The organism is Longimicrobium sp. (assembly GCA_036389795.1).
Classification (GTDB): domain Bacteria; phylum Gemmatimonadota; class Gemmatimonadetes; order Longimicrobiales; family Longimicrobiaceae; genus Longimicrobium.
On sequence record DASVWD010000242.1, the window covers coordinates 1 to 57,671 of the forward strand.

The window sequence follows — 57,671 nt, forward strand, 5'->3', positions numbered from 1 at the left end:
TCCGGCCGCCGCGCTTCGCGTCGGGGCCACGGCTCGGCCCGCCTCCGCTCGACTCGGCCCGGGGGACCGCGACCCGTCCCCCCGGGCGCGCCGCCCGCGGCCGCTTCCGCGTAGAATGGATGCGCCGCGCCCCCGCCCGAGGGGAGCCGTGTGATCCGGGCGGCGTCGGCCCGGCGAGGAAACACCGACCCGCGAGAGGCATCCATGCACGTCACACCGTCGTCCGCGCCGGCCTCGGCCCGGGAATCGACCCCAACGGCTGAACCTTTCAGCCAGAGGAGACCGCGATGCACGTCGACACCGCGACCCGCGCCGGGCAGGGCGCCACGGTGGACCCCAACGGAAGACCCTGATCCACGGGAGGCGCCCATGTACGTCCGCACGGTCGTCCGCGCCGGCGCCGGCTCGGAGATCGACCCCAACGGCTGACCTCGCGCCGCGGAGGCGCCTGATGCACGTCGGCACGGCGACCAGGGCGGGGCAGGGCTCCGCCATCGACCCCAACGGCAGTCCCTGACCAGAGGGAGACAGCGATGCACGTCGATACCGCGATCCGGGCCGGGCAGGGCTCCGGCATCGATCCCAACGGCACACCCTGACCTCGGAGGAGGCGATGCACGTCCACGCCACGATCCGCGCCGGGCAGGGCGTGACGCTCGACCCCAGCGGGAAACCCTGACCAGGAGCCGGCGATGCCTGTGCACACGACACTGCGGGCCGGGCAGGGCGGCCTGATCGATCCCAACGGCAAGCCCTGACCGGAGGAAGCCATGCACGTCCGCGCAACGGTCCGGGCAGGCGAGGGCGGCCTGATCGACCCCAACGGAAAGCCCTGAGCGGGAGGAAGCCATGCAGCTCCAGACGACGGTCCGCGCCGGTGAAGGCAGCGCGATCAACCCGAACGGCTGACCGCGGGAGGCGCGAGATGACGGTACGTTCCACGATCCGGGCGGGAGAGGGAGGCCTGATCGATCCCGACGGAAGGCACTGAGCCTACGGAGGAAGCCGATGCACGTCCAGACGACGGTCCGCGCCGGGCGGGGCGCGATGATCGATCCCAACGGCGCCCCCTGACCGACGGAGGCAGCCATGCGCGTCGACACGACGGTCCGCGCCGGGCGGGGTGGGATGATCGACCCCAACGGGACCCCCTGAGCCACGGAGGCGGCCATGCGCGTCCGCACGCCGGTCCGCGCCGGGCAGGGCGGGATGATCGACCCCGAGGGGAAACCCTGAGCCACGGAGGAGAGAGGTGAGCGTGAGAGCGGCGGTCCGCGCGGGGCACGGCGGGATGATCGATCCGAACGGGAAACCCTGACCGGGAGGGCGGGATGAAAGTGAGCGCCACGGTCCACGCCGGAGAGGGCGGGATGATCAACCCCAACGGGACGCCCTGAGTGAGCGAGGCGAACGATGAACGTGAGAGCGACGGTCCGCGCCGGAGAGGGCGGGGCCATCAACCCCAACGGCAAACCCTGAGCGGTGGAGCGAGAGATGAACGTGAAGGCCACGGTCCGCGCCGGGTACGGCTGCGGGATGGACCCCGACGGATGATCCCCCGGGCCACGGCGGCTCCCGATGCAGACCCGGACGACGGTCCGGGCCGGTGCGGGCGGCGGCGTAGACCCGAACGGCTGACCACACACGAAGGAGACGATTCGATGCGATGCAGCACGAACGTGCGCGCCGCCACCGGCGGTGCCATGGACCCCAACGGCGGCCCCTGAGCCAGGGTGTCCCGTACGCGAAACAGGCGCGGCGGCCGGTGAGTCCGGCCGCCGCGCTTCGCATACATGCCCCGTGCGCACAGCCCGGCCCATCCCCCGATCCGCTCGACACGGCCGCCGCGCCGCCCATCCCCATCGCGTTGGCCCGCAACGCCTTCCGCTTACATTTGATCGTGCCGCGCCAACCCTGGAGGAGCCATGCGCGTACGCCTGACGATCCGGGCCGGCGTCGGCTCGGCGATCGACCCCGACGGGAAACCCTGATTCGACGGGAGGCATCCATGCTCGTCCGCACGCTCGTCCGGGCCGGCGACGGCTCGCACCTCGACCCCTACGGCAAGCCCTGACCACGGAGACAGCGATGCACGCCAACACCGCGATCCGGGCCGGAGCAGGCTCGAGCATCGACCCCAACGGATGAGCAAAGGAGGCAGCGATGCACCTCGAGACTGCGATCCGCGCCGCCTACAGCGGCACGGTCGACCCCAACGGAAAGCTCTGAGCCGGGAGGAATCCATGCAGATCCAGACGACGGTCCGCGCCGGCCGCGGCGGCGCCATGGACCCCAACGGCCAACCCTGACCAGGAGACGGCCATGCACGTACATGCAGCGATCCGGGCCGGATACAGCGCCTGCATCGACCCCAACGGATAGCCCTGACCAGGAGGCGGCCATGCAGGTTCGCACGACGATCCGGGCCGGATACAGCGCCTGCGTCGATCCCAACGGAACGCCCTGACCTGGAGGCGGCCATGCAGGTCCAGACGACGATTCGGGCCGGGCAGGGCGGAGCGATCGACCCTGACGGCTGACCCTGGAGCCCGGAGCGGGAGATGAAGGTGAGAGCCACGGTCCGCGCCGGAAAAGGCGCGGGCATCGACCCGAACGGCAAGCCCTGAGCGAGGTGGAGATGAGCGCGACGACACGCATCCACGCCGGAAAAGGCACGGGCGTCGACCCCAACGGATGATCCCTGAGCCACTGAGGATCCCGATGCGAACACAGACGACGGTCCGGGCCGGGCGGGGCGCTGGCGTCGACCCGAACGGCTGACCGGACACGAAGGAGACGATCGGATGCGATGCAGCACGAGCGTGCGCGCCGCCGGCGGCGGCGCCATGGACCCCAACGGCGACGGCTGAGCCCGCCGGCGGTCCCACGACGAAACGGCGCGGCGGCCGGGTGTCCCGGCCGCCGCGCCGCGTCCGCCGCCGATCCGGCCCGCGCTCAGCGGCGCCGCGAGCGCAGGCCCAGCGCCACGCCCACCGCCGCCACGGCGCCCACCCCCAGCAGCAGCGGCAGCCGGCCGTCGTGCACCGGCGGCGGCACCGACACCACGCCGTTCGCGTCGGAGAGGGCGGGGGCGCGCACGTACCGCCCGTCGCGCGGCACGGCCAGCGTCTCGAAGTCGTCGGCGAGGGTGTGCAGCGCCGAGCGCAGGGGGCCGCCGCGCATCGGCATCCCGTGGCCCGTGGCGGCCACCACCGGCTCCAGGTTGGCCAGGAGCCGCACCGACGCCTTCGCCCGGTCCCAGTCGGTGGTGTAGTAGGCGGGCGGCCCGTGCACCTCGGGGCTCTGCCGCAGCACCGCCAGCATCGACTCCTGCTTCGTGGTCACGAAGGCGTCGCCCGCCAGCAGCACCCGGTCCTCGTCGCGGAAGAGCGACACGTGCCCGGGCGAGTGCCCCGGCGTGTGCACCCAGCGCCACCCCTCCATCCCCGGCACCGAGCCGTCCTCGGGGAGCGGCCAGGCGCGGTTCCCCAGGTCGATCGGCCCGCGCGGATAGAGCTTCGACAGCCGCGCCATCATCCCCCCGCCCACGCTCGGGTCCGGCGGCGGATACGCCGAGCGCCCGGTGACGTACGGCAGCTCCAGGCGGTGCGCGTACACCGGCGCGTCCCACTCCTCGGCCAGCTCGGGGAGCGCGCCCACATGGTCGAAGTGCCCGTGGGTGAGGATGATGGCCGACGGCCGCGAGCCCACGCCGAAGCGCTCCTCGGCCGCGCGGCGGATGGTGCGGGTGAAGCCCGGCATCCCCGCGTCGACCAGCGTCCAGCGGCGGTCGCCCGCGCCGGGCTCGCCGCACAGGAAGCAGTTGACGATCCCCGTCCGCAGGCACTCCACGTCGCGCCGGATGTGCGTCTCCGGGTTGCCCCGCACCAGCTCCAGCAGCTCGGTCGCCATCGCCATGCTCCTTCTCTCGCAGGACTTCTCGCGCCTCCCGGTCATCCGCAAAACGCGCAGGGGCAAACGGCTGCTTCAAGCCGCGTGCCCCTGGAACTGCAAGTGCGTGAGTGCGTTAGTGCGTTAGTGAGGTGAGGCTCTCGCGAGTCTCATCAGGAATTCGTAGGGGCGAGGACTGCCTCGACCGGCGGATGCCGGCTCACGCGCGGCAGGCGGCATTTTGCGCCGATGCCGCCTGTGCTCGGCCTCGCATGCTCGCCCCTACGGAACATCACGCGTCGACAGCCTTCACCACGCACTCACGCACTCACGCACTTCCGTTCAGTACTGCTCCGCGAACATCACGAAGAATCGCTCCGCCAGCTTCTGCACGAACGCGCGCTGGCGCCACTCCAGCAGGCGGATCTCCCTCGCCTGCTCCAGGTCGGCGAAGAAGGTGTCGACCAGCTGCGTGCCGAACTCCTGGTCCAGGATGCCGATCACGCTCTCCTGGTTCAGCTCCTTGGAGCGGATGTCCATGTTGGCCGAGCCCACGATCGACCACTTCCCGTCGACCACCACCATCTTCGCGTGGATCATGGTGGTCTGGTACTCGTAGATCCGCACCCCCGCCGCCAGCAGCTCTTCGAAGTAGTGGTGCCCGGCCAGGCGCACCACCTTGGCGTCGGTGTAGTGGTTCGGCAGCAGCAGCCGCACGTCGACGCCGTTCCTCGCGCGCTCCATCAGGATCTGCCGGGTGTCGCGGTCGGGGGCGAAGTAGGCCGAGGTGAGGTAGATGCTCTCCTTCGCGCAGGCGAACGAGGTGTAGAAGAACACGCGCAAGGGGTGCGACGCCTGGGCGGGGGAGCTGACGACGTTGACGTGGCGGGCGAGCGCCTCGCCGGGGAGGTGCTCCGCCTCCTCGGGCTCGTCGGGGAAGAAGGCGTCGCCGATCAGGATCTCGCCGGTGGTGTTGGTCCACAGCTGCACGAACGCCGACTGCATGTTGCCGGCGAGGCAGCCGCGCACCTCCACCATGATGTCGCGCCAGTGCTTCTCGTCCTGGGCGTCGCCCATCCACTTGTCGGCCACGCTGGCGCCGCCGGTGAAGCCGACCCTCCCGTCCACCACGATGGCGCGGCGGTGGTTGCGCTTGTAGAAGGTGGCGATCTTCCCCAGGCGGAAGGCGGCGAACCAGCGCACCCGCCCGCCCGCCGCCTCCAGCTCGCGGAAGCGCTTGAGCGGCGCCCGCCATGCGCCCATCCCGTCCAGCATCACCCGCACCTGCACGCCGGCCTGCGCCCGCTCGCACAGCACGTCGAGGATGGCGTCGGAGACCTTCCCCGGCTCCCAGATGTAGGTCATGAAGTTGATGCTCCGCCGGGCGCCGCGCAGCGCCTCCAGGAGCGCGGGGAAGATCTCGACCCCGTTGTTGAGCACGCGCGCCGTGCCGCCCCTCTGCAGCGACGCGTTCACCACCCCCGAGACGCCCAGCAGGAACGCCTCGGAGCCCACGTCGGGGTGCTCGTAGAGCGTGAAGCGCCGGGGGCGGCGCCCCAGCGCGAAGAAGAGGCTGACGACGACCGATACGGTGCCGAGGACGCCGGCCACGAAGAAGAGCGTGACCCACCACGGCCAGGAAGGCAGAGGCCAGCTCACGGACCCGTTCTGCGGATCCCCCCGGCGCCGAGCGGCGCGCCGTACGAGGGCGCGGGGCGCGGCGCCGGCTGCGGCACGGAAGCGTCCTTGCGCTCGCGGATCACCACCGTCTCCGTGATCTTGTCGTGGATCGCCTGGCGGTTGCGGTCCCAGAACACCTGCACGAACCCCAGCAGCCCCGTGAGCAGCCCCGCCGCGTAGCCGCCGAAGCGCTCGAAGCTCATCCACAGCGTCATCGGCTGCCCGTTCAGCCGCACCACGCGGAGCCCCAGGAGCCGCTTCCCCGGCGTCTGCCCCTTCCAGAGCGCGGTGAACGCGGTGAAGTACAGCGCGTTCCACCCGAAGCCGAGCCCCAGGTCGTCCAGCCACTTGAGCAGCGAGTGCAGGAAGCCGCGGTCGCGCTCCTTCTCCAGCTCCCCACGCAGCTCGTCCCGGCTCTGCCGCAGCTCGTGCACGCTGCCGCGCAGCTCGTCGAGCGAATCGCGCGCCAGCGCCGAGCCCAGGCGCGAGCCCAGCGAGTCCGCCGCCGCCGAGTCGCGCGCGCCCACCGCGGCGGCGTAGAGCACGGCCAGCGAGTCGGGGGTGAGCGGGCGGACGGAGTCGCCGGGGAGCACGCCCTCCACCGCCCGGAGCCTCCACCCGCCGTCCTCGCCCTCCTCGCCCGCGGAGGCCGCCTGGACGACGGCGTCGCGGATGTCGGCGTCGGAGATCCCCATCTTCCGCATCTCGCGCACCATGCGCCGGGCCGCGGCGCGCGCCTCGGTGGTGTCGTCGGCGCCCTCCAGCTCGGCCATCCCGCCGATCATCCCGATCGTGGCGCCGAGCGACGGCTTCGGCACGTCGCCGCTCTGGCCCCCGCCGCCCGCCAGCCCGGCCTGCTGTGCGGCCGGGCGCTCGCCGTCCTCGTCGCCGCCGTCTCCGCCGAAGGCGCCGGCGACGCGGTGGATGAGGCTCAGGGTGACGCCGAAGAGGATGACGGCGCCCACGGAGCGGAAGGCGAAGCGCGCGCTCCTGCCGAAGAAGCCGCCGCCCTTGCCCAGCTTGCGCGAGGCGAAGACGAAGAACGCGATGGAGGCCAGCAGCCCGAAGAGCACGGCGCCGCCCACGTTGGCCAGGACGGCCACCAGGAGCAGGTCGAGGAGGATCGCCGCGAGGCGCCGCGACGGACGCGCGAGCGGCAGCCCCAGCAGGTGCGGCGCCACGGAGAACGCCTCCTGCGTGATGACGCGCCGGGGGTCGAAGCTCGGCGGCGGGGTCGCGTGGACGTAGCCGGACATGCGCGCGCTGGGATTCGGGGACGATTCCGCGCGGGGAATCTACATCCTGCGCGGCCCGGCGTACAATCGTCGTGCCAGATGGCGTCAGGGGGAGAACGCCTCGAGCACCATCAGCCGCCACAGGCCGCCCGCGGAGCCGCCGCCCCGGCGCGCCACGCGGAAGCCGGCTTCCTCCAGCAGCGCGGCGGCCTCGGCGCGCGAGTACATGCGCCGGTAGCGCACGCGGGCCAGGCGCATCGCCGCGTGCAGCAGCTTCATCGCGGGCGGGTCGCGCGACCAGTCGAGGAGCACCAGGCGCCCTCCGGGGCGCAGCACGCGCCGCACCTCCGCGAGCACCCTCCGCGGCGCCTCCCAGTAGTGGAGCGAGCTGGCGCTGACCACGGTGTCGAACGAGGCGTCGCGGAGCGGCAGCGCCTCCGCCGCCCCGGCCGCGAGCGCGGCGGCACCCAGCGCCCCCGGCAGCCTCTCGCGCCCGGCGGCGAGCATCTCCGGCGCGAAGTCGACGCCGACGTAGCGCGAGAGCCGGACGTCCCACGCGCGGAGCCGCGGCAGCAGCCCCGCCGTCCCGCACCCCAGGTCCAGCACCTCGCCGGGCGCCGCGCCCGCCAGGAACGGCCGCAGCAGCGCCAGGCTCCGCTCGACGTACTTCGCCCAGCGCCGGTCGTACTCCGCGGCGTGCGCGGCGTACTCGCGGCGGATGCGCTGGGCGGGCGGGGGACGAGTCATGCTGATATCACGGAAGGACCTCACACGGAGTCAGCGGAGTAACATCCTGTCGTTCTCCGGTCATTCCGTTTCCCCCGTGCAGTAATCCCACCCCGCGAGGCTCGCCGGCGTGCGCCGGCTCGAGTAATGCCATGGCAGCGGTTTACGCTGCCGTGGCATTCTCGCTCCCAGACCGGGGTGGTTGGAGGGCCGCTGTGTCCGGGATCAACTCCTCCTGGCGGAGCCATGCGGCGACCACGTAGAGGATCACGCGCATCTTCCCGGCCGCGACCGCGCCCCGCCGGTTGCGTCCCTGCGCCCCGCCTGTCGGCGGGGCGCACGGTCGTCCCCGCCGGAAACCAGCCTGGCACGTCCGCCGGGAGCATGGTCTCGATCCCCCCGCACCCTGCCGTCTCCGTCGAACGGCGCCGCTGGAGGCGCCCGCGGTTCAGTCCAGCCGGCCGCCCTCCGACTCCCAGGCCAGCACGTTGTCCTCCGCAGGGATCCACCCGCCCGACCGGTCGAGCCGGCCGCGCTGCTCGGGTGAGAGCAGGCTGCGGATGTCGGTCTCCAGCATGGCGCGCAGCTCCGCGAGCTCCGCCGGCGTCGGCTCGTGCGCCACGCCAGGGGTGTCGGGCTCGGAGTACCATCCGCCGAGCCGGGCCGGGGTGTCCGACGCGTGCAGGAGCGCGTAGAGCCGCTGCTGGTACTTGCTGTCGATCGCCCGCAGCTGGGCGAGCTGACCGGCATCGAGCTCCAGCCCTCCGAGCATCTGCGCGGCGACGGTGAAAGCGTCCATTCCAACCCCCGGTTCCGAGTATCAACGGCCCACCTGCAGCGGCCGCACCTCCACCTCGCGCCGCGCGCCGTCGTCCACCAGCGGGATCTCGGCCGAATCCAGCACGCGCCCGTCCACGCTCACCTCGGCGCCCAGGCGGCGCACGCCCGCCGGGTCGTGCACGGTGATGGCGTACACGCTCCGGCCGAAGCGGTATGCGATCGAGAACTCTCCCCACCCGCCGGGGACGCAGGGGCGGATGGCCAGGCGGTCGCCGCGGCGGTCGAAGCCGAGGATCGCCTCCAGGCCCACGCGGTACATCCAGCTCGCCGAGCCGGTGTACCACGTCCACCCGCCGCGCCCCACCTGTCCGGCGGCGGTGTAGACGTCGGCCGCGACCACGTACGGCTCCACCTGGTACGTGTCGACCTGGGCCGGCGTGCGCGCGTGGGTGAGCGGGTTGATCATCTGGTAGAGCTCGAAGGCGCGGTCCCCGTCCCCCGAGAGCGCCGTGGCCAGCACGGCCCAGAGCGCCGCGTGCGTGTACTGCGCGCCGTTCTCGCGCACGCCGGGAAGGTAGCCCTTGATGTAGCCGGGATCGCGCGGCGTGGCGTCGAACGGCGGCGCCAGCAGCAGCAGGAGGCGCTCGTCCTCGCGCACCAGGTGCTCTTCCAGGGAGCGCATGGCCGTCGCCCGCCGCTCTGGATCGCCCGCGGCCGAGATCACGCTCCAGCTCTGGGCGATGGAGTCGATCCGGCACTCGTCGCTCGTGGCGGAGCCCAGTGGCGCGCCGTCGTCGAAGTAGGCGCGGCGGTACCAGGCCCCGTCCCACCCGTGCGCCTCCACCGCCGCGGCATAGCGAGCGGCCGTCGCCCGCAGCTCCGCCGCGACGCCATCGTCCCCCCGCGCGCCGGCGCGGACGGCGAAGCGGCGCAGCGTGTCGGCCAGGAACCACGCCAGCCACACGCTCTCGCCCCGTCCCTCCACCCCCACCCGGTTCATCCCGTCGTTCCAGTCGCCCGCGCCGATCAGCGGCAGGCCGTGCGCGCCGGAGGTGCACGCCTTCCGCAGCGCGCGCAGGCAGTGCTCGTACACGCTGGCGACCTCGTCCGAGACGGAGGGGAGGTCGTACACCTCGTGCTCGTGCGGCTCCAGCGCTCGCATGGCGAGGAAGGGGACCCGCTCGTCGAGCAAGGACGCGTCGCCCGTGACCCGCACGTAGTGGTCGGCGACGTACGGCAGCCAGGCGAGGTCGTCGGAGAAGCGGGTGCGCACCCCGCGCCCGCTCTGCGGGTGCCACCAGTGCTGCACGTCGCCCTCCACGAACTGCCGCGCCGCCGCGCGCACCACGTGCTCGCGGGCGAGCGCGGGCTCGGCGTGGACGAACGCCATCACGTCCTGCAGCTGGTCGCGGAAGCCGTAGGCGCCGCTGCTCTGGTACAGCGCCGAGCGCGCCCACATGCGGCAGGCGAGCGCCTGGTAGAGGGTCCAGCGGTTCAGCATCGCGTCGAACGAGGGCTCCGGCGTGCGGACGGCGATCACCGACAGCCGCTCCGCCCATCCGTCCACGCTCCGCGCCGCCGCCGAGCGCGCGAGGGCGGGGTCGCGGTACGCGTCCACCAGCCGCCGCGCCTCGTCCTCCCCCTCCGCCGCGCCGAGGAGCACCACCACGTCGCGCGCCTCGCCGGGGGCCAGCTCCAGCACGCACCGCAGCGCGGCGCAGGGGTCCATTCCCGCGCCGTGCCGGCCGGAGAGCGCCTCGCCACGCAGGCCGGCCGGGGCCGCGAGCGTGCCGTTGCGGCCCAGGAACTCGCGCCGGTCGCCGGTGTGGCCGGCCAGCGGCTCGCTCAGCGCGCAGAAGGCCACCTGCCCGGCGAACTGCGGGTCGAAGAAGTTGCGCGCGAACACCGCGCCGCGACCCGCGTCCACCCCGGTCTGCACCTGGTGCTGCGTGTGCTCGCGCAGCACGCCCAGCGTCCACTCGGCGTACGCGACGAGCGCGATGCGGCGCGGCGTGGCACCCGGGTTGGCGACGCAGAGCCGCGACACCTTCACCGGGTCGTCGCCCGCCATCGCCATCACGAGCCGCGTGGCGATGCCGGCGTGCTCGTGCGCGAACGAGGTCCAGCCGGCGCCGTGGCGCACGGTGTACGGCGCGTTGCGGCGGACGGGCGCGGGGGTGGCGCTCCACGTCTCGCCGCTCTCCTCGTCGCGCAGGTACAGCGCCTCGCCCGCGGGGTCGCCCACGGGGTCGTTGTGCCACGGGGTGAGCCGGTAGAAGAAGCTGTTCTTCGCCCAGGTGAAGCCGCCGCCGCGCTCGGTGACCAGAAAGCCGCCGCGCGCGTTCGCCACCACGTTGGCCCACGGCGCGGGGGGAACGCGGTCGCCGCGCACCCGCACCTCGTAGTCGTCCTCCACGGTCAATCCCCCGAAGCCGTTGTCGAAGCGGAGCGCCGCGGCGCCGGCCTCCTCATCCGCGCCGTCGTCCGCGCCCGCCGGCAGGTCCGACGCCCGGCGCGCGGACGGGGAGGGCGGGTCCGCTGCAGAGGCGAAAGATGCGGAACGATGCGCGCCGCTGCGCCGGAGCGCGGGCGCGGGGACGATGCGCCGCTCGGGGGCGCGGACGACGAGGACGTCGGGCTCGCCGTCTTCGCCCACGTCGTCGGGCGCCAGCCGCGCGGCCAGGATGCGGCCCAGCGAGCGGCCGTCGCACTCCACGTGCACGCGGGCGGTGGCGCGCAGCATGAGGAGCTGCTCCGCGGGGAGCAGGTCGTGCTGCCGCACGAACACGCCCCCTGGCTGGTCCAGCACGCCCGCGTCGCTCGAGGCGGCGAGCGCCTCGGCGATCCGCTCCGGGAGCTGCTGCAGGTAGCTGGCGGGCTGCCGGTCGACCACCACCAGGTCAACCTTCATCCCGCGGCGCCGCCAGTAGTGGTGCGCGGCGAAGAGCTGGCGCAGCGTGGGCAGCCCCTCGGCCGAGTCGAGGGTGGCCAGCACCACCGGCAGGTCGCCCGAGACGCCGTTCGCCCACAGCAGGGGCTGCGAGCCGCGGCTCCGGAGCAGCTCCTCCGGGCCGGCGCGCAGCTCGGGGGCGGGATAGAAGAGGTAGCCGGCCAGCTCCTGGAAGACGGCGGCCTCGGCGGGGGTCACGCCCAGCTCGCGCAGCTCCACCTGGGTGCTGGTCCACGCCAGGTCGAGCGCGCGCTGGGCGGCGTGCGGGTCGTGGTAGCGCCCCGCCAGCTCGAAGGCGCGCTCGCGCGAGTCGGCCACCAGCGTGGTGAAGGCGGCGGACGCCGACTGCCCCGGCTCCAGGCGGAGGCGCGCGCGCAGCGCGAAGACGGGGTCCAGCACGGCGCCGGTGGTCCCGGAGAGCGCGCCGTCCGCCTCCAGCGCCAGCGGCGCGCGGGTGGAGCGCCCGCGGCCCACGAAGCGCGCGCGGTCGGTCTCGCAGCTCACCTCGCCCGCGCGGTGGGGGCCGGCGTCCACCACGTGCACGCACCAGAGCGGCTTCTCGCCGGCCGAGCGCGGCCGGCGCGTGGCGGTCACCGCCGTGCACCAGGGGTGGTACTCGGTCTCCACGAACAGGTTGGCGAACGCCGGGTGCGCGCGGTCGGCGTCGGGGAGGCCCAGCACGATCTCGCCGTAGCTGGTGAGCTCCACCTCGCGGGGGCGGTCGCCCCGGTTGGTCACGGTGACGCGCCGCACCTCGGCGTGGTCGCCGGGGACCACGGTGATCTCGGTGCGGGTCTCCACCTCGCCGTCGGCGCGGTGGAAGGTGACGCGGTCGGTGGCGAGGAGCGCGTGGTACACGTCGGCCGGGGCGCACACGGGCTGGTGCGCGGCCGACCAGGCGCGCCCCGTCGCCAGGTCCTTGACGTAGCAGAACTGCCCCGTGCTGTCGCTGGTGCCGTCGGCGCGCCAGCGGGTGACGGCCAGCTCGCCGTGGCGGCTGTAGCCGGAGCCGCAGTGGCTCACCATCAGCGTGTAGGGGAGGCGTCCCAGCAGCGCCACGTGCGGCTGCGGCGTGTCGGCCGCGTGGATCTCGCGCACGGCCGGCCGCTCCAGCTCGGGGTCGGGGAGCGCCTCGTCGGGGCGCGCGGCCTGCGGCTCCTGCAGCGCCAGCCGGCGCGGGATGCGCTCGTGCAGCAGCAGCTCGGCCGAGCGCACCAGGGGGTCGGCGTGGAAGCGCCGCTGCCACCGGTCGCCGTCCAGCACGTTGGCCAGCGCCACCAGCGTCATCCCCACGTGGTGCGCCATGTAGTTCTTCACCACGGCGTAGCGCGCCCCCGGCTCGGGGCGGGTGTAGTCGAGCGCGTCGCGGAAGCCGTACGGCCCCAGCGCGCCCATCTTCTCCAGCGCGCCCAGGTTGGCCAGCGCCCGCCGCGGCTCCACCAGCGCCGCGAGCGCCGAGGCGTACGGGGCCACCACCAGATCGCGCCCCAGCCCGCGCTTCAGCGCCAGGTCGGGGACGCCGAAGGCGCGGTACTGGTAGGTAAGGTGGCGGTCGCGCAGGTTGTAGGCGCTCTCGCTGACCCCCCAGGGGACGCCGCGCGCGGCCCCGTAGGCCAGCTGGCGCCCCACCGCCCCCGCCGCGCTCTGGTCCAGCAGGGTGGAGGGGAGCGAGCGCATCACCAGCGCGGGCATCAGGTACTCGAACATGCTCCCGCTCCACGACACCAGCGCGGTGTGGCCGGCGGCGTGGGTGAGGGTGCGCCCCAGGTGGAACCAGTGCCCGGCCGGGACGTCGCCCCGGGCGATGGCGACGAAGCTGGCCAGCCGCGCCTCCGAGGCCAGCAGGTCGTAGGTGGACGGGTCCAGCGCGTGGGCCGCCTCCTGGTAGCCGATGGAGAACAGCTTCCGCTCGCCGTCGAAGAGGAAGCGGAAGTCCATCTCCATGGCGTACCGGTACGCGCGGCTCCCCACCGCCTCCAGCCGCGCCACCAGCTCCGAGGCGGCGGTGCTGCGCTCCGCGAGCCGGCGGAGGGTGAGGGGCGGCGACTCTCCGTCCGCGCCGGCGTACGTCTGCCCCCCGTCTCCCATCGGGTTCGCCGCGTGCTCGTCGATGCGGCGCGCGCTCCACGCGATCCACTCCGCCGCCGGCGCGGAGCCGTCGGGCGCCAGGCCGGCCGAGTGCAGCCCTGCGAGCGCCCGGCGGAGGACGTCCCCCGCGGCGGCGAGCGGCGCGGGAGCGGGATCGGCGGAATCGGCCCCGTCCAGCAGCGCCCGCGCGGCGCGCACCTGCTCCGCGGCCCGCGCCACGGCCGCCCTCGCCGCGGCGTCGCCCAGCACCGCGGGCGAGGTGGCCAGCTCGTCCAGGCGGCCGAGCGCCAGCGAGAGCGCGGCGGCCAGCGCGCGCGCCACGCGCCCGTCCGCCACCGGGGCGTCGGCGATCTCCAGGCACGCCTGCCGCAGCGCGATCAGGTGGCCGGCCAGGTTGCCGCTGTCGACGGTGGAGACGTACGCCGGCTCCAGCACACGCAGGTCGTGCAGGTCGTACCAGTTGTAGAAGTGGCCCCGGAAGCGGCGCATCCGCTCCAGCGCGCGGAAGGCCAGCTCCAGCCGCGCGGTCATCTCCGACGCGGTGACGAACCCCAGGTCGCACGCGCTGGCGGTGGCCAGGAGCTGCAGCCCCAGGTTGGTGGGCGAGGTGCGCATCGCCACCACCGGAAGCGGGTCTTCCTGGAAGTTGTCGGGCACGAGCCCGTGCGTCTCGGCCGTGACGAAGCGGTCGAAGTAGCGCCAGTGCAGGAGCGCGTACCGCATCGCCTGGCCGGTGGCGGCGGCGGGCAGCCGGTGGGCGCGGCGCGCGGAAGGCTTCCCCAGCGCGTGGGCGATCGCCGGGGAGAGGGTCCACAGCAGGCTCAGGGGGAGGACCGCGGCCAGGAGCGGCGGCAGCGGGGCGTCGCCCGTCCGCGCCGCCAGCGCCAGCGCTCCGATCCCGACGGAGACCGCCACCGCCGGCCCCATCGTCCGCCACGCGGCGCGCGGCGAGTCCGACACGGTCCGCTCCGCCACCGACGCGGTCTGCCACTCCAGCAGGTGGCGCCGGGTGACGAAGAGGCGCCAGAGCGTGCGGGCGATGGCGTCGGCCGAGATCCAGGCCTGGTGCGGGAGGAAGGCCAGCGCCAGCCCCACCTGCCGCGCGCTGGTGGCGGCGTCGCGCCCCACGGCCGCGTAGTAGGCGCGCCACGAGCGGTCCCGCGGCGGGCGGACGGCGGCCAGGAGGAGGGAGACGATCCACGGCGCGGCGACGGCGAGCGCCCCCAGCACCGTCCAGCAGAGCGGCGGGCCGGGGAGGAACAGCCACCCCGCCGCCAGGAAGGCGAGCTGGGCGATCTCCACCGTGCTGCGGCGGAGGTTGTCCAGGATCTTCCACCGCGACAGCAGCGACAGCCGGTTGGGCTCGGGCCCGCTGGGGCCGGGAACGCGGCGTCCCAGCCAGCGCAGGAGCTGCCAGTCGCCGCGGATCCAGCGGTGCCGGCGGCGGGCGTGGGTCAGGTAGCGCGCGGGGTAGTCGTCGTACAGCTCCAAGTCGGTGGCCAGCCCGGCCCGGACGTAGCTCCCCTCGATCAGGTCGTGCGAGAGGAGCGCGTTCTCCGGGAAGCGGCCGTGGGTCGCCCGCTCGAACGCGTCCAGGTCGTAGATCCCCTTCCCCGTGAAGCTCCCCTCGCCGTACAGGTCCTGGTAGACGTCGGAGACGGCCGTGGTGTACGGGTCCACGCCGGGGTGCCCCGAGTGGATGGCCGCGAAGCGCGAGGCGTGGGCGCTGGGGAGCGAGACGCCCACCCGCGGCTGCAGGATGCCGTAGCCGCGCGTCACCCGGCCGGCGCGGGGGTCGTACCCGGCGCGGTTCAGCGGATGCGCCAGCGCGCCCACCAGCCGCGCGGCGGTGCCCGGCGGCAGCACCGTGTCGGCGTCCAGCGTGATCACGTAGCGCACCCCGCCGAGCGCCGCCACGTCGCCGACGACCGTCGAGAAGGCGCCCTCCGCGCCGCCGCGCACGAAGCGGTTGAAGTCGGCCAGCTTGCCGCGCTTGCGCTCCCACCCCATCCACACGCCCTCGCGCGGGTTCCAGCGGCGCGGCCGGTGGAAGAGGTAGAAGGCGTCCTCCGCCCCCGCGGCGTACTGCGCGTTGAGGGCCCGCACCCCGTCCGCCGCCGCGGCCACGATCTCTGCGTCGCCCGGCAGCGCTTCGGCGGGCGCGTCGGTGAAGTCGCCCAGCACGGCGAAGTGCAGGTTGGGCTCGCGGTTGGCCAGGTACTGCACCTCCAGGTGCTCCAGCGCCTCGCGCACCCCCTGCACGCCGTCGAACAGCGTGGGGACGACGACGGCGGTGCGCAGCTCCGGCGGGATGCCGCCGTTCTCGCGCAGGTCCAGCCGGGGGAGGAGGCGCGGGGGGAGGAAGGCGGCCACCAGCTGGTTCACCACCCCCACGGCGATGTCGTTGGCCAGCACGGCGGCGATCAGGAGGACGACCGCCACGGCGGCGGCGGAGGCCCGCGCCTGTGGGCCCGCCAGCCAGAAGAGCGCCGCGAGCGCGGCCGCCGTCCCGGCGAGCATCCCGCCCACGAACACGGCGTCGGGGTGGCGCAGCACCCGGCGGTGCACCCGCTCGCCGGGCGTCGGACGGTACCCCTGGGCGCGCTCCAGCTCCGTGCGCCCCGCGTCGATCAGCCACCAGCCGACGTGGCCGCGCGGTGGATCGCCGGCCGCGCCGTCCGCGGCCGCGCCCGCGGCCAGGGCGACCGCCGCCCGCGCCACTTCGCTCTCGCCCCGCCCGCCGCCGCGGGCGATCCGCTCCACGGCGTGGCGGTAGCGGTCGCGGGTGGCGAAGGTCATGGCGGCGTAGACCCCGGCGGGGTCGCCGCGGAGCACCGCCTCCACCGCGCTGTGCCGCTCCACGAAGGCGCGCCAGTCCACCAGGGCGATGCCGCGCAGCGAGGTGATGCTGTTCGCCATCATCACCTGCGTGAGCGCCGTCCGCTGCGTGGCCTGCGCCGCGGCCTCCTCGGCGGTCACGCCCCGGCCGGCGATCCACCCCTCCAGCGCCGGCAGCGCGCCGCGCCCCAGCCGCAGCTGGTGCAGCAGGCGCGACACGAAGACCTCCGTGAGCGGGGGGTGCGCGGCCACGAACGCCCTGAGCGCCGCCGCCCGGGCCGGCTCGCCCTCGCCGCCCGCGTCGATGCGCGCGGCCCACGCGTCCGCCGCCTCCACCTCGTCCAGGCGCTGCACCGTGCGCAGCGCCATCCGCCGCACGCTCTCCAGCAGCCCCAGCCGCAGCATGGCGGGAACCGCCCACAGCTCGCCCAGGGTGAGCGGCGCCTCTTCCTGGAACGCCGCCACGAAAGGGCCGGCGTTCCCGGGGTGCACGCGCCCTTCGCTGTGCGAGATCAGGGTGATGGCCAGCTCGTAGACGCGCGGATACCCCGCCAGCGGCCCGCCCGCCAGCTCGGGGAGCTCGCGGTAGTAGCCGGCGGGGAGGCTCTCGCGCACCTCGCGGACGTGCTCGCGCACCACGTGGAAGTTGTCCAGCAGCCACTCGCCCGCGGGCCCCACGTCGGCGCCGGCGTCGGCCGCGGCGGCCAGCCGCGCGTGGGCGTCGTGCAGGATGCGGCGGGTGCCCGCGAGCCGCGCCAGCAGGGGCGTGCCGCGCGCCCGGCGCCCGGGCGCGCCCACGCGCTGGGCGCGCGCGGCGGCGCGGGCCCGCGCCGCCAGATCGTCGGCGCCCAGCAGCTCGCCGCGCAGGGGGCCCGCCAGTTCGGGCGGCTCGGCCGCGGGGAGGTGGAGGAGGCGCGAGAAGGCGCGGTACGACTTTCGTGCGGCGGTGCGGAGCGGCATGGGCGGCGGCAGCCTTCGTCGGGTGTGCGTTCAAATCAGCGACACCCAGGGTCCATCCAGGCCCCGATTGCGCTCCCGCCGGGTGCGACCCGGCGCGGCGTGGTGCTGCGGGCCGCCCTCGCGGGGGGCGGCGGCGGGAAAGATCGGGCGCGGGCGCTACTCCAGAGCGTCCAGGTGGCGGAGCGCGCTCTCCCACACCTCCGCGCGCGTCTCGCCGGGGTACACCCGCAGCAGGCGGACGGGCGGGGCGCCCTCCAGCGAGAGATACCACCAGGCTGCGTCGGTGGAGTGCCCGGCCGCCGGACTCCGCACGCCCCTCGTGCACAGCACCACGCGGCCGTCGTCCTTGAACGTGAAGTCGTGCAACATCGAACCCGTCCGTTCCGCGGCTCCGCCGCTGCGATGGGAATTGCCGCCGGCGGTCGATCCGACCGACGTGTCACGCTCTCTCGAGCACGGAGATCCCGAGGCTCGATCGCCGCCCGGAAGGCGGCGGCTCCACGGTCTCGATACACTCCAGACGGGCGAAGGTCCGGTCCGCGGACGATCGTCGGCATCCACGTCTCTTCCGGCGCCGACCGCGTCCGCGCGGGTGCCGGAGATGCGGGACCCTGGACGCGCCGTCCGCCTTTCCCGCCGCGAACGAGCGGGCTACGGCCTGCCGGCCCGCGCTTCACCGCCCGCGGGCTCCGCCGGCTGCGCGAGCCCCGCTTCGACGTCGTGGCGCTTCCAGCGCTTGCGCGGGGCCCTGCCCAGCCAGTGGAGCGTCCTGTCGGTGGCCACGAGCGGCACGATCAGGAGCGCGGCGCCCAGCAGCAGGACCCACGAGTCGTGCGTGCGCCTCGCCAGCTCGAGCACCACGAGCTCGAGCACGGCTGCGCCGAGCCAGAGTGCCGCGAGGTACCGCCGCGTCCGCGTCCCGAATCTGCCCATGTGAACCCTGGCGCCGTGAGTGAGGGGAAGGATGCCGGGTGGAAGGAGCGGGGCACGGGCCCCGCCGCCCGGCTCAGGCGAGCCGCCCGGCGACCCCGCGCCGCGCCGCGAGAACGCGGCGGACCTCCGCGGCCACCTTCCCGGGCTCGACGGGCTTGGACAGGAACGAGACGCACCCCGCCGCCTCCGCGGCCGCCCGGTCCTCCAGCATCGCATGCGCCGTCAGGGCGACGATCGGGATCGTGGAGGTCGCGGGATCCGCCTTCAGCATCCGCGTCGCCTCGAGACCGTCGACGACGGGCATCGTCAGGTCCATCAGGATCAGGTCGGGACCGTGGTCCCGGGCCATCCTCACCCCGTGCTCGCCGTCCCAGGCCTGCAGGACGGAGTATCCCTGATGGGTGAGGATGATGCGGTAGATCTCCTGGTTGTCCGCGTTGTCCTCGACGAGAAGGATGGTCGTCTCCATGGCGTTTCAGCCCCGCCCGCGTGAGAGGGTGACGGTGAAGGTGGAGCCCTGTCCCAGCTCGCTCTCGACCGACAGGCCGCCGCCCATGCCGATGGCCAGCTCCCGGCTGATGGCCAGCCCCAGCCCGGTCCCCTCGGCGTCCCGGGCAAGGCTGTCGTCCAGCTGCACGAAGGGCTCGAAGATCCTTTCCCGGTGCTCGGGCGCGATGCCGTTCCCGTCGTCCGAGACCCGGATCTCCACGCGGGGCCCCCGGGCGTGGAAGGTGACGTCGATCCTTCCCCCCGCGGGAGTGAACTTGACGGCGTTGGCGAGGAGGTTGACCAGGACCTGGAGGAGCTTGTCGGGGTCCGCGTACACCGACACCCCGCTCTCCGCGGCCAGGCGCAGGCCGCGGCAGGCGATCCCCTTCTTTTCGGCGAGGGGGGCGATGATCACCTCCGCTTCCAGGAGGACGCCCGCGAGCTGCACGTCCTGGAGGCCGATCTCGACCCTTCCCACGCTGACCCGCGCATAGCCGAGCACCGACTCCACCAGCCCCAGCAGGTGGCGGCCGTTGACCTGGATGCGCCGCACGTCGGCGAGCTGCGCTTCGGTGAGTGCGCCGCGGACCCCCGTCTCGAGCAGCTCCGCGTAGCCGCCGATGGCGTTCAGCGGCGTCCGCAGCTCGTGGCTCATGGTGGAGAGGAAGCGCATCTTGGCCAGGTTCGCCTCCTCGGCCCGCTTCTGGGCCGCTTCCGCCTCCGCCCGGGCCTGCTGCGCGCGCGCGAAGAGCCGCGCGTTGTCGATGGCGATGGCGCAGCGCGTGGCCAGATCCTCCGCCAGCGCCCGGTCCTCCGCGGAGAACGAGTCGCCGTGGTTGGGGCTCACGTAGGTGATCGCCCCCAGGACCTCTTCGCGGGCGAGGAGCGGGACGGTCATCAGCGAGCCGATCTCCAGGGCGCGCAGGATCCGGAGGTTCTCCGGCGACCGGGCGGCGGCGACCAGCATCTCGTCGGTGACCGGGAACACCACCTCGCTGCGCCGGGTGCGCACCACCGAGGGGATGCCGAGGGGATCGTCGCGCTGCGGCGGCCATCCCGAGAGCAGCCCCTGGGCCAGCCGCTGCCGCCCGGCGTCCGGGTGGATGACGGCGAGCCGGCGCATGTGGTCGCCCTCGCAGAGGTCCACGAAGCACCAGGAGCCCAGGTGGGGAAGGGAGAGCCGCGCCACGCTCGCCAGCGTCGTCTCGACGTCCAGCGAATCGGCCAGCGTCCGGGTGGCCGCCAGGAGAAAGGACAGGGCCGTCTGCGCCGCGACCCCCTTGCCGGCGCGCGGCGAATCCGTGGGCGGGGCTCCCGCCGCGGCCGACGTTGCAGGGGGCGATTCGCCCGGTGGCCGGGACGCCCGGATCGTGTCCATGTCACGCCTTCGCGAGAGAGCGGTGTGGTTCGCCGCGTCCGTCCAGGGTCCTGACGGGGCGGTGGATTCCTTCTGGGGGAGGCGTCGCTGCCGCCGCCCCGCCTCCGACGATCCCGCGCACGGCGGCGAGGTACCCGCCGGTGTCGAAGCACACCGGGTCGAGCATGGCCCGCACCGCGCAGCCGTGGATCCAGCCCACGGGGGTGCCGGCCGGCTCGCGAGGAGTCACCCGGCGGGGATGCGGAAGTAGAAGGTGCTTCCCCGGCCCACCGTGCTTTCGGCCCAGATCGCGCCCCCGTGCGCCTCCACGATGCCTTTGCAGATCGCCAGCCCCAGCCCCGCGCTCCCCACGCCCTGCCGGCGTGCCTGCCAGAAGCGGTCGAACAGGCGCGGCATCTCGTCTCCGGGAATGCCGGCCCCGGTGTCGGCGACCGAGAAGAGCACCGAACCGTCGAGCCGGGCCGCGGCCAGCGTGATCACGCCGCCCGGCGGGGTGAACTTCGCCGCGTTCTCCAGCAGGTTCTCGAACACCTGCCGCAGCCGCCCGGGGTCGGCCCACAGAACCGGCAGCGTGTCGGGCACGGCCGCCTCCAGCCGCAGCGACTGTGCGGCGAGCCCCGGCGCGTAGGTGTAGAGGACGTCCTCCATCAGCGCGCCCGGCTGCACCGGCCGCGGGTGGATGCTGACGCCCCCGGCCCCGATCTGCGCCACCTCCAGGAGGTCGCCGATCAGGCGCTGCATGTGCACGGTGGCCGCCAGGATCCTCTCTACCGACGTGATTCGCTCTCCGAGGGAGAATTCCTCGCGGGGCACCCGGGATTCCGCGAGCATCATCTGCGTGGCCACCAGCATGATCGCTCCCAGCGGGTTCTTCAGGTCGTGCGACACGTACCCGAGCACCTGGTCCCGCAGGAGCACGCTCTTCTTCAGGTCCTCCACCACCCGCATGTGGGCGATGGCCAGCGCGCACCGGCCGGCCAGGTCCTCGGCCAGCGCGAGATCCCCGTCCGTGTGCCCGCGGCCCGGCCGGCCGCTCACGAAGGTGATGGCGCCCAGGACCTGCTCCCGCGCCAGCAGGGGCACGGTGATGACGGAGGCGATCCCGAGCTGCCGGAGCGCCTCCAGGTGCTCCGGGTCGCGGGCCGCGCGGGCCAGGAAGTCGTCGGTGACGGGGCCGGTGGCCTGCGGCGCGCGCGTGCGCACCACCACCGGCACCCCCAGCGGGTCGTCGCGCTCCGGGGGCCAGTCCACCTCCAGCCGGCGCGCCAGGGCCTGCTTCCCGGGGTCGGGATGCACCACGGCCAGGCGGCGCACCGAGCCGTCGGCCTCGGCCAGGTCCACGATCGACCAGTCGCCCGGCCGCGGCAGCGCCAGCCCCGCGACGGTCTTCAGCGTCTGCTCGTAGTCCGCCGCTTCGGCCAGGCGGCGGCTGGCCTCGGCCAGGAACGAGCAGCGCTCGAAGTCGGCTCCGGCAGCAGGGTTCACGGACATCCCGCGGCCTCCTTGAAGAGCGGCCGGGTTCGCGCGCAGCGGCCGCGGCATCACGCCAGCTGGCCGATCACGCCGCGCACCGCGGCCAGGTACTCGTCGGTGTCGAATTGCGCGGGGTCGATCATCGCCTGCACCGCGCACCCGTGGATCCAGCTCACGGCCACGGCCGCCATCCCGTCGGCCGTCACCCCGGCGGAGGTCGCCGGCTCGGCCAGGAGAAGCTCTTCCATGATCGTCCGGAACGCCGCGCGGTAGCGCTCCAGCTCCGCGCCGATCCGCGCCCGGACCCACTCCTGCCGCGCGCCGAGCGCCCAGAACTCGAAGAACAGCCGGGTGTGCCGCGGCTGGTGGGAGAGCCGGGCCATCTCCTGCTGGAGGAGCGCGTGCAGCCGGTCGAGCGCCCGCGGGAAGCGGGCGACGTCGTCCGAGACGCGGAGGACGGAGGTGGTCGCGATCAGCCAGTCGAGGAGCGCGTGCACCAGCCGCTCCTTGCGCTGGAAGTGGAAGAGGACCAGCGCATGGCTGAGCTCCGCTTCCGCGGCCACGGCGCGGATGGTCAGGCTGCCGATCCCGCCCCGTGACGCCACCTCGAACGCGGCGCGCAGGATCTGCTCGCGCCGCACCTCCTCCGCAGCCCGCTTCCCCGGCATCCTTTCCTCTCCCGTTCCCGAGTCCGATCCGCCGGCGCCGCCGCCGTGGTTATTGACCAATCGTACAATATAAGATAGCTTCTATTTACCGACTGGTCAATATCTTGCGTCCCCTCAGCCGTGGGAACCAGGTCGAAGGTGTTCCCCGCTCTCTCCCGAGTAGGAGGTCCCATGCCCGGCCACCGCAGCCTCGCGCTCGCCCTCACCGCACTTTCGCTCGTGGCCTGCCGCGAGCCGGACGTGGAGGTGAGCGATCGGGACGCCAACCTGAACACCCGCTGGCACGCGAGCCTCGCCAGCCCCGGGGGCCTCGCGGGCGTGGTCCAGATGAAGGGCGTGGCCACGATGGTGCCGGCCGAGGACGGCGGCACCGGCGTCTCCCTCGTGCTCGAGAACGCGACGGCCGGCGGGGTCCACCCCTGGCAGGTGCACCGGGGGGCGTGCGGCGCCGACGAAGGGGTGCTCGGCCCCGCGGACTCCTACGCGCCGATCGAGGTGGGAGACGACGGCCGGGCCTCCGCGTCCGCCACGCTCCCGCTCCCGACCCCCACCACGGGCCGGTACTTCGTGAGCGTGCAGGCGTCGCGCGCCAACCCGGCCCTGGTGGTGGCGTGCGGCAACCTGGCCGCGCCGACCCGCTAGGCGCGGCGATGTCCGTACACCCCCGGCACCCCGGCGCGCGCGCGCGTCTCCGTGAAGCCACCCTGCAGCGGGCGGCACCCGCTCCCGCTCCGCTTCCGGAAGCGGGCCCGCCGGGGCGCGCTCCGCTCGCGGTGGTGGGGATCGGGGCGTCGGCGGGAGGGCTGAAGGCGCTGCAGCTCTTCTTCGAGGCCGTGCCCCCCGGCAGCGGCATGGCCTGGGTGGTGATCATCCACCTGGACCCGGGGCGGGAGAGCCGGATCGCCGCGCTCCTGCAGGACCGCACCGCGCTTCCCGTGACGCAGGTCACCCGCCCGGTCGAGCTGCAGGCCGACCACGTCTACATCATCCCGCCGGGGCACGACCTGGCGATGCACGACCGCGGCATCCGCGTGCACGAGCGCGGCGCGGGGCTCCACGTGCCCGTGGACCTGTTCTTCCGCACCCTGGCCGACGCGTACGGCCCTGACGCCGTGGGGGTGGTGCTCTCGGGCACCGGCTCGGACGGCACCTCGGGCGTCCGCTCCATCAAGGAGCGCGGCGGGATCACCGTGGCGCAGGAGCCCGCCGAGGCCGAATACGACGGGATGCCCGCCAGCGCCATCGCCACCGGGCACGTGGACCTGGTGCTCCCCGCGGGCCGCATCCCCGCCGAGCTCCTCCGCCTCCGGAAGGCACCCTCCGCGCTCTCCGCCGGCGCGCCGCCGGCCGACACCGAGGCGCTGCTGGCCCGGGTCTTCGCCGCGCTGCGCGCCCGGACGGGGCACGACTTCAGCCTCTACAAGCGCTCCACGGTGCTGCGCCGCCTGGACCGCCGGCTGCGCTTCAACGGCGTGAGCACGCTGGAGGAATACCTTCCCCTGCTGCGCGCGGGCGAGGCGGAGCCGGCGGCGCTCGTGCGCGACCTGCTGATCTCGGTCAGCGGCTTCTTCCGCGACGCCGACGCGTTCACGGCGCTGGCGGATGCGGTGCCGGCCCTCTTCGCGGGCAAGGGGCCCGACGACGCCGTCCGCGTCTGGGTGGTGGGGTGCGCCACGGGCGAGGAGGCCTACTCGATCGGCATCCTGCTGCGCGAGCATGCGGCCACGCTGGAGAGCCCGCCGCAGATCCAGATGTTCGCCACCGACATCGACGAAAAGGGGTACGCGTGGGGGCGCGAGGCGCTCTACCCGCCCGCGGCGGTGGCGGAGATCTCGCCCGAGCGGCTCCGCCGCTTCTTCGTGCAGGAGCCGGGGGGCTTCCGGGTGGGAAAGCCGCTGCGCGAGGCGGTGCTCTTCGCCGTCCACAACGTCCTGCACGACCCCCCGTTCTCGCGGCTGGACCTGATCAGCTGCCGCAACCTTCTCATCTACCTGCAGCCCGAGGCGCAGGAGCAGGTGGTGGAGACCTTCCACTACGCGCTGCAGGCGGGCGGGCTGCTCTTCCTGGGCGCCTCGGAGTCGGCCGGCGAGAGCGGGCTGTTCGTGCCCGCCGCCGGCCCGCAGCGGCTGTACCGGAGGAACGCCGCGCCGCACCGGGTGCCGCCCCGGCTCTCGGCCGCCGACCCGCCGGCACGGGCGGGCCCGCGCGCCGCCGATGCGGAAGGCCCGGGCCGGACCGCGTTCGCCTACGGCCCGCTGCACCTGCGCATGCTGGAGGAATACGCACCGCCCAGCCTGGTGGTGAACGAGCGGCTGGAGGTGGTCCACCTCTCCGGCGGGGCGGGGCGCTACCTGCACCTGGGCGAGGGCGAGCCCAGCCACGACCTGATCGCCCTGTCGCGCGGCGACCTCCGCCTGGAACTGCGCGCGGCGCTCTACCAGGCCTTCGAGAAGGGGCTCCCGACCACCCGGCGCGTCCGGGCCGACGGCGACGGCGGCCCCCCGGTGAGCCTGCGCGTGCACCCGCCCGTGGAGGGCGGGGAGGCGGGGCGGTACGCCCTGGTCGTCTTCGAGGAGCAGGCGCGGACGGAGGCGGAGGAGCCGGAGGCCCCCCCGCAGGCGCCGGACGGCTCGGGCCACCGGCGGGCCGTGACCCGCCTGGAGGAGGAGCTGCGGCGCACCCGGGAGCAGCTCGAGCACGCCAGCGCCGCGCGCGACCGGACCGTGGCGGAGCTGCAGGCGGCCAACGAGGAGCTGCGCTCGATCAACGAGGAGCAGAGGGCCGCGGCCGAGGAGCTGGAGACCAGCCGCGAGGAGATCCAGTCCGTCAACGAAGAGCTCACCACCATCAACCAGGAGCACCAGACCACCATCGAGGAGCTGAAGCGGACCAACGCCGATCTCCGCAACCTGATCGAGTCCACCGAGATCGGCACCATCTTCCTCGACCGCGAGATGCGGATCCGGCGCTTCACCCCCGCGGTCGAAGCGCTCTTCAACTTCGTCGGCACGGACGGGGGCCGCCCCCTTGCCCACATCACCCACCGGCTCCACTACCCGGCGCTGGTGGAGGACGTGCAGGGCGTGCTCACCTCGCTGCGGCGGATCGAGCGCGAGGTGCGCAGCGAGGCCGGCGCGTGGTACGTCGTCCGCATCAACCCCTACCGCGCCTTCGACGACAGGGTCGACGGCGTCGTCCTCACCTGCTACGACATCACCGCGCAGAAGCGCGTGGAAGAGGAGCTGCGCGAGGCGAAGCTCGCGGCCGAAGCGGCGAACCTGGCCAAGGGGGCCTTCCTGGCCACGCTCTCGCACGAGTTCCGCACCCCGCTCAACGCGATCCTGGGCTTCGCCGACATCCTCCACCTCGACGGGCCCCTCACCGAAGCGCAGGAGCGGAAGATCGAGCGGATCAGGGCGGGCAGCTGGCACCTCGCCTCCATGATCGACGAGATCCTGAGCTTCGCCAAGCTGGACGAGGGGCGGGAGCAGGTCCGGTCCGAGCGGTTCGACGCGAGGAGCGTCGCGCGCGAGGCCGAGATGCTGGTGGAGCCCCTCGCCGCGGCGAAGGGCCTCGCCTTCGTCCTCGACCTGCCCGGCGAGGCCGCCTGGCTGGAGACGGACGCGGGGAAGGCCCGCCAGATCCTGGCCAACCTGTGCGGGAACGCCGTGAAGTACACCGAGCGCGGGGAGATCCGGCTCTCCGTGCGGGCGGAGGGAGAGCAGGTCGTCTTCGAGGTGGCCGACAGCGGCATCGGCATCGCCCCCGAGCACCAGGCCCGCATCTTCGACCGCTTCTGGCAGGTGGACAGCGCCTCCACCCGCTCCTTCGGGGGGATGGGGATCGGGCTGGCGGCGGCCCGGGAGTTCAGCCGGCTGCTGGGGGGCGACGTGGAGGTCGAGAGCGAGCCGGGGCGCGGGAGCACCTTCCGCGTCCGGCTTCCCCGCACGCAAGGAGACGGATGACGCCCAGAAGGAAACCGCGGGGCGAAGCGATCGAGACCTACGCCCAGGACATCGTGAACACGGTGCGCGAGCCGCTGCTGATGCTCGACACCGCGCTGCGCGTGAGGTCCGCCAACCGCGCCTTCTACCAGACCTTCCAGGTCTCCGCGGGCGAGACCGAGGGCCGCCTGATCTACGAGCTGGGGAACGGGCAGTGGGACATCCCCGACCTGCGCACCCTGCTCGACGAGGTGATGGCCACCAGCTCGGTGTTCAACGACTACGAGCTGGAGCACACCTTTCCCACCATCGGCCGGCGGGTGATGCTGCTGAACGCGCGCAAGCTCCTGGCGGGCCACCACGGCGAGCTGCTGGTGCTGGCCATGGAGGACGTGACGGAGCGGCGCGCCGCCGAAGAGGAAGCGGCCCGGGCGCGCGAGGCATCCGAGACCGCCAACCGCACCAAGAGCCTGTTCCTGGCCAACATGAGCCACGAGCTGCGCACGCCGCTGAACGCCATCCTCGGCTACTCCGAGATGCTGCAGGAAGAGGCCCAGGAGCGCGGCCTGGACGCGTTCGTCGTCGACCTGCAGCGCATCCACACCGCGGGGCAGCACCTGCTGGCGCTGATCAACGACATCCTCGACCTGTCCAAGATCGAGGCCGGGAAGATGGACCTGTTCCTGGAGCGCTTCGACGTGGCCGAGCTCGTCGGCGACGTGGCCTCCACCATCCGCCCGGTGGTGGAGAAGAGCGCCAACACGCTGCGGGTGGAGCTGTCGCCGGAGCTGGGGGAGATGCGCGCCGATCTCAGCAAGGTCCGCCAGTCCCTGCTGAACCTGCTCTCCAACGCCGTCAAGTTCACCCATGGCGGCACCGTCACGCTGAGCGCCGGGCGGGAAAGCATGGACGGCGGCGAGTGGATGGTGTTCCGGGTATCCGACACGGGCATCGGGATGAGCGCCGAGCAGATCGTGAAGCTCTTCCAGGACTTCACCCAGGCCGATCCGTCGACCACGCGCAAGTTCGGCGGCACGGGGCTGGGGCTGGCCCTCACCCGCCGCTTCTGCCAGATGATGGGCGGCGACGTGACCCTGAACAGCGCCGCGGGCGAGGGGAGCGTCTTCACCATCAAGCTCCCCGCCTCCGTCGCGGAGGCGCCCGGGGCCTCCGCCGGCGCCCCCGGGGCGCCGCCGTCGTCCGACGGGGGCGACGGGGGCGAGCCGGCGCCAGCCGACGCGAACTGCGTGCTGGTGATCGACGACGACGCGGCGCAGCGCGACCTGATGCGGCGCTTCCTGCGCAGCGAGGGATTCTGCGTGCGCACCGCCCGCGGGGGCGAGGAGGGGCTGCGCCTGGCGCGCGAGATGCGCCCCGCGGCGATCACCCTCGACGTGATGATGCCCGGGATGGACGGCTGGACCGTGCTCGCGGCGCTGAAGGCCGACGCGGCGCTGCGCGAGATCCCGGTGATCATGCTGACCATGGTGGACGACCCCGAGCGCGGCTTCACCCTGGGCGCCGCCGACTACGCCACCAAGCCGGTGAACCGCCAGCGCCTGTCCCGGATCCTGCGCAGGCACACCTGCGCCGACCCGCCCTGCCCCGTGCTGGTGGTGGAGGACGACCCCGCCACCCGTACCCTCACGAGGCACATCCTGGAGAAGGAGGGGTGGAAGGTCCGCGAGGCCGGGAACGGGCGCGTCGCCCTGGAGATGATGCAGCGGGAGCGCCCGCGCCTGATCCTGCTGGACCTGATGATGCCGGAGATGGACGGCTTCGAGTTCGCCGACCGGGTGCGCCGCCACCCCGAATGGGGCTCCATCCCCATCGTGGTGGTGACCGCCCACGACCTGACCGACGAGGAGCGCCGGCGGCTGAGCGGCTACGTCGAGACGATCCTGCAGAAGGCCGGCGACTCGCACGAGACGCTGCTGCGCCAGGTGAGCGACCGGCTGAGCGACCTGGCCGCGCCGCGCGCCGTCCCTTTGCCCCGAGGAGAGGAAGCACTCGCGCCGCGGGCGTGAGCGCCTTCCGAACGTGCCATGCCGAGAATCCTGCTGGTGGAAGACAACGAGATGAACCGCGACATGCTCTCGCGCCGGCTGCAGCGCAAGGGGTTCCAGGTGGTGCTGGCGGTGGACGGGAGGGAAGGGGTGGAGATGGCCGCGCTGCACGCGCCGGACCTGGTGCTGATGGACATGAGCCTTCCCGTCCTCGACGGCTGGGAGGCGACGCGCCTCCTGAAGGCCGCGCCCGCCACGCGGCACGTCCCGGTCATCGCGCTCACCGCGCACGCCATGTCCGGCGACCGCGAGCGGGCCCTGGAGGCCGGCTGCGACGACTACGACACCAAGCCGATCGAGCTGCCGCGCCTGCTCGGCAAGATCGAGGCGCTCCTGGGCGGGGCGCCGGGCGCGGCGGCTTCCGCGGGGGAATCGTCCTCATGAACGAACCGCGACCTCCCCTCGACGCCGCGGCCCGGCACGCGGTGCCCGCGGAGCTGATCCACGACCTGCGCACGCCGCTCGGCCAGATCATCGGCTACTCCGAGATGCTGGTGGAGCAGGCGCGGGAGGCGGGGCAGGACGGCTTCGTGCCGGACCTGCAGAAAGTCGGCGCCGCGGCCTGGCGGCTGCTGGAGCTGATCAACGACCACTTCCATTCCGTCCCCACGCCGCCGGGCGGGCCCGCGGCATCCGCCAACGGCCGTGGACGCGAGCACGCGCCGCAGCGGGCCGGCGGGGTGCCGGCGCCGGGCGGAGGGGCGATGCGGCTGTCCGACTTCATCGTGGCGAACCGCGAGCCGATCCTGGCGGAGTGGGAGGCGTTCGCGCGGACGTGCACGCCCGCCAGCGGCGCGATGGACATCACGGCGCTGCGCGACCATGCCAGCGAGATGCTCACGGTCATCGCCGCGGATCTCGACACCCCGCAGGACGCGTTCGAGCAGTCCGAGAAATCGAAGGGGAATGCGCCGGACGATGCTGCCGGCGCGGACACCGCCGCCGAAGAGCACGGGGCGGGCCGGGCGGAAAGCGGATTCACCGTCGAACAGATGGTCTCCGAATACCGCGCCCTGCGGGCCAGCGTGATCCGGCTCTGGACGAAGGAGCGGGGAGCGCTCGCGCCCGCCGACGTCGACGACCTGACGCGGTTCAACGAGGCCGTCGACCAGTCGCTCGCCGAATCGATCACGCGGTACACGGCGGACCTGGAGTATTCGAAGGAGATGTTCCTCGCCGTCCTGGGGCACGACCTGCGGACGCCGCTCGGGGCGGTCATCACCTCGGCGAAGTTCATGCTCGAGACGCAGGAGCTGAAGGAGCCGAGCCTGACGCTCACCTCGCGGATCGCCGGCAGCGCCACCCGCATGGCCCACCTGGTCGGCGATCTCCTGGACTTCACCCGGAGCCGTCTCGGCGGAGGGATCCCGGTCGTGCGCGCGGACGCGAGCATGGGGAAGATCGTGCACGACGTCGTCGACGAGATCGCGGCGGCGTACCCGCAGCGAACCCTCCAGGTCGATGCGCGCGGCGAGCAGCGCGGGGAATGGGACTGCGCGCGCATCACCCAGGCGCTGACCAACCTGATCGGCAACGCACTGGAGCACGGCGCCGAGGGGACGACCGTCAGGGTCGAGGTCGGTGGAGACGACGCGGAGGTCACGATCGCGATCCACAACCGCGGCGCCGCGATCCCGGCCGACCGGCTGGACGGGCTCTTCAACCCGATGAAGGCGCGGGAGGCGACGGGAGGCACCGCGGCCGGCGGACCGTCCGGAAGCCTCGGCCTGGGCCTCTACATCGCCGAGCGGATCGTGACCGCGCACAACGGGCGGATCGGGGTGGAGTCGTCGGGAGAGCGCGGCACCACCTTCACGGTTCACCTGCCGCGCCGCGGATAGACGCGGCAGACCTGATCGCGGAGGCCGCGGCGGGGAAGGGCCGCACCTGCACCCTCGTTCTCCCCTCCGCGCGGGCTCGAGCGGCGGAGCCGTGGCCCTCCCCACGAGCGCGGCGTCGGCCGGGGAGCACCCGCCGGCCGCCACGCCCACGGACCCTTTCCGGATCCCGGTGTATGGGACGCAGGCCGCTTTCGCGGCCGCGCAGGACCTCACGGCAAGCGAGGCTCCCTTGACACCTTCCGACGCTCCCGCCGGCATGCTCCCGCCGCCCGGCACCGACGCCTTTCCCCCCGCCGCTCCGCATTCGGTGCCCGCCTACTCCCGCCCGCGCTGGCCGGCGGCGATGTCCCGCTGGTGGCGGGCCGCGTTCGCGCACAACACCTACGCCCGACGCACCGACGCGGCAGGCTCCGGGCCTGGCGGCCACCGCTTCTTCGAGCACCTGATCGGGCCCGCCGCCGACGATCCCGTGGCGGCCGCCGTCGCGCCCGGCGGGCCGGTCCGGGAGGCGTAGCCGCGGCGGTATCGTCGAGCGGGACGGTCGCAGGTTCGGACAATCGATCCCGGAGAGCAGGTTTCGGCCATGACCCGCCCGATCAGGCGCTCGACCGGAGGGACATGGAGGTGGGCCTGCGCGAGGGGGAACAGCGATCCCTGATGGTCTCGTCTCGGTCGGGCTGGGCTTTCGCATGAGCTGAACCGCGCATGAAACCGGCTCTCAGAACGTCCCATTGCGTGTGCCGTCTTCGTGATCGCTGTGAAAATCTGGCATAATGGGCATGATAGGAAGGTCGTAGAACGCCGCCGGCGTGTGGACATCACGCTCCGGCGGCGTTGCCAGGGTGGGATAGGATTTGGGACAGGCTGGGCGGCAGAGCCGGGCATTTTCGCCCGTGGAGTCCGGTAGGCTCTTCCGGAACACCCAAGATTCACAACAATTTACCGCACTCGCACGAATCTGATCGCGGACTCCGTGTGATACCACCTTCCGAAACCGACCGTGCATCCATGCCCCACACGAAGTCATCCTGAGGGAGCGTCCGCGCGTAATTCGCTCCCGCGCCAATGGTTGGACGCGACCGAAGGATCTACTCCGCGTGTCTGGCGGCCAGATGCGGTGCGCAGAAGCCGGCCTCGCTCCGGGGGTGAGTAGATCCTTCGGTCGCCGCCAAGCATCGTTGCCGAGGCAGGTTCGGCGCAGCGGCTCCCTCAGGATGACATCTTCTTTGCACAGTCGATCGCAGAATCTGGTAAGGGACATCGAAAATATCTCACGCAGAGTCAGCAGAGTAATGCAGAGAACACCTTTCCTCTGCTGACTCTGCGCGATCAAAAGCAGTCGCGGTTTGCGGCTACATCCGCTTGTACGCGGGGCCGCTGCCGCCCTCGCGCGGGGTCCAGCGGGGGCCCACCACGTCGGTGGCCTTGCAGTCGATGCAGTTGGGCGGGTTCACCACCAGCCGCTCTCCCTGGCGCTCGTAGACGCCCGCCGGGCAGACGTGCGCGTAGAAGTCGGCCAGCTCGCCCGTGACGTCCTCCCCCACGACCAGGTGGCTGGGGATGTCGTCGCGCGTCTGGTTCCCCGACTTGAACACCGCGTCCACCTTGCTGAAGGTGAGCTTGCCGTCGGGCGTGAACGGCTCCTCGGGCGCCACCACCCGCTCCGCCTGGGCGTCGGCGTGCATGTCGATCTTCCCCCCGGGGAACCGGCCGCGGGTGAGCGTCATCAGCCCCGCCTTGAAGCCGCCCGCGTAGAAGCCGCTCTTGAACGCCAGCCGCATGTTGCGCGTGCGGTGCAGGTCCTCGCGGATGTAGCTGCCGTCCACGGCCCGGTCGTACGCCGCCAGCGCCGCGGCCGACGTGTCGCCCGCCTTCAGCGCGTCGAAGACGGCCCGCGCGGCGAAGATCCCCGACTGCACGGCGTAGTGGACGCCCTTGAGCGAGGGCACGTCCACGAAGCCCACCGTGTCGCCCACCATCACCAGCCCGTCGCCCGTCTTCCGCTCGGGCAGCGCGTAGAAGCCGCCCTCGGGGATCGTCTTGGCCCCCCACTCCACCATCTCGCCGCCGTCCAGGTACTTCCGGAAGAACGGGTGCGTCTTCATCCGCTGCAGGAGCACGTGCGTGTCCAGCGTGCTGCGCCGGTAGTCGAGGCCCACGACGAGGCCCAGGGCGACCAGGTTCGGCTCCAGCGCGTACATGAAGCTCCCGCCGAAGGCGTCGCGCGGCAGGGGCCACCCCAGCGTGTGCACGATCCCCTCGAACGGCACCTTCGTCTCCCACAGCTCCTTCACCCCCAGCGCGAAGATCTGCGGGTTCTCGGAGCCGATGCCCCGCCACTTCCGGTACGCCTGCCCCAGCGCCCCGCGCGTCCCCTCGGCCAGCACCACCACCTTCGCGGTGAGGTCCGTCGGCGGCTCCGCGCCCGGGCCCGGCGTCCCGTCGCGCTTGAGCCCCGAGGGCGTCGTCCGCGCGCCGACCACCTTCTCCCCGTCCACCAGCAGCGAGTCGACGGGGAAGCCGGGGAGGACGTTGACCTCCAGCTCCTCGGCCTTGCCGCCCAGCCACCGCACGATCTCGCAGAGCGAGGCGACGTGGTTGCCGTGGTTCCGCATCGGCGGCGGCGTGGGGATGCGGAAATGCCCGCCGGCGGTGAGCAGGTAGACGGCCTCCTTCGTGACCGGGCCGCGGAAGGGGAAGTCGGCGTCGGTGAGCTCGGGGAAGAGCTCGCGGAAGGGGCGCGGGTTCACCACCGCGCCCGAGAGCTGGTGCTCGCCGAGCGCCGCGGCCTTCTCCAGCACGGCGACCTGCAGCCCGCCCAGCGCGCCGCCGGCCTCGCCGTCCTTGCGGGCCAGGCGCGCCAGCTCGATGGCGCAGGCGAGCCCCGCCGGCCCCGCGCCGACGATCACCACGTCCATCTCCAGCGCCTCGGCGTCGGGCGCCTCGGCCAGGATCAGCCGCTCCTGCGGCAGCTCGGGCTGGTGGGCGATCGGGAGCAGGCGTGCGTTGTCAGCCATGTGTAGGAAGTCGGTTGTCCCCGCTCCTGCACGGACGCGCCGGAAGCGGATAAAGGATGTCCGAAACGCAGCCGAGTGGAGCGCGCGGCAAGATACAGGGGGCGCGTGGACACCGCAAACTAATGCGTAAAGCCCGGAGTGAAGGATGAGCGATCATCTCACGAAACGAAAATTTCCTTGACTCTCCCAATGGACGATGCTACGAATACGCCAGGAAGAGCGACTTGGACACGACAATAAGGAGATTAACAATGGCCGTAATCATCCTAGAACCTGGCGAGATTTTCGAACACACTCATTCCCAGAACAGCACGACTGATCTGCAAGCAGGCCTCGTTCGATGCTCCTACGATGATGTTTCAATTGAACTTCGCCCCGGAAACACCGTGCTGATCCCTGCTGGCGTACCGCACGTTCTGGAAAATATCGGCGAAGTGCCTGCACACGTTGGGTGCCGGCATATAGATGTGGATGTTGATGATTCGCCACCGAAGCGACCGCCGCCGCCGCCATCGCCTAAGCCTTTCTAGCACAATGCCTCTCTTTAGAAAGAAGCAGCGAGCCGCAGAGGTGCCTGGAACACGTTCCTCTGGTCCACAGCGACTCGTCCAAGGTAGCCCGCTCGGCACGCTTCTGTTGTATACGTTGATTGGCACTATGACTTTGTGCTTTGTTTATGCATTCCTTCAGGAGAACTTCGTTGCACCTTCTTGGTACCCGGACAGACTACGCGGTGTGAAGATTCTCGACACAAACAATTCATTAACCCTCCTTGTGGCACTTTTAAGCCTTATTGCTGTGCGGCAACAGTTCATCGCGACTCTAACACCCTACCTGACATATTCATCGGAAGAGGCGATCAAACAGGTAGACGGTAAATCTGAGACGTGGTGGCAGGTTCACGTGCGCAATGTAGGGTCAGGAATTGCAAGTATTCAGTCTGTGCTCTACCACGTTGCGGTTTCCAGCGACACAGTAAACTTTAGTACTCCACCTATGAATTTACACGCCCAAGTTGTTGAGAAAATAAAGAATAAAGGCTTGGAGGAGGGCAAGGACTATAGCTTGTTGCGTTTCTCGCATGGGGCAATCATTGGCCCGAATGAGTCAATTATGGTGTTCGAAGCACCGCTAGAAAAGGCGAGGCTTCTAACAATGCTTGACATGCGAATCCGATTCGAAAGCCGTTCCGGGGAAGTTTATGAGAAGGACGTTTACTGCATTCGGGCAGATTGGCTTCCACAGCAGGAATCAGTGCCCCCAGCAGCACCTTCCCCACCGCCGGGAAACCAAGGGAATACAGAGAACGCCTCGACGGCGACTCAAAATCGGCAGCCCTTGGAAGGCGTTCCCCAAGAACCCCGGAAACAATAAGTAAAGCATCACCTCCGCTTCACAATGCTTGTTGCGGAGGCCGCATTGGGCTCACGGCTGGGCCGAATCGCTCACCGTGTTCGGCGGCGGCAGCCCCGGGCGCGCGGGCGCGGTGTCGTTGGCGATGGTGCCCTGGCCGCGCTCCGGGCTCCCGCCCGCGCGCTGCTCGTCGGGGTTGCCGCCCTGGTGCCGGCTGCCCGCCTCGCACGCCGCCGCCAGCGCCGCCACCAGCGCCAGCGCCGGGATCGTCCGCAGCTTCCGCATCGTCCCCCGTCCTCTTTCGTCTCTCGATGGTCGATCCCTGGCCCGCATGCCGGCGCCGCCTACCGCACACACCGCGCCGGGACCGCAGATCAGTTGAGCTGTTGGTTTGGGCGTGTCCCTCCGCTGCGCTCCGGGCCGGGCTGCGCGCGCCGTAGGGCACGATACGACTGTGCCCAACGGCGCCGGGCCACCGCCGCGACGATACCCCGTGTCGCGGCGGCGTCCCGGCCCTCCGGGCGCGCATCCCTCACGCGGGGCATCGCTCGAGCCGCTGGCGCCGCGAGTGCCTGAAGACACTCGCTGGAACCACGGAAAGCCTCGCAAACCCCGCGAGGCTTCAACTGCAACCCGCTTCTCCTCCGCGATCGATTTCGTCGCGCGGAGCGCCGAGGTGTTTCCCCTCTCCCGCAGTCTGGGAGAGGGGAGCGCGGCCCCTGGTCGTGAGGAACGAACGACCGGAGCCGCGCGGGGGAGAGGGCCCCCGGCGGCCGCGCCGCCGGCGGTCGAGGCATGCCGCGACCCTGCGGAACGGTTCGGAATGCCGTCGCAGGCTGTCCCCTGTTCCCTGTACCCCGCCGTCACCGCCACTCGTGCATCAGCTTCGCCATGATCGCCTTCTGCGCGTGCAGGCGGTTCTCGGCCTCGTCGAAGACGCGCGAGCGGGGGCCCTCGATCACCTCGTCGGCCACCTCCTCGCCGCGGTGCGCGGGGAGGCAGTGCAGGAAGATGGCGCGCTCCGAGGCGCGGCCCATCAGCGCCTCGTCGACGCGGAAGCCCTGGAAGTCGCGCTCGCGCTTGGCCTGCTCCTCCTCCTGGCCCATCGACGCCCACACGTCGGTGTTCACCACGTCGGCGCCCTCCACCGCCTCGCGCGGGTCGTGGGTCAGGACGACGCGGGCGGCCGAGCGCGCCCGCTCCAGGATCTCCGTGTCCGGCTCGTACCCCGGCGGGACCGCCAGGCGCAGCTCGAAGCCCAGCCGGTACGCCGCGTTCAGCCACGAGTTGGCCATGTTGTTGCCGTCGCCCACCCAGGCCACCTTCACGCGCTCCAGGTCGGGGCCCAGGCTCTCCCGGACCGTCTGCAGGTCGGCCATGATCTGGCACGGATGCAGCAGGTCGGTGAGGCCGTTGATCACGGGGACCGAGCCCCAGCGCGCCAGCTCGTCCACGTCGGCCTGGGCGAAGGTGCGGATCATCACGCCGTCCACGTAGCGCGAGAGCACGCGGGCGGTGTCCCGGATCGGCTCGCCGCGGCCCAGCTGGATGTCGCGCGACGACAGGAAGAGCGCGTGGCCGCCCAGCTGGTAGGCGCCCACCTCGAAGGAGACGCGCGTGCGGGTGGATCTCTTGGTGAAGATCATGGCCAGCGTCTTGCCGGCCAGCGGCTGCTCGCGGTACTCGCCGCGCTTCATCCGCGCGGCCAGCTCCAGCGTGGCGAGCAGCTCCTCCCGGCTGAAGTCCGGGATGGCGGTGAAGTGGCGCACGGAGGCGTTCGGCATGGCGTGGACGGGTGCGGGGTGCGGCCTCGCGGAGGCCCCGGCGGGGGCGCGGCAAGATAGCACGCCGCCCCGGCGCGGGGAACCTCGCCGCGCCAGCAGCGTACAAGCCCTTCCGCCGCAACGGGATACGCACCCCGGAGCGCGCGGCGCGGACCCCCGGCGGGGGACGCGGGGCGCCCTTCCTTTTTCGGACGAGCGTTCATACTATTTCTGCTCCGCGACGGCGATCGCGCGCGAGGACGTCCGGTTCCGGCGCCCCCGCGCGTTCCCATGGGATGCCCGCGCCGCGTCCGGCCGAGCCGCCCGGTCCCTCATCCTCCGAGTCCCGATGAAGCGCATCCTCCCGGTCTTCCTGCTCGCGGTGGCCTTCGCCGCGTGCAAAGACGGCTCCGGCTCCGGCCCCCGGCTCCGCTCGCTCACCCTGTCGCCGGAAGACGCCTTCACCTCGGTGGGCGACACCGCCGTGCTCACCGTCACCGCCACGGGCGAGAGCGGCGGCGCGGTGAACCCCGACGTCGACTTCCGCAGCCTGAACCCCGCGGTGGCGCGGGTGGACGGCGAGGGCGTGATCACCGGCGTGGCGGTCGGCAGCACGCAGGTGATCGGCGAGGGCGGCGGCGCGGCCGACACCGTCGACGTGACGGTGTTCGCGCAGGGCACGCTGCTCCGGCTGAACACCAACGCCGACGTCGACTGCACCGCCCCCGACATCCGCAAGGGGCGGGTGGTGGCCAACTCGCAGTTCCTGCAGATCGTGGAGGACGTGCAGAACCCGGCGGGCGGCTTCACCCAGGCCGAGTACCAGGCGATCGGCGCGCGCTTCGACAACCTGAACTACCCCGTCAACGTGGCCAACTTCGGGGCGCCCACCGACATCGACAACAACGGCAGGATCATCGTCTTCTACACCCGCGCGGTGAACGAGATGACCCCGCGGGGCGCCGGCTTCTTCGTCGGCGGCTTCTTCTTCGGCCGCGACCTCTTCCCGAAGACGGAGACCCCGCGCGCGGGGGCGTGCCCCGCCAGCAACGTGGCCGAGATCTTCTACGTGCTGGCGCCGGACCCCAACGGCGAGGTCAACGGCAACCGCCGCACGACGGCGTTCGTGCGCGAGCAGACCATGTCCACGCTCTCGCACGAGTTCGAGCACCTGATCAACGCCTCGCGGCGCCTGTACGTGAACACCAACACGCGCGTGTTCGAGGGCGTCTGGCTGGACGAGGGGCTGGCGCACATCGCCGAGGAGCTGGCGTTCTACGCGTTCGGCGGGCTGGCGCCGCGGCAGAACCTGCAGCAGTCCACGCTGTTCGACACCCAGCCGCACGTGGACGCCTACAACGAGTACGCGCGCGCCAACTTCGGCCGCCTGCGCACCTACCTGCAGAGCACCGAGAACCAGTCGCCGCTGGGCGAGACGCTGCGCGACGACGACCTGGAGACGCGCGGCGCCGCCTGGAGCTTCCTGCGCTACTCGGCGGACCGGCGGGCCGGCAACGACGCGCAGTACTGGTTCGCGCTGGTGAACAACCCCGACAGCGGGGTGATCAACCTGCGCAGCGTGCTGGGGACCGACCCCTCGCCCTGGTTCCGCGACTGGACGGTGGCCAACTACGCCGACGACGGGGTGGCGGGGGTGGAGGCGCGCTTCACCCACCCGAGCTACAACTTCCGCAACCTGTACGCGCACCCGCAGGTGGCGGGCGCCTACCCGCTGCTGGTGAAAAACCTGGTCGACGGGCAGACGGTCACCACCTCCATCCAGGCGCTCAGTGCGGGGTACTACCGCTTCGGCGTGGCGGCCGGCGGCACGGCCACCCTGCGCGTGACCGCGTCGGGGACCGGCGACGCCAGCGCGTGCGCCAACGTGGCGCTGGCGGTGGGGCAGGTGTACCAGGGCGGCCCCGAAGTGCCGGCGCTCTGCTTCTCCGGCGGCGCCGCGGGGGCGGAGTTCGTGCTGGTCCCGTTCAACGCCTCGCAGACCACGGGCTCCAACCTGGGGATCTCGATCGTGGCCACGGGGATCGTGCCGGTGGTGGGCCCGCCGAGCCCGTCCCTGGCCCCCTCGTCGCTGGTGGCGGGGCTGGAGCGGGCCGACGCGTCGCTCTTCAACGACGGCGGCTTCCACATGCGCCTGCGCTACCGCGAGCGCGAGCTGGCCGAGGAGCTGCTGGGCGGCGGCGGGGGCACCCGGCTGCGCCCGATGAGCCAGGTGGCGGCCGCCCCGGCCCCGGCGGACATCCGCATCCAGGTGCTGCGGACCAAGTAGGCCGCCGGCCGGACGCCTGAAAGAGACGGCACCCCTCGCGCGCGAAGGGTGCCGTCGTTTTGCGGACCGCGGGGACCCTCTCCCCCGCGCGGCCCCGGTCGCTCGTTCCCCGCGACCAGGGGCTGCGCTCCCCTCTCGCAGACTGCGGGAGAGGGGAAACCCCCGGCGCTGCGCGCGACGAAACCACCTGGAGGTGCGGTTGAAGCCTCGCGGGGTTTGCGAGGCTTTCCGTGGTTCCAGCGAGCGTCTTCAGGCGCTTGCGACCCCGGCGCTCGCGCTTCGGCACCTCGCGCCCGCTGCTCGCGCCCCGGCCTCGCGCCCGCCCCGCCATCGCCCTGCGCATTTTGTCGTTCCCCAGCTCAGGGTAGCGCAGGGGAGCGGGTGTCTGGTTACATTGGTGGGACGCTCCGCTCCACGTCACGAAGAGGGCCGGCCGGACGTTCCCAAGGGATCGCCTCCAGCCTCCCATCCGCCAACTTCCGCATTCCGGTCCTCATGAAGCGCCTCCTCGCCCTCGCCGCCCCGGCGGCCCTGCTGCTGGCCGCCGCCTGCGACCGCGACCCCACCGAGCCCCCGGCCCCGATCGCCAGCGTGGCGCTGGCCCCCGACGAGCGCACCCTGGCCGTGGGCGAGACGATGCAGCTGGTGGCCACCGTGCGCGACACGCGCGGCGGCGAGCCCGCCGAGCCCGACCTGCGCTGGAGCAGCGACGCGCCCGGCGTGGCCGCGGTCGACGGAGGCGGCGTGGTGCGGGGGCTTGCGCCGGGGACGGCCACCCTGCGCGCCGCGGTGGGCGACAGGTCGGCCGCCGTGCGCGTGTTCGTGGCCGCCGCGCCGCCCGGCTGCGACCAGCCGGGGGCGGTGCGCGCCCTGGCGGTGGGCGAGGCGGTGGTGGCGGGCGGCGTCGGCGCCTCGGTGCTGTGCCTGGACGGGGGCGCCGGGGGGAAGGAGTACGTGGCCGTCCCCTTCAACTCGGCCGACGACTTCGGCCGCCTGCCGCTCGCGGTGAGCACGGCGGGGACGGTGCCCGTCTCGCCCGTGAGCCCCTCGCGCGTCCCGGCTTTCGACCTGGGCGGGGAGGGCGAGCCGGTGCCGGACGGCGGGTGGGAGGCGCGGCTGCGCGGGCGCGCGGAGCGGGAGCTGGAGCGCTTCGTGGGCGCGGCGCGCGCCCTGGCCGCCGCGCGCGAGGGGGGCGGCACGGCGCTCGCCCCGCGGCTGGACCTGGCCACGCGCAACGTGCAGCCGGGCGACCAGCTGCGCATCAACGCCAGCGTGGCCTCGTGCGACACCCCCAGCGTGCGCACGGGGCGCGTGGTGGCCGTCACCGAGCGCGCGGTGCTGGTGGCCGACGCGGCCAACCCGGCGGGGGGCCTGAGCGACGCCGACTACCAGGCGCTGGGCGCGGCGTTCGACACGCTCGCTTGGCCGGTGGACGTGGCCGCCTTCGGCGCGCCGGGCGACGTGGACGGCAACGGGCGGGTGGTGGTGTTCTTCACCCGCGCGGTCAACGAGCTCACGGAGCGGGGCGCGGGCGGCTTCGTGGCGGGCTTCTTCCACCCGCGCGACCTCTTCCCCACGCGCGACCGCGAAGGGCTGGACGCGTGCCGGTCCAGCAACTACGCCGAGATCCTGTACATGATGGCGACCGACCCGGCGGGGCAGGTGAACGGCAACGTGCGCGCGCGCGACTTCGTGCTGCGCACCTCGCCGGGGACCCTGGCGCACGAGCTCCAGCACCTGATCAGCGCGTCGCGGCGCCTGTACGAGCTCGAGACGCCGTTCTGGAACGAGGTGGCGTGGCTGAACGAGGGGCTCAGCCACGTGGCCGAGGAGCTGGCCTTCTACCGCGCCGCGGGGCTCGGCCCGCGGCAGCGCCTGACCTCGGCCGCGCTGGCCGCCCCCCGCACGCGCGCCGCGCTGCTGTCGTACCAGTCGGCGAACCTGCAGCGCTACGCCCGCTTCCTGGCCGACCCCGAGACCGAGACGCCGCTGGGGAAGTTCGCGAACGACGACGCCCTGGAGACGCGCGGCGCCGCCTGGGCGTTCCTGCGCTACGCGGCCGACCGCCGCGGCGGCGACGAGACGGCGTTCTGGAAGAGCCTGGTGGAGTCGAGCTCGGTGGGGCTGGCCAACCTGCACGCCGCGCTGGGCGCCGATCCGCGGCTGTGGATGCGCGACTGGATGGCCTCGGTGTTCGCCGACGGCGTCGTGCCCGGCCTCGACGCGCGCTACACCATGCCGAGCTGGGACTTCCGCTCGGTGCTGGCGCCGCTGCCGCTGTGGACCCGGCCGCTGGACGTGAACGGCGCCACGGGCTTCACCCTGTCGGGCGGCTCGGGCGCGTTCGTGCGCTTCGCCGTCGCCGCGGCGGGCGTGGGGACCCTGCGCGTCGGCTCCGGCGCCGCCGCCCCGCCCTCGCAGGCCTTCGTGACGGTGATCCGGACGAAGTAGCTCCAGGCGAGCCCCGGAAGACGACACAGCCCCGGCGCCGTTCGCGGTGCCGGGGCCGGTCTTTTTCGTGGGATCGGGATCCGAATATCACATACCTTCCGAAATCGACTGCGCATTCCATACAACACGAAAGTCATCCTGAGGGAGCGTCTGCACATAACCCGCGCCCGCGCAAATGGTTGGACGCGACCGAAGGATCTACTCCGCGTGTCTGGTGGCCAGATGCAGTGCGCAAAAGCCAGCCTCGCTCCGGGGTGAGTAGATCCTTCAGTCGCCGCCAGACATCGGTTCCGGGGCAGGTTCGGCGCAGCGGCTCCTTCAGGATGACATCCTTTTGCACAATCGGTTGCGGAATCTGGTATCGCGCAGAGCAGCAGAGTCAGCAGAGCACGAACCGCAGCCCTAACCGACGCCGCGTGGTCCCGACCTACATCCCGACGTACTTGAGGCCGCTGCCGGTGTTGAAGAGGACGACGGAGTCTTCGGGGCGGACCGCGCCGGCCTCGCGCAGGCGGGCGACGGCGGCGGCGGTGGCGGCGCCCTCGGGGGCGCAGAAGATCCCGGTGTCGCCGCCGACGACGGGGGTCCAGCGGCGCATCTCCTCGTCGGCGACGGCCACGGCCGCGCCGCCGGAGGCGCGGACCGCCTCCAGGATCAGGAAGTCGCCCACGGCGCGCGGCACCCTGAGCCCCGACGCGTAGGTGTGCGCGTCCGCCCACGGCGCGGCGTCCTCCGTCCCCTCTTCCCAGGCGCGCACGATCGGCGCGCACCCGGCGGCCTGCACCGACACCATCCGCGGGCGCTCGGGCCCGATCCACCCCAGGCGCTCCATCTCGTCGAACGCCTTCCACATCCCCACCAGCCCGGTGCCCCCGCCGGTGGGGTAGACGATCACGTCGGGGAGCGTCCAGCCGAGCTGCTCGGCCAGCTCGTACCCCATCGTCTTCTTCCCCTCGACGCGGTACGGCTCCTTGAGCGTGGAGAGGTCGAACCAGCCGTGCTCGCGCGCGCCCTCGGCCACGCGCACCGCGCAGTCGGTGATGAGCCCGTCCAGCAGCTCCAGATCGGCGCCGAGCGCGCGCATCTCCTCCAGGATCGGCCCGGGAGTGTCGCGGGGGACCACCACGTGGGCGCGCATCCCCGCGGCGGCGGCGTACGCCGCGGTGGCGCTCCCCGCGTTCCCGGCCGACGGCAGCGCCACCTCGGTGATCCCCAGCTCCTTCGCGCGCGAGACGGCCAGGCAGAGCCCGCGCGCCTTGAACGAGGCGGTGGGGTTCTGCCCCTCGTCCTTGACCCAGAGCCGGGCGACGCCGAGCCGCGCCGCCAGCCGGGGCGCCTCGACCAGCGGCGTCCATCCCTCGCCCAGGCGGATGGCGTGGGCGGGGTCGCGCACGGGGAGGAGCTCGGCGTAGCGCCAGAGGTCGGCGGAGCGCCCGGCCAGGTCTTCGCGCCGGAGCCGCCGCCCCACCGCCTCCAGGTCGTAGCGCGGGTACAGCGGCTTCTCGCAGCAGGGCGAGAGCCGGTGCGGCACCTCGCTCTCGTGGCGCGCGCCGCAGCGCGTGCACTCCAGGTGCGAGGCGCCGCCGGGGGGGATCACGTCCGTCATGTCGAAACCGATCGTCGGGGTCGAGTCTTTCCTCACCGCCGGGCCGGCCGCGCGGCCAGCACCGTCTCCACCGGCCCGCCGCACGTGCCGCAGGCCTCGCGCGGGCCCTCCTCCCAACGATGGCAGGCCAGGCAGAGGGTGACCAGGCGGCCCTCCTCCTCGCTGGCGGCGGGGAGGAGGAACGCGGCGCCGTCCGCGCCCACCACGCGTAAGGCGGGGCCCGTGTAGAAGTGCGCCAGCAGGTCGCGCACGTCGCCGTCGGCGGCCTTCGCGGTCACCACGTCCTCGCGCGTGACGGCGGTGCGGTTGCGGAAGCGGCTGCGCTCGGCCGTCCAGGTGCGCTCCACCCCCGGCTCGGGCTCGAGCGTCAGCGTGAGCCCCCGCGCCTCCAGCGCGAACGGCACCGCCAGCCTGCGCCTGAGCCGCTCCGCCGCACGCCGCACCTCGGGGCCCGGCGCCAGTTGCCCGCGGTTGGCCGGGTGGATCGACGGGTCGCAGAAGATCGTGGCGCGCGCGTGCGACCAGAGCGGGGTCTTCAGGTCGCCCACGTCGGTCTCCGCCACCGCCGTGTAGTCGTACGGCCGCTCCACGGGGCCCACCTCGATGCGCGTCCCCCGCACCCCCGGCGCGCCCTCCAGCTCCGCCAGCAACGCGCGGGCGAGCAGCTCCCGCCGCTCGCGGTCGGCCAGCGGGCACCACAGGTCGGGCTGCAGCAGCTCGGGGAAGTCCATCGTCCTTCGGTCGTCGCGCGGGCGTCGGTCGTGAGCGCGCCAATCTACCCCCCGCGCGCCCGGCCTGCCATGCGACGCCCGTTCGGCGAGCCACATCCCGGCAGCGGGACGTGAAATGTCTCACGCAGAGCAGCAGAGTCAGCAGAGAATGCCACGTCGTTCTCTGCTACCACCTGGCGAAACCGACGTGCATTCCACGCGATACGAAGCAGGTCATCCTGAGGGAGCGTCCGCGCATAACTCGCTCCCGAGTAAATGGTTGACCCAGCCATTGGTGCCGGGGCAGGCTCGGCGCAGCGGCTCCCTCAGGATGACACCCCGTTGCACGATCGATCGTGGGATCCGGTATGCCGACTCTGCCGCCCGAACGCGACGCGGCCCCGGCGGGGAGCGCCGGGGCCGCGTCGGTGGAGCGCCGAACGGTTGGGGCCGGTCGGGTCAGAACACTTCCACGGCGTTGTCGCCCATCGGCTGGAAGGAGAGGGGCAGCGCCACCCAGGCGCTCACCGCGGCGCCGTCGAGCTCCGCGGGGCGGAAGCGCATCCGGTGCGCCACCCGCAGGGCGGCCAGGCCGAACGCGTCGTGGGTGGCGTGCTCGATGGAGACGCTCCCGGCGTCGACGCGGCCGTCCGGCAGCACGCGGAAGCGCACCACCGCCTGGCCCTCCACGCCCGCGTCGCGCAGCAGCGGCGGGTAGGCGCGCTGCATCGTCCGCATGACCTCCGCCTGGTTCATCAGCTCCGGCGGCAGGTCCACGTCGGAGAGCTCCAGCGTGCGCACCAGGGGCGGGGCCACCACCACCTCGGGCGGCGGCGGGACGTGCATCGCCGGGGCCTCGACGCGGATGACCTCCACGGTGCGCTCGTGGTGGCGGCCGTGGAAGTGGTGGTGGCGCAGCGCGTGGAAGGGGCCCACGCCCATCCACGTCGCCCCGCCGATTCCGAGGAGCGCGAGCGCCGCCACGGCCGCGAGCGTCGGTCCCGTGCGGGCGCGGGGCGGCGGCGCGAACGCCTGGGCGGCCGGGTAGCCGCACCCGGGGCATGCGATGGCGGCGGTGCTGATCTGGCGGCCGCACTCGGGACAATCGATCAGGCTCACGGCAGGCCTCCGCGCGGGGGGGACTTCAGGGCGAGCACCCTGCAACGAACGAGGGGGCGCGGCTCTGCCACGCCCGCGAATTCGATGCCGGGACGCGCGCTTTGGTTGGCGGCCGGGGATTCGTGCGAGATTAAGATGGAAAAGCCTCACACGGAGTGAACGGAGTCAACGGAGTTAACGGGGGAGCCGGTGTTCTCCGCTGACTCCGCGTGATCCTCATCCGGCCGCCGCCTGCGCCCGGGACAGGATCCGCTCCGCCGCCCGGAGCCCCGCCGTCACCGCGCCCTCCACCGTCGGGGCGTAGAGGTAGTCGCCCGCGAAGGCCACGCGCGGGTCCGTCTCCAGGCCCCCGGCGCGGAAGCGGGCCAGGTGCTCCAGCGAGCCCGGCCGGAAGAGCGTCCACCCGTGCGGCCACGGGTAGAGGCGCACCGCCTGCAGCATCGACTCGATGCGGGGGAACGGCTTCGCCAGGTCCGGCAGCGCCGCCCGGAGCGCCTCCTCCGGCGCCAGGCCGAGCCAGCGCGCGCCGGCGTCGGGGAGGGGGAAGACGACCAGTGCGCCCCGCCCCGGCGGCACCAGGGCGGCCGGCTTGGCCTCCAGCGCGCAAACGGCCGCCGCCGCGCGCGACTCGCCGCGGGCGAAGGAGAGTCCGAACCAGCGCACCCCCAGCGGCCGGTCCGTGACCAGCCCCAGCGTGGCCGTGGGGCGCACCGCCACGCCCGCCAACCAATCCGCCAGCGCCGGCATCCAACCGCCCGCCAGCTCGCGGGCCGCGGGCGCGGGGACCGCCACCACGGCGGCGTCGAAGCGCTCCGACCCGGCGTCGCCCGCGACCTCGACCCCCGCCCCGTCCGCGCGCACGGCCCGCACGGGCGCGTCCAGGCGCACCTCGCCGCCCGAGAGGCCCACCGCGCGCGCCAGCAGGCCGCAGAAGGCGGCGGCGCCGCCCCGGAGCGCCAGCACCTGCATGTGGGTGCCCTGCCGCGCCAGCGCGTGGTAGAACCCCGCGCTCGCCTCCTCGGCCGCCAGCCCGTAGAGGGTGGCCAGGAGGGGGTGGGCCAGGAGGTCCACGAAGTCGCGCCCCAGCTCGCGCTCGCCCCAGCGGGCGATCGACTCGCGGTCGAGCCCCGCGCCTGCCGCGAGCTCCAGCGCGTCCATCCGCAGGCTCTCGGCGTGGCGCGAGAGGAAGGGGAGGTAGTGGGCGCCCAGCCTCAGCTTGAGCGTGAAGGGGAGCGCCCCCGAGGCCAGCATGCTGGTGGGCGAGCCGTAGACCACCTCGTGCGCCTTCCCCCCGCGCCAGAGCGCGTCGCGCCCGGGCGCCTCGGCGCTCAGCCCGTCGCCCCCGGCCTCGCGCAGGAGCCGCAGGAAGGAGCGGAACGCCGAGGAGAAGAGCTGCACGCCGGCGTCGATCCGCACGCCGCCCACCTCGTCGGTGAAGGTGCGGCCGCCGACCCGGCCCCGCGACTCGAAGACCGTGACCCGCGCGCCCGCGCGCGCCAGCCGGAAGGCCGCCGCCAGCCCCGCCGGCCCGGCGCCGGCCACCGCCACCCGCATCGCCTCCGCGCTCATGGCGGGGCGGCGGACGCAACGCGCGCGCCGCCGGGCGCTTGCCGCCCCGGAACGTCCGCTCTAGTTTGCGCCGTACCACCGTCACCTCCCCACCTGGAGCACCCATGAAACGCAGAGAGTTCCTCCTGCAAGGCAGCGCGCTGGCGGCGGGCACGGCCCTGCTGCCGCGGCTGGCCCGGGCGAGCGAGCCGCGCGAGGACTGGTTGCAGGACCCGCAGACGCGCGAGCTGGCCATGCGCGCCCTCGACGCGGCCAGGAGCGCCGGCGCATCTTACGCCGACGTGCGCATCTCCCGCGCGCGCAACCAGGCGCTCGGCACCCGCGAGCGCCAGATCACCTTCTTCAACGACGCCGACACCTTCGGCTTCGGGGTGCGCGTCCTGGCCGGCGGGGCCTGGGGCTTCGCCGCCAGCCGCGACCTCACCCCCGACGAGGTGACGCGCGTGGCCCGCCAGGCGGTGGAGCAGGCGCGCGCCAACGCCCGCGCCATGCAGCGCCCGGTGGAGCTGGCGCCCGCCGAGGTGCACCGCGACGCGAAGTGGACCTCGCCGGTGGAGGTCGACCCCTTCACCGTCCCGATCGAGGAGAAGGTGGCGCTGCTCCTGGCCGCCAACGACGCGGCGCTCAAGGTGCAGGGGGCGCGCTTCGTCAACTCGCTGATGTTCTTCCTCAAGCAGGAGAAGACCTTCGCCAGCACGGAAGGGTCCTACATCGAGCAGACCCTCTTCCGCTCGTGGCCCACGATGAACATCACGGCCGTGGCGCCCGACTTCTCCGACTTCCAGCAGCGCCAGTCCACCGACGTGGCTCCGCGCGGGCTGGGCTACGAGCACGTGCGGGGCGCCCGGCTGGTGGAGACGGCCCCGCGCTGGGCCGAGGAGGCGGTGCAGAAGCTCTCGGCCAAGCCGGTGCAGCCGGGGCGCTACGACCTGGTGCTCCTGCCCACGCACCTGTGGCTCACCATCCACGAGTCGATCGCGCACCCCACCGAACTCGACCGCATCATGGGGTTCGAGGGCAACTACGCGGGGACCAGCTTCATCTCGCCGATCCAGGACTACCTGGGGAGGTTCCGCTACGGCCCCGACTTCATGAACATCCAGGGCGAGCGCTCCATGCCCGGCGGGCTCTCCTCGGTGGGCTACGACGACGAGGGGGTCAAGCCCGACGAGTACCTGATCGTGAGGAACGGGATGCTGAACGACCTGCAGACCACCCGCGAGCAGGCGCCGTGGCTGTCCGACTGGTACCGGCAGAGCGGGCGGCCGGTGCGCTCGCACGGCAACAGCTACGCCGAGAACTGGTCGGTGGTGCAGTTCCAGCGCATGCCCAACGTGAACCTGCTGCCCAACGCGCAGCGCGACGTGAGCGTCGAGGAGCTGGTCTCCGGCGTCCAGGACGGGATCCTGATCGACGGCGACGGGAGCTTCTCCATCGACCAGCAGCGCTACAACGCGCAGTTCGGCGGGCAGGTGTTCCGCGAGATCAAGAACGGCCGGATCACGGGGATGCTGAAGGACGTCGCCTACCAGATGCGCACCCCCGAGTTCTGGAACTCGATGGATGGCCTGGGCGGGCGGGGCACCTGGTTCGTGGGGGGCTCCTTCTTCGACGGCAAGGGGCAGCCCTCGCAGTCCAACGCCGTGTCGCACGGCTCGCCGGCCGCGCGCTTCCGCAAGGTCAACGTCATCAACACCGGACGGAGGGGCTGAAACCCAATGGCCAGCAAGTACTTCTCGCGCGAGGAGGCCGAGGCGCTCGCCCGCCGGGTGCTCGGCTTCTCCACCGCCGACGAGGCGCGCGTGAACATCCAGAGCGGTACCCGCGGCAACACGCGCTTCGCCCGCAACCAGGTCTCCACCGCGGGCGACGCCTACGACGCCACCCTGACCGTCACCAGCGCCTTCGGGAAGAAGGTGGCCGCGGCCACCACCAACCGCTTCGACGACGCGTCGCTGCGCCAGGTGGTGCAGACCAGCGAGTCGCTGGCGCGCCTGGTCCCCGAAGACCCCGAGTACCTGGGCGAGCTGGGGACGCAGCAGTACCCGACCTCGGCCGGCTTCTTCGAGACCACGGCCAACCTCACCCCCGAGCAGCGCGCGGCGGCGGTCACCGCCATCACCGGGCCGGCCGAGCGCGCGGGGCTCGTCTCCACCGGGTTCCTGGACATCCTGGTGGGCTCGCAGGCGGTCGCCACCAAGCGGGGCCTCTTCGCCTACCAGACGGCGTCGATCGCGAACCTGACCACCACGGTGCGCACCCCCGACGGCACCGGCTCGGGGTGGGCGGGGACGGCGGCCAACGACTGGACGCGGCTGAACGCGGCCGAGCTGGGCGACCGGGCCATCCGCAAGGCGCAGCTGTCGCGCAACCCGCGGGCGGTGGAGCCCGGCGAGTGGACGGTGATCCTGGAGCCCACGGCGGTCGCCAACCTGGTGAACCTGCTGATGTTCTCGATGGACGCGCGCCAGGCCGACGAGGGGCGCTCGTTCTTCTCCAAGCAGGGCGGGGGCAACAAGATCGGCGAGAAGGTGATGGACCCGCGGGTGACCATCGTCTCCGACCCCTCCAACCCGCAGGCGCCGATGGCGCTGTTCAACGGGCAGGGGCTGCCGAACAAGCCGATGCGCTGGATCGAGAACGGCACGGTGGCCAACCTGCAGTACTCGCGCTTCTGGGCGCAGAAGCAGGGGAAGGAGCCCACCGGCTTCGCCGACGGCTACGTGATGAGCGGCGGCAATTCCAGCGTGGAGGAGATGATCCGCTCCACCGAGCGGGGGCTGCTGGTGACGCGCATGTGGTACATCCGCGGGGTGGACCCGCGCACCATCCTCTTCACCGGCCTCACCCGCGACGGCACCTTCCTGATCGAGAACGGGCAGATCACCACCGCGGTGAAGAACCTGCGCTGGAACGAGTCGCCGGTGTTCATGCTGAACAACGTGGAGGCGATGAGCCCGCCGGTGCGGGTGAGCGCCAGCGAGTCGGGCGAGGCCGACAGCGGCGCCGTGCTGGTCCCCGCCATCAAGGCGCGCGACTTCACCTTCACCTCGCTGTCGGACGCGGTCTGAACGGCGGTACGGGGTACGAAGTACGGGGTACGAAAGTACGAAAGTACGAAAGTACGGAGGGCACCCGGCCGATTCCCGGCCGGGTGCCCCTTTTCTCGCGCCTCGCCGCCGTCATCCCGAGGGGCGCGGTAGCGACCCGAGGGATCTACTCGGCGTTCCCGGTGGCTCGCTCCCGGCGCAGGAGCCCGGTCCGCACCTCGCACCTCGCACTTCGTACTTCGGTTTGGCGACGGCGATGCTTGTCGATCGGATGGCGAAGATTACCTTGACATCCGCCTCCGTCTGCCGCCCGCCCGGGTGGCGGACACCGCCTCACCCCCCGTCCTCCGCCCGCCCATGCCGACTCCCGCCCGCCCCGCCCGTCCGTTCGTGCGCCTCGCCCTGGCGCTGCTCCCGGCGCTGCTGCCCGCGGCCGGCCTGCACGCGCAGCGCGCATACCTGCTCCAGGGCACCGTCGTCTCCATGGACCGGCCGCCCTTCGAAGGCTACGTGCTGGTGCGCGACAGCGCCATCGCCCTGGTGGGCGCCGGGGCGCCCCCGGCCGAGGCCGCGGGCGCCGTCCGGGTGGGCACCACGGGCGTGATCTACCCGGGGCTGCTCGACTCGCACAACCACCCCACCTACAACGTCCTCCCCCTGTGGAACGCCCCCCGCAGGTACGACAACCGCTACCAGTGGCGCCGCGGCGAGCCCGCCTACGCCACCTACATCACCCGGCCCTACGGCTGGCTGCGCGACTCGGTGCGCGTCTCCACGCAGATGGCGGTGTGGGCCGAGGTGCGCGCGCTGGCGGGCGGGACCACAGCCCTGCAGGGGTGGGGCCCCAGGGACGCCCTGCTGGTCGACGGCGACCTGGCCCGGGCCGTGGAGGCGGCCAACTACGGGCACCGGTTCGCGGGGGGCACGGCCATCGACCTGCCGCAGGGGGCCGTGCTGGGCCCGAAGCACGACAGCCTGGCCGCGCTCTCGCCGTGGCTCCTGCACCTGGCCGAGGGGCGGCCCGGCGACTCGGTCTCCGTCCGCCAGGCCGACAGCCTGTCCCTGTCGGGCCTGCTCTCCCCGCGGCTCACGGTGATCCACGGCACGGCGGTGCCCGTGGCGCAGCTGCGGGCCTGGGCCGACAGCGGCGTGAGCGTCACCTGGTCGCCCATCAGCAACGGGCTGCTCTACGGCGCCACCACGCCCATCGACAGCGTGTGGCGCGCGGGGGTGAACGTCTCCCTCGGGAGCGACTGGGGCCCGTCGGGCTCCAAGAACCTGCTGGGCGAGCTGAAGGCGGCGGACCTGTGGAACCAGGCCCACGGGCGCCCGTTCTCCGACTCGCTGCTGGTGGCCATGGTGACGGTGCACCCGGCGCGGGCGCTGCAGTGGCAGGCCTGGGCGGGAACGGTGACGCCGGGGAAGGCCGCCGACCTGGTGGTGCTCGACCGCATCCGGATGGACCCGTACCGCAACCTGATCGAGGCCACCGAGCGCAACGTGCAGCTCGTGCTGGTGGGAGGGCGCCCGATGTACGGCGACGCCGACGTGCTGGAGCCGCTGTACCCCGGCGGGGTGGAAACGGTGGGGACGCTGCTGGGGCGCGCCAAGGCGCTGGCGCCCCCCGCCACGCCGGCGCGCCCGGCCTTCGCCGCGGTGCAGGGCGCGCTGCAGCGGGCGTTCGCCGACACCGTGCTCGCGTGGCGCAGCCACCTGGACCCGCTCTTCACGGCCACCGACACCGCGTACTTCGGCGTGCTGGCCGCGAAGGCGGGCCCGCTCACCTGGCTGGCCGGGATCGAGAGCTACTACCGCCGGCCCGCCGCCACGGGGCCGCGGTCCACCTTCGCGTACGCCCGGCCCGACCTCTCGGCCCCGGTGGCGGGCGTGTTCCCGCCCGGCGTCCCGGTAACCGTCGTGGAGAAGGTGGAAGTGGCGCCGGGCCAGTGGTGGGCGCTCGTTTCTCCCGGCCTCGGGGCCACCCGCGCCGTCGGGTACGTGCCGATGCAGGACCTGGCCGCCGGCCCCTGATGCCGGATCCGGTAGAACGATCTGCGAAAAGCCTCACACGGAGTCAACGGAGTCAACAGAGAACCCCGCAGTTCTCCGTTGACTCCGTGTGAGACATGCAGTTACGGGATCTCGCCCCCGACGATCCCCTGACGCCGCCGAGCGGACGAAAGAAGGGCGGCGGAGCCAGATCGCTCCGCCGCCCTTCGAGGTTCCGTACTTCGCACTTCGCACTTCGCACTTCGCACCGCCGTTACGCCGCCTTCCCCGTCTTCCACCGCCCGAACGGGAGCGACGGCGCGGGGCTCACCTCGGGCGGGCCCCACACGAAGGCCAGGTGCGGGTTCGCGGCCGGCGCCGCGCCGTCCTGCACCACGATCCCCACCGCCGTCGCATCGTCTTCGGCGGGCAGGTCGCCGGCCGCGTCGTTGGATTCGCGCATCAGTTCGTCGCCCAGTGTCTCGTGGTGCCCCCGGCGCGCGGAACGGCGCCCGCCCGGGTGCAGGCACGACCCGTACCGGAACGGCCACAACCGTAAGCTGCTGCCGGATCGTGTTTTGGGAGGGGCGGTGCGGGCGCGCCGCGCCGGGGCTGTGTCAAAAGGAGATCACGCGGGCGTGTTCAAACGACACAGGCGACGCGCCCCGGCTCGTCCACGGCTCCCGCGGCGGGCACGGCGGCCGGGGCCGGGGAGAGCTCGCGCAGGGGGATCACCAGCGGCGAGCGCGCCTCCATCTCGGCGCGGCGCTGGGCGGCCCAGGCGCGGTAGCCGGGGAGCTTGAGCATGCGCACCAGGTAGCGGTCCACCGCCGCGCAGAGCAGGATCTCGGTGAGCTGGTACTGCCCGCCGCGGGTCACGCGCAGCTCACTGACCACCTGGTCCGCAATGGAGAGGAGGTGCGAGCGCGGTATGGATTCCTTGTACTCCTCCACCTGCGCCTCCACCCAGTCCAGGTAGGCGCGGCGGAGCGAGCGGTGCGACGGTGCGCTCATGGACGTGCCTCCGCGATGCGGATCGCGCGCGTGGTCCGGTGCAATAGTGCGCTGGGGTGATTGAGGGGTCATGCCGGCGGATGGCCGCAAGGTAACGTCAGGTGCGCGCGGCATCAAGGGTTGCGTGCGAAAAGAGCTCGCGGCACCCCGCGCAGAAGTCGCGGCCTTTGCGGTCCGTGTCCTCAATGTCGCGCGAGGGGTACATGACGCACGACGGGTCCGCGCAGTGCTCCAGCCCCGCCGCGTGCGCCAGCTCGTGCACCGCCTCCTTGACCGCGCGGTCGAGGTAAAGCGAGGAATCATCCGGCTTTGCGGGCTTCAGCGCCGCGAGCCCCACCACCGCGCACCCGCCCCCCACCGCCGCCTCGCCGAAGACGCGCCCCTCCCCCGGCGCCACGAGCTCCGCGTCCGCCAGCGCCAGCCGGAGCCCCCCGCGCCCCTCCGCGTCCGCCCGAGCCAGCAACGCGTCGACCACCGCGTCCGAGCGCACCCGGCCCTTCGCGTCCACCCACTCCGCCGCGACCGGGAGCGGGGCGGCGACCACCGGGTCCACGCCGAGCCGCGCCTCCAGCTCCGGGCGCAGCCGCTCGACGAGGGACGTGGGAACGCCGCCGACCGGGACCAGCTCCAGCCGGCGGCGCGGGACGGGAGGCGTCACGGATCGCTCAGGCGTCCGCGGCGGTGTCGGAGCCGGCCGGGCGCGCGGCGCGGCGGAAGACGCCCTGCGTGGCCACCACGGCCCGGGCGATCTCGATCATCGCCTTGCCGCGCTGCTGGCTCTCGCGCTGCAGCAGGCGGTACGCCTCGCCCTCGGCGACCCCCCGGATCTCCATCAGGATCCCCTTGGCGCGCTCGATGGTCTTGCGCTCCTCGATCTTGCGCGACAGCTCGCTCACCTGCCCGCTGAGGCGCGACCACTCCTCGAAGCGGGCGCTGGCCAGGCGGATGGCGGGGACCAGCTCGGCCTGGCCCGCGGGCTTGGTGAGGTAGTTGAACACCGGGAGCTCGGCGGCGCGGTCCAGGTACTCGGGGTCGGTGTGCGCCGTCAGCACGATGATGGGGATCGGGCGCGTGCGGGTGATCTGGTCGATGGCCTCCAGCCCCGTCATGCGCGGCATGTCGATGTCGAGGATCGCCAGGTCGGGGTGCTCGCGGTAGGCCAGGCGCACGGCCTCGGCGCCGTCGGGTGCGGGGCCGATCACCTGGTGCCCGTGGTCTTCCAGGAACACCTTGAGCGCCTGCGCGCTCGCCTGCTCGTCGTCGGCCACCAGGATCCGCATCTGCCACCTCCCGCACCCGGACGCAGCCTTCCTGCAGGGCGGAACCAGCGGCGGTCCCGTCGCTCCTTCCGCCGGCACACCGGCGCTGGAGCTGGTCACGCGGATGGGCAGATTCCGTACCGGTGCGCGGGCATCGCCGGAGCCTCGCGCGCAAGGTGTTGCGGGGGAAAAAGATCGGTGCAGGGGAGCCTCCACGCCGGCCCGCCGGGCCCCGGCGGGCCGGCGTGGAAGAGGGTCGGAACGGCGGGCCGGCGGGCGAGTCTCCCCCGGGTCCGCCGAAGGGAATCGGGCGCGCCCGCCTGTCCGCGCGGGGGAGCCTCACGGCTGGCCCGCGTTGTTCACCACCACGTACGCGGGCGGCACGGTGTACGAGCCGCTCCCCGGCTGCGTGGAGACCTTCTCGTTCATTCCCCCGGCGTCGCGGGTGCGGACCCGGTAGTAGACCTTCACGTCGCCGCTCGCCCCGCCGAGGGCCGTCCAGTCGGCGGCGCTCGGGGTCCAGGTGCCGTAGCACTGCGGCTGCGCCGTGGCCGACACCGTCTGCCACCCGCTGCCCACGACGCTCGCGAACGCGGGCGTGCCGGAGAGCTCCACCTGGTACTGGGTGTGGCAGGGCGAAGGCGTCGCGGCCGACGGGGAAAACGAGCTCGCCACGCCCGACGCGTTGAACCTGTAGCGCGGTCCCGTCCAGACGCGGAACGTCGGCGGAGCGTCGCCCCGCTGCGCGTAGTCGAACTCCGGGTGGACGATCTGGTCGATCGTGTTGTCGTCGCCGGCGTCGTTGTCGAACACGTCGACGATCGCGTCGCCGCCCATCTCGCCGCCGCCGGCCGCGGGGCAGAAGGTCGGATCGCCGGTGGCGGCGTCGCCGTCGATGCAGCTGGGCGGGATCAGGAAGACGCCGACGCGCGCCCAGCCGCTGAGGAGCTTGTTGGTGGTGTGGGCGCCGTTGTGGGCGAACCCCGGCGGCCCTCCCGGCTGCCCGGCGGTGGCCCACTGCTGGGCCATCTGCCGGAGCATGTCCTGCGCGTAGCGGTAGATGTCGCGGTCGCAGGTGCCGACGCACGTGTTGCTCAGGAACCCGTAGTTGTAGAGCGCGCGGTTGATGCGCACCCAGTACTGCGGCGTCCCCGAGGGGAGGCACTTGCTGCGCATTCCCTGGCGCGTCAGCCACATCGCCGTGGTGACGATCTGCATGTCCGCGTAGTCGCCGGTGAGGGTCGCCCGCCGCTCCGGGAAGTGGTCCTGCACGGACGCGGGGGAGAACGGCTCGCCGATGCTCGACAGGCGCGGAAGATACCCGTCTTCGTCGTGGGTGGCGCAGTTCTCCGCCGCGTCGGCGCCGCCGCCGTTCTTGCGCGACCACCCGGCCTGGCAGGGCGTCGACGCGTAGGCCTGCGCCCAGGCGTCGGCGAAGTCGTGGAACCTGTCGTGGGCGGAGGGGGTGGGCATCGGGCAGGGAGACGCGCCGCACCAGTCGTCCGGCCGGCGCTCCTGCAGGCGCGGAGTGCTGATGTGGGCGAACTCGTGGGTCATGCTCGTCGGATCGGTCGTGCCCGGCAGGACCGCCGGGTCGGTCATCCCCGGCGGGACCGGGCCGAGGAAGCCGCCCGGGACGTCCGGGCAGGACGCCGCCGAGAAGCCGGTCCCCAGGGCCAGCCTCAGCCTGGAGGTCCCGCTGCCGCCGAAGGCGTCGTAAAGGGCGGAGTTGGACCCGCTGTGGTCCGTCCAGACGGTGGTCGCCGCCTCCGGGAAGGTCGGGAACGTTCCCGCGTTCATCAGCGTCTCGCGGTAGCTGTGCAGGTGGGCGTAGGCGTTGACCTGCCGGAAGGTGTTGTTGCCGCCGTTGGAGCAGAGCGCGTTCGCCGCGTCGTTCAGCGGGCTCTGGTTGAAGTTCGCGAAGGTGGCGCTGCCGGCCGGGATGCTCACCTCGCCGTCGTCGAAGTCGCCGTCGCCGAACCGGTCGAAGCGGTTGAACACCCCGCTGCGGCTGAGGACGTACTGGCCGCCGCTGGCCCCGTCCACCTGGAAGGAGCGCGTCTGCGTCGGCGTGTTCGGGTCGCGCCGCCACGAAGCGCCCGACGCGGAGACGTTGTCGAACTGCGGAGCGAGCTCCAGCAGCCGGCCGTCCCGCGCGTCGATCCACGCCATCCAGCTCAGCAGATTTCCCGGCTGCGGTGCGTCCGCGGGAAGCGCGAAGAGCAGCGTGCGGTAGGCGTAGCGCAGGCCGATCACCTGGCTCCCGTCGTCGGCCCGCGCCGCGCCGTAGGGGAGGAGGACCAGGACGGCGGGCGAGCGCCGGAGCTCCGGGAGGCGCTGGCTGATCCCGCGGAGCCGGAGCACCTGCGCCTGGCCCCGCTCGACCGCCTCCCGGGGCGGCAGCTCGACCGCGTTGGTGATCCGGTAGCGGTTCAGGACGGCGCCGTGGACGCTCGTGACGGTCTCCCCCTCCCACCGCGCGGCGATGACGCTGACGTGCTCGATGGGGATGCTGTCGACGCGCTGCGTGAAGACGTACTGGATCCGGGGGCGTTCGATGTCGGCCTTGAACTGGGCGAAGCTCATCCCGTAGGCGAGCTGGAAGACGCGCTCGGCGACGGGGTTCGACCTTCCCTCGATCATCGCCTGGCAGACGGCGTGGAACCGCCGGTAGCGGTCTCCCTCCACCTCCTTGCAGGTCTCGCCGGCCAGTCCGGAAAGGTTCGGCGTGGGAAGGGTCTCGCCCTGCGGCCGCGCGAGCGGCAGCCCGATCTCGCGGATGCGCTCCCCGTACCCCATCGCCCGCAGGAGCGGCGCGACGGTGCGGTCGAACACCTCCCGGGCCGTGAGCGGGGGAGCGGTGCGCGGCGGGAGGTTCACGATGAAGTTGTCGCCGTCGAACGACGGGAACTTGCCGCGCGCCCCGTCGGGGAGGCGGGAAGGATCGAACTGGAGCCGCCCCGTGATGGGAATCGGCTCCGCCTGGATCTCGTGCTTCAGGTTCTCCTGGTCACGGTCCGGATCCTGGAAGCCGACGGCCGCCGGAGCCAGCGAAGGCCCCGAGCACGCCGAACACGCGAGCAGGACCGCGGCGAAACCGGCGAGCTTGCCTGGGTTCATGATCCGCCTCCTCATTTTCCGGGTGATCCATATAAAATTGGCCAGTCGAGCGCTGCGTTGGGGCAACAATCACACCCGGCTTCATCTGTCTGGCGCATTCTCTCCAACTCGGCTCCGGCAGCGGCGCTACACGATCTCCCACCGCAGACCGGCGGTCCGCCGCCGTGGGGCGCGCGCGCCCCAGCCGGAGCTGGCGAGGGACAGCCATGGCCCAGTGCCGCCCGGCACGGAGCCTTCGTCGGCCGAAGCGGCGTCGATGGCCGCGGGCGGGGTGGGCGAGGCGGGATCGCTCCCGGGAGCCGGCGGAGTGCCGCGGAAGGGGGCATCCAGAACCGATACCAGCTCTCGAAAAAGCATTGTGCATGTCATTCCGAGGGAGCCGCGCTCCATCGCCTGCGCACGGGCGAAAGGGAAAGGCGACCGAGGAATCTAACCGACGCCGCTGGAAGCTCCGCTGTTCGGCTCGAGCCGCTTTCCGCCGGAACCGACTGCGCGAGGTGGCAGCCCTCTGCCGGGGTCGGCTGGATTCCTCGTCGTTCCTCCTCGGAATGACATCATCAGTGGAGCGGAATGCACACTGATCCACCGGAACCGGGATGACATGCGAAAGTGCGAAAGCAACCACCGTTCGATTGCTTTCGCACTCACGCACTCACGCACTGACGCACTTCGGTTTTACTGCGCCGTCTCCATCCCGTAGCGCAGCAGCTTGCGGTAGAGCGTCGACGGGTCGATGCCGAGCACCTCGGCGGCGCGGGTCTTGTTGCCGCCCTCGGCGTGCAGCACCCAGTGGATGTAGGCGCGCTCGATGATCTCCAGCGTGGGGTTGGGCGGCAGGCTCGCCTGCACCAGCGGCTGCGGCGCGCGCTCGGTGATGCGCGACGGCAGCGCGGAGGGGAGGATCTCGCCGTCGGGGGTCATCACCGCGGCGCGCTCCAGCGCGTTCTCCAGCTCGCGCACGTTCCCCGGCCAGTCGTACGCCTGCAGCTCCTGCAGCGTCTCGGGGGCGAGGCGCAGCTCCCTGCCGCGCCCCTCGGAGAAGCGCTTGAGGAAGTACTCGGCCAGGAGCGGCACGTCGTCGGGGCGCTCGCGCAGCGGCGGCAGGTGCAGGGTGATGACGTTCAGGCGGTAGTACAGGTCGCTGCGGAAGCCGCCGCGGCGGATCTCCTCCTCCAGGTCGCGGTTGGTGGCGGCGATGATGCGCACGTCCACCGGCACCGGCTCGGTGGCGCCCACCGGGATCACCTCGCGCTCCTGCAGCACGCGCAGGAGCTTCACCTGGGTGGCGGGCGACATCTCGCCCACCTCGTCCAGGAAGAAGGTGCCTCCCTTGGCGGCGACGAAGAGCCCCTGCTTGTCGCGCACGGCGCCGGTGAAGGAGCCGCGCACGTGCCCGAACAGCTCGCTCTCCAGCAGGTTCTCGG

General features: G+C 72.7%; 37 protein-coding genes (1 of these 37 running past the window's edge). 12 read left to right on the forward strand and 25 right to left on the reverse strand.

Translation table 11 applies throughout. The annotated features are described in order from the left end of the window. Positions 1 to 2,955 precede the first annotated feature (2,955 nt). The 12 genes from VF746_28395 to VF746_28450 all read right to left on the reverse strand — a co-directional run bounded on the left by VF746_28395 (position 2,956) and on the right by VF746_28450 (position 22,089). Entirely contained in the window at positions 2,956 to 3,918 is a 963-nt protein-coding gene (locus tag VF746_28395) for an MBL fold metallo-hydrolase (protein HEX8696372.1), read from the reverse strand. A 315-nt stretch (positions 3,919 to 4,233) separates the two neighbouring features. After that, entirely contained in the window at positions 4,234 to 5,550 is a 1,317-nt protein-coding gene (locus VF746_28400) for a phospholipase D-like domain-containing protein (GenBank protein HEX8696373.1), read from the reverse strand. After that, positions 5,547 to 6,827 (reverse strand): RDD family protein, encoded by a 1,281-nt coding sequence (locus VF746_28405; protein HEX8696374.1) that lies wholly within the window; start codon positions 6,825 to 6,827, stop codon positions 5,547 to 5,549. Before VF746_28405 ends, VF746_28400 begins: the two co-directional genes overlap by 4 nt. A gap of 84 nt (positions 6,828 to 6,911) precedes the next feature. Further along, the gene (locus tag VF746_28410; GenBank protein ID HEX8696375.1) at positions 6,912 to 7,553 is read right to left on the reverse strand and encodes a class I SAM-dependent methyltransferase; all 642 of its coding nucleotides are present in this window, start codon (positions 7,551 to 7,553) and stop codon (positions 6,912 to 6,914) included. A gap of 427 nt (positions 7,554 to 7,980) precedes the next feature. Then, positions 7,981 to 8,331, reverse strand: a complete 351-nt coding sequence (locus tag VF746_28415; GenBank protein ID HEX8696376.1) for a hypothetical protein — start codon at positions 8,329 to 8,331, stop codon at positions 7,981 to 7,983. A 21-nt stretch (positions 8,332 to 8,352) separates the two neighbouring features. Then, positions 8,353 to 17,148 (reverse strand): glucoamylase family protein, encoded by an 8,796-nt coding sequence (locus VF746_28420; GenBank protein HEX8696377.1) that lies wholly within the window; start codon positions 17,146 to 17,148, stop codon positions 8,353 to 8,355. Positions 17,149 to 17,304: 156 nt separating this feature from the next. Then, positions 17,305 to 17,517 carry a hypothetical protein gene (locus VF746_28425; GenBank protein ID HEX8696378.1) on the reverse strand — a complete coding sequence of 71 codons (213 nt, stop codon included), beginning with the start codon at positions 17,515 to 17,517 and terminating at the stop codon, positions 17,305 to 17,307. A gap of 282 nt (positions 17,518 to 17,799) precedes the next feature. Further along, positions 17,800 to 18,021 (reverse strand): hypothetical protein, encoded by a 222-nt coding sequence (locus VF746_28430; protein ID HEX8696379.1) that lies wholly within the window; start codon positions 18,019 to 18,021, stop codon positions 17,800 to 17,802. Between the two features lie 133 nt (positions 18,022 to 18,154). Continuing rightward, positions 18,155 to 18,550, reverse strand: coding sequence for a response regulator (locus tag VF746_28435; protein HEX8696380.1), 396 nt, complete (start codon positions 18,548 to 18,550; stop codon positions 18,155 to 18,157). A 6-nt stretch (positions 18,551 to 18,556) separates the two neighbouring features. Continuing rightward, complete coding sequence (locus VF746_28440) at positions 18,557 to 19,948, reverse strand: GAF domain-containing sensor histidine kinase (protein HEX8696381.1); 1,392 nt, start codon at positions 19,946 to 19,948, stop codon at positions 18,557 to 18,559. Positions 19,949 to 20,173: 225 nt separating this feature from the next. Continuing rightward, positions 20,174 to 21,439 carry an ATP-binding protein gene (locus VF746_28445; GenBank protein ID HEX8696382.1) on the reverse strand — a complete coding sequence of 422 codons (1,266 nt, stop codon included), beginning with the start codon at positions 21,437 to 21,439 and terminating at the stop codon, positions 20,174 to 20,176. Between the two features lie 50 nt (positions 21,440 to 21,489). Further along, complete coding sequence (locus VF746_28450) at positions 21,490 to 22,089, reverse strand: TetR/AcrR family transcriptional regulator (protein HEX8696383.1); 600 nt, start codon at positions 22,087 to 22,089, stop codon at positions 21,490 to 21,492. A gap of 171 nt (positions 22,090 to 22,260) precedes the next feature. On the opposite strand from VF746_28450, the gene VF746_28455 reads away from it, so the two are divergent. From VF746_28455 to VF746_28480, 6 genes are all read left to right on the forward strand, one after another. Further along, positions 22,261 to 22,731, forward strand: coding sequence for a hypothetical protein (locus VF746_28455; GenBank protein ID HEX8696384.1), 471 nt, complete (start codon positions 22,261 to 22,263; stop codon positions 22,729 to 22,731). A gap of 8 nt (positions 22,732 to 22,739) precedes the next feature. Then, positions 22,740 to 26,054 carry a chemotaxis protein CheB gene (locus VF746_28460; protein HEX8696385.1) on the forward strand — a complete coding sequence of 1,105 codons (3,315 nt, stop codon included), beginning with the start codon at positions 22,740 to 22,742 and terminating at the stop codon, positions 26,052 to 26,054. Beyond that, positions 26,051 to 28,060: a response regulator gene (locus VF746_28465; GenBank protein HEX8696386.1), complete on the forward strand. Its 2,010-nt coding sequence runs from the start codon at positions 26,051 to 26,053 to the stop codon at positions 28,058 to 28,060. Before VF746_28460 ends, VF746_28465 begins: the two co-directional genes overlap by 4 nt. A gap of 18 nt (positions 28,061 to 28,078) precedes the next feature. After that, a complete protein-coding gene (locus VF746_28470) occupies positions 28,079 to 28,483 on the forward strand; it encodes a response regulator (GenBank protein HEX8696387.1) in 405 nt (134 codons plus the stop codon). Beyond that, entirely contained in the window at positions 28,480 to 29,940 is a 1,461-nt protein-coding gene (locus tag VF746_28475; GenBank protein ID HEX8696388.1) for a histidine kinase dimerization/phospho-acceptor domain-containing protein, read from the forward strand. Before VF746_28470 ends, VF746_28475 begins: the two co-directional genes overlap by 4 nt. 229 nt (positions 29,941 to 30,169) lie before the next feature. Next, positions 30,170 to 30,454 (forward strand): hypothetical protein, encoded by a 285-nt coding sequence (locus tag VF746_28480; GenBank protein ID HEX8696389.1) that lies wholly within the window; start codon positions 30,170 to 30,172, stop codon positions 30,452 to 30,454. 838 nt (positions 30,455 to 31,292) lie between these two features. On the opposite strand, the gene VF746_28485 is transcribed toward VF746_28480, so the two are convergent. Beyond that, complete coding sequence (locus tag VF746_28485; GenBank protein ID HEX8696390.1) at positions 31,293 to 32,957, reverse strand: electron-transfer flavoprotein:ubiquinone oxidoreductase; 1,665 nt, start codon at positions 32,955 to 32,957, stop codon at positions 31,293 to 31,295. Positions 32,958 to 33,692: 735 nt separating this feature from the next. Between VF746_28485 and VF746_28490 the strand changes: the two genes are divergently transcribed. Next, positions 33,693 to 34,331, forward strand: coding sequence for a hypothetical protein (locus tag VF746_28490; GenBank protein HEX8696391.1), 639 nt, complete (start codon positions 33,693 to 33,695; stop codon positions 34,329 to 34,331). Positions 34,332 to 34,382: 51 nt separating this feature from the next. Here the strand turns inward: VF746_28490 and VF746_28495 are convergent, their stop codons facing one another. Together VF746_28495 and argF are read right to left on the reverse strand one after the other, a co-directional pair. After that, on the reverse strand, positions 34,383 to 34,595 hold the full coding sequence (locus VF746_28495; protein ID HEX8696392.1) for a hypothetical protein: 213 nt from the start codon (positions 34,593 to 34,595) through the stop codon (positions 34,383 to 34,385). Between the two features lie 578 nt (positions 34,596 to 35,173). Beyond that, complete coding sequence (gene argF / locus VF746_28500) at positions 35,174 to 36,094, reverse strand: ornithine carbamoyltransferase (protein HEX8696393.1); 921 nt, start codon at positions 36,092 to 36,094, stop codon at positions 35,174 to 35,176. 328 nt (positions 36,095 to 36,422) lie between these two features. On the opposite strand from argF, the gene VF746_28505 reads away from it, so the two are divergent. Beyond that, on the forward strand, positions 36,423 to 38,360 hold the full coding sequence (locus VF746_28505; GenBank protein ID HEX8696394.1) for an Ig-like domain-containing protein: 1,938 nt from the start codon (positions 36,423 to 36,425) through the stop codon (positions 38,358 to 38,360). 495 nt (positions 38,361 to 38,855) lie between these two features. Continuing rightward, positions 38,856 to 40,811, forward strand: coding sequence for an Ig-like domain-containing protein (locus tag VF746_28510; protein HEX8696395.1), 1,956 nt, complete (start codon positions 38,856 to 38,858; stop codon positions 40,809 to 40,811). Positions 40,812 to 41,238: 427 nt separating this feature from the next. Here the strand turns inward: VF746_28510 and VF746_28515 are convergent, their stop codons facing one another. From VF746_28515 to VF746_28530, 4 genes are all read right to left on the reverse strand, one after another. Beyond that, positions 41,239 to 42,417 carry a threonine synthase gene (locus tag VF746_28515; protein ID HEX8696396.1) on the reverse strand — a complete coding sequence of 393 codons (1,179 nt, stop codon included), beginning with the start codon at positions 42,415 to 42,417 and terminating at the stop codon, positions 41,239 to 41,241. 32 nt (positions 42,418 to 42,449) lie between these two features. Continuing rightward, entirely contained in the window at positions 42,450 to 43,148 is a 699-nt protein-coding gene (locus VF746_28520; GenBank protein ID HEX8696397.1) for a hypothetical protein, read from the reverse strand. A gap of 438 nt (positions 43,149 to 43,586) precedes the next feature. Continuing rightward, positions 43,587 to 44,246, reverse strand: a complete 660-nt coding sequence (locus VF746_28525) for a TonB family protein (protein ID HEX8696398.1) — start codon at positions 44,244 to 44,246, stop codon at positions 43,587 to 43,589. Between the two features lie 216 nt (positions 44,247 to 44,462). Beyond that, positions 44,463 to 45,815: an FAD-dependent oxidoreductase gene (locus VF746_28530; protein HEX8696399.1), complete on the reverse strand. Its 1,353-nt coding sequence runs from the start codon at positions 45,813 to 45,815 to the stop codon at positions 44,463 to 44,465. A gap of 104 nt (positions 45,816 to 45,919) precedes the next feature. On the opposite strand from VF746_28530, the gene VF746_28535 reads away from it, so the two are divergent. The 3 genes from VF746_28535 to VF746_28545 all read left to right on the forward strand — a co-directional run bounded on the left by VF746_28535 (position 45,920) and on the right by VF746_28545 (position 50,896). After that, the gene (locus tag VF746_28535; protein ID HEX8696400.1) at positions 45,920 to 47,527 is read left to right on the forward strand and encodes a TldD/PmbA family protein; all 1,608 of its coding nucleotides are present in this window, start codon (positions 45,920 to 45,922) and stop codon (positions 47,525 to 47,527) included. Positions 47,528 to 47,533: 6 nt separating this feature from the next. Then, a complete protein-coding gene (locus tag VF746_28540; GenBank protein HEX8696401.1) occupies positions 47,534 to 48,886 on the forward strand; it encodes a TldD/PmbA family protein in 1,353 nt (450 codons plus the stop codon). Between the two features lie 336 nt (positions 48,887 to 49,222). Then, positions 49,223 to 50,896 (forward strand): amidohydrolase family protein, encoded by a 1,674-nt coding sequence (locus VF746_28545; GenBank protein HEX8696402.1) that lies wholly within the window; start codon positions 49,223 to 49,225, stop codon positions 50,894 to 50,896. A 232-nt stretch (positions 50,897 to 51,128) separates the two neighbouring features. Here the strand turns inward: VF746_28545 and VF746_28550 are convergent, their stop codons facing one another. The 6 genes from VF746_28550 to VF746_28575 form a co-directional block, all read right to left on the reverse strand. After that, on the reverse strand, positions 51,129 to 51,317 hold the full coding sequence (locus tag VF746_28550; GenBank protein ID HEX8696403.1) for a hypothetical protein: 189 nt from the start codon (positions 51,315 to 51,317) through the stop codon (positions 51,129 to 51,131). A gap of 179 nt (positions 51,318 to 51,496) precedes the next feature. Then, complete coding sequence (locus VF746_28555) at positions 51,497 to 51,868, reverse strand: hypothetical protein (GenBank protein HEX8696404.1); 372 nt, start codon at positions 51,866 to 51,868, stop codon at positions 51,497 to 51,499. Between the two features lie 97 nt (positions 51,869 to 51,965). Then, entirely contained in the window at positions 51,966 to 52,526 is a 561-nt protein-coding gene (locus tag VF746_28560; GenBank protein ID HEX8696405.1) for a hypothetical protein, read from the reverse strand. Positions 52,527 to 52,533: 7 nt separating this feature from the next. Continuing rightward, a complete protein-coding gene (locus tag VF746_28565; protein ID HEX8696406.1) occupies positions 52,534 to 53,148 on the reverse strand; it encodes a response regulator in 615 nt (204 codons plus the stop codon). Between the two features lie 318 nt (positions 53,149 to 53,466). Next, complete coding sequence (locus VF746_28570) at positions 53,467 to 56,247, reverse strand: hypothetical protein (protein HEX8696407.1); 2,781 nt, start codon at positions 56,245 to 56,247, stop codon at positions 53,467 to 53,469. Positions 56,248 to 56,922: 675 nt separating this feature from the next. Further along, positions 56,923 to 57,671 carry the 3' portion of a sigma-54 dependent transcriptional regulator gene (locus tag VF746_28575; GenBank protein ID HEX8696408.1) on the reverse strand. 619 nt of this gene lie beyond the right edge of the window, so the window shows 749 of its 1,368 coding nt (coding positions 620-1,368); its start codon lies off the right edge, out of view — the gene reads right to left on this strand; the stop codon is at positions 56,923 to 56,925.

Excerpts from the sequence above, each read along its gene's own strand:
- VF746_28395 (HEX8696372.1), bottom strand. The coding sequence starts at position 3,918 with ATGGCGATGGCGACCGAGCTGCTGGAGCTGGTGCGGGGCAACCCGGAG.
- VF746_28405 (HEX8696374.1), bottom strand. The coding sequence starts at position 6,827 with ATGTCCGGCTACGTCCACGCGACCCCGCCGCCGAGCTTCGACCCCCGG.
- VF746_28410 (HEX8696375.1), bottom strand. The coding sequence starts at position 7,553 with ATGACTCGTCCCCCGCCCGCCCAGCGCATCCGCCGCGAGTACGCCGCG.
- VF746_28415 (HEX8696376.1), bottom strand. The coding sequence starts at position 8,331 with ATGGACGCTTTCACCGTCGCCGCGCAGATGCTCGGAGGGCTGGAGCTC.
- VF746_28420 (HEX8696377.1), bottom strand. The coding sequence starts at position 17,148 with ATGCCGCTCCGCACCGCCGCACGAAAGTCGTACCGCGCCTTCTCGCGC.
- VF746_28425 (HEX8696378.1), bottom strand. The coding sequence starts at position 17,517 with ATGTTGCACGACTTCACGTTCAAGGACGACGGCCGCGTGGTGCTGTGC.
- VF746_28435 (HEX8696380.1), bottom strand. The coding sequence starts at position 18,550 with ATGGAGACGACCATCCTTCTCGTCGAGGACAACGCGGACAACCAGGAG.
- VF746_28440 (HEX8696381.1), bottom strand. The coding sequence starts at position 19,948 with ATGGACACGATCCGGGCGTCCCGGCCACCGGGCGAATCGCCCCCTGCA.
- VF746_28445 (HEX8696382.1), bottom strand. The coding sequence starts at position 21,439 with ATGTCCGTGAACCCTGCTGCCGGAGCCGACTTCGAGCGCTGCTCGTTC.
- VF746_28450 (HEX8696383.1), bottom strand. The coding sequence starts at position 22,089 with ATGCCGGGGAAGCGGGCTGCGGAGGAGGTGCGGCGCGAGCAGATCCTG.
- VF746_28455 (HEX8696384.1), top strand. The coding sequence starts at position 22,261 with ATGCCCGGCCACCGCAGCCTCGCGCTCGCCCTCACCGCACTTTCGCTC.
- VF746_28460 (HEX8696385.1), top strand. The coding sequence starts at position 22,740 with ATGTCCGTACACCCCCGGCACCCCGGCGCGCGCGCGCGTCTCCGTGAA.
- VF746_28465 (HEX8696386.1), top strand. The coding sequence starts at position 26,051 with ATGACGCCCAGAAGGAAACCGCGGGGCGAAGCGATCGAGACCTACGCC.
- VF746_28470 (HEX8696387.1), top strand. The coding sequence starts at position 28,079 with ATGCCGAGAATCCTGCTGGTGGAAGACAACGAGATGAACCGCGACATG.
- VF746_28475 (HEX8696388.1), top strand. The coding sequence starts at position 28,480 with ATGAACGAACCGCGACCTCCCCTCGACGCCGCGGCCCGGCACGCGGTG.
- VF746_28485 (HEX8696390.1), bottom strand. The coding sequence starts at position 32,957 with ATGGCTGACAACGCACGCCTGCTCCCGATCGCCCACCAGCCCGAGCTG.
- VF746_28495 (HEX8696392.1), bottom strand. The coding sequence starts at position 34,595 with ATGCGGAAGCTGCGGACGATCCCGGCGCTGGCGCTGGTGGCGGCGCTG.
- argF (HEX8696393.1), bottom strand. The coding sequence starts at position 36,094 with ATGCCGAACGCCTCCGTGCGCCACTTCACCGCCATCCCGGACTTCAGC.
- VF746_28505 (HEX8696394.1), top strand. The coding sequence starts at position 36,423 with ATGAAGCGCATCCTCCCGGTCTTCCTGCTCGCGGTGGCCTTCGCCGCG.
- VF746_28510 (HEX8696395.1), top strand. The coding sequence starts at position 38,856 with ATGAAGCGCCTCCTCGCCCTCGCCGCCCCGGCGGCCCTGCTGCTGGCC.
- VF746_28515 (HEX8696396.1), bottom strand. The coding sequence starts at position 42,417 with ATGACGGACGTGATCCCCCCCGGCGGCGCCTCGCACCTGGAGTGCACG.
- VF746_28520 (HEX8696397.1), bottom strand. The coding sequence starts at position 43,148 with ATGGACTTCCCCGAGCTGCTGCAGCCCGACCTGTGGTGCCCGCTGGCC.
- VF746_28530 (HEX8696399.1), bottom strand. The coding sequence starts at position 45,815 with ATGAGCGCGGAGGCGATGCGGGTGGCGGTGGCCGGCGCCGGGCCGGCG.
- VF746_28535 (HEX8696400.1), top strand. The coding sequence starts at position 45,920 with ATGAAACGCAGAGAGTTCCTCCTGCAAGGCAGCGCGCTGGCGGCGGGC.
- VF746_28540 (HEX8696401.1), top strand. The coding sequence starts at position 47,534 with ATGGCCAGCAAGTACTTCTCGCGCGAGGAGGCCGAGGCGCTCGCCCGC.
- VF746_28545 (HEX8696402.1), top strand. The coding sequence starts at position 49,223 with ATGCCGACTCCCGCCCGCCCCGCCCGTCCGTTCGTGCGCCTCGCCCTG.
- VF746_28550 (HEX8696403.1), bottom strand. The coding sequence starts at position 51,317 with ATGCGCGAATCCAACGACGCGGCCGGCGACCTGCCCGCCGAAGACGAT.
- VF746_28555 (HEX8696404.1), bottom strand. The coding sequence starts at position 51,868 with ATGAGCGCACCGTCGCACCGCTCGCTCCGCCGCGCCTACCTGGACTGG.
- VF746_28565 (HEX8696406.1), bottom strand. The coding sequence starts at position 53,148 with ATGCGGATCCTGGTGGCCGACGACGAGCAGGCGAGCGCGCAGGCGCTC.
- VF746_28570 (HEX8696407.1), bottom strand. The coding sequence starts at position 56,247 with ATGAACCCAGGCAAGCTCGCCGGTTTCGCCGCGGTCCTGCTCGCGTGT.